The 57,671-nt window shown below is 66.2% G+C and carries 48 protein-coding genes and 1 pseudogene (1 of these 49 running past the window's edge); 27 read left to right on the forward strand and 22 right to left on the reverse strand.

Annotated features, from left to right (window positions below):
* Positions 1-139: 139 nt before the first annotated feature.
* The 3 genes from ACRWNM_RS29130 to ACRWNM_RS29140 form a co-directional block, all read right to left on the reverse strand.
* Positions 140-5,701: a DEAD/DEAH box helicase gene (locus ACRWNM_RS29130; protein ID WP_431971322.1), complete on the reverse strand. Its 5,562-nt coding sequence runs from the start codon at positions 5,699-5,701 to the stop codon at positions 140-142.
* Positions 5,698-6,591 carry a hypothetical protein gene (locus ACRWNM_RS29135; RefSeq protein ID WP_431971323.1) on the reverse strand — a complete coding sequence of 298 codons (894 nt, stop codon included), beginning with the start codon at positions 6,589-6,591 and terminating at the stop codon, positions 5,698-5,700. Before ACRWNM_RS29135 ends, ACRWNM_RS29130 begins: the two co-directional genes overlap by 4 nt.
* Positions 6,592-6,779: 188 nt before the next feature.
* Positions 6,780-9,629: a hypothetical protein gene (locus ACRWNM_RS29140; protein WP_431971324.1), complete on the reverse strand. Its 2,850-nt coding sequence runs from the start codon at positions 9,627-9,629 to the stop codon at positions 6,780-6,782.
* 814 nt (positions 9,630-10,443) lie between these two features.
* Between ACRWNM_RS29140 and ACRWNM_RS29145 the strand changes: the two genes are divergently transcribed.
* Positions 10,444-10,989: a DUF4365 domain-containing protein gene (locus ACRWNM_RS29145; protein WP_431971325.1), complete on the forward strand. Its 546-nt coding sequence runs from the start codon at positions 10,444-10,446 to the stop codon at positions 10,987-10,989.
* A complete protein-coding gene (locus tag ACRWNM_RS29150) occupies positions 10,986-12,245 on the forward strand; it encodes a hypothetical protein (protein ID WP_431971326.1) in 1,260 nt (419 codons plus the stop codon). The genes ACRWNM_RS29145 and ACRWNM_RS29150 overlap by 4 nt, the downstream gene beginning before the upstream one ends.
* A gap of 662 nt (positions 12,246-12,907) precedes the next feature.
* Here ACRWNM_RS29150 and ACRWNM_RS29155 read toward each other — a convergent pair.
* Positions 12,908-14,092, reverse strand: coding sequence for an NAD(P)/FAD-dependent oxidoreductase (locus ACRWNM_RS29155; RefSeq protein ID WP_431971327.1), 1,185 nt, complete (start codon positions 14,090-14,092; stop codon positions 12,908-12,910).
* Positions 14,093-14,320: 228 nt separating this feature from the next.
* Here ACRWNM_RS29155 and ACRWNM_RS29160 point away from each other — a divergent pair, with 228 nt between their 5' ends.
* Entirely contained in the window at positions 14,321-15,502 is a 1,182-nt protein-coding gene (locus ACRWNM_RS29160; RefSeq protein ID WP_431971328.1) for an NAD(P)/FAD-dependent oxidoreductase, read from the forward strand.
* Between the two features lie 46 nt (positions 15,503-15,548).
* Positions 15,549-15,713: pseudogene (locus tag ACRWNM_RS29165) on the forward strand (RNA polymerase subunit sigma-24); the annotation flags it as partial.
* A 350-nt stretch (positions 15,714-16,063) separates the two neighbouring features.
* Here the strand turns inward: ACRWNM_RS29165 and ACRWNM_RS29170 are convergent.
* Positions 16,064-16,684, reverse strand: coding sequence for a TetR/AcrR family transcriptional regulator (locus tag ACRWNM_RS29170; RefSeq protein WP_431971330.1), 621 nt, complete (start codon positions 16,682-16,684; stop codon positions 16,064-16,066).
* Between the two features lie 100 nt (positions 16,685-16,784).
* Here ACRWNM_RS29170 and ACRWNM_RS29175 point away from each other — a divergent pair, with 100 nt between their 5' ends.
* Entirely contained in the window at positions 16,785-17,597 is an 813-nt protein-coding gene (locus ACRWNM_RS29175) for an SDR family NAD(P)-dependent oxidoreductase (protein ID WP_431971332.1), read from the forward strand.
* 192 nt (positions 17,598-17,789) lie between these two features.
* Here ACRWNM_RS29175 and ACRWNM_RS29180 read toward each other — a convergent pair whose 3' ends face one another.
* Positions 17,790-18,683, reverse strand: a complete 894-nt coding sequence (locus tag ACRWNM_RS29180) for an NAD(P)H-binding protein (RefSeq protein ID WP_431971333.1) — start codon at positions 18,681-18,683, stop codon at positions 17,790-17,792.
* 67 nt (positions 18,684-18,750) lie between these two features.
* Here ACRWNM_RS29180 and ACRWNM_RS29185 point away from each other — a divergent pair, with 67 nt between their 5' ends.
* Positions 18,751-19,557, forward strand: a complete 807-nt coding sequence (locus tag ACRWNM_RS29185) for a LysR family transcriptional regulator (RefSeq protein ID WP_431971334.1) — start codon at positions 18,751-18,753, stop codon at positions 19,555-19,557.
* Positions 19,558-19,698: 141 nt separating this feature from the next.
* On the opposite strand, the gene ACRWNM_RS29190 is transcribed toward ACRWNM_RS29185, so the two are convergent.
* A complete protein-coding gene (locus ACRWNM_RS29190; RefSeq protein WP_431971335.1) occupies positions 19,699-22,581 on the reverse strand; it encodes a helix-turn-helix transcriptional regulator in 2,883 nt (960 codons plus the stop codon).
* Positions 22,582-22,716: 135 nt separating this feature from the next.
* Between ACRWNM_RS29190 and ACRWNM_RS29195 the strand changes: the two genes are divergently transcribed.
* The 3 genes from ACRWNM_RS29195 (at position 22,717) to ACRWNM_RS29205 (ending at position 25,786) form a co-directional block, all read left to right on the forward strand.
* Positions 22,717-23,877, forward strand: a complete 1,161-nt coding sequence (locus ACRWNM_RS29195) for an epoxide hydrolase family protein (protein ID WP_431971336.1) — start codon at positions 22,717-22,719, stop codon at positions 23,875-23,877.
* Positions 23,878-24,043: 166 nt separating this feature from the next.
* The gene (locus ACRWNM_RS29200) at positions 24,044-24,943 is read left to right on the forward strand and encodes an RNA polymerase sigma-70 factor (RefSeq protein ID WP_431971337.1); all 900 of its coding nucleotides are present in this window, start codon (positions 24,044-24,046) and stop codon (positions 24,941-24,943) included.
* Positions 24,944-24,964: 21 nt separating this feature from the next.
* Positions 24,965-25,786: an SDR family NAD(P)-dependent oxidoreductase gene (locus ACRWNM_RS29205; RefSeq protein WP_431971338.1), complete on the forward strand. Its 822-nt coding sequence runs from the start codon at positions 24,965-24,967 to the stop codon at positions 25,784-25,786.
* A gap of 144 nt (positions 25,787-25,930) precedes the next feature.
* Here ACRWNM_RS29205 and ACRWNM_RS29210 read toward each other — a convergent pair whose 3' ends face one another.
* Positions 25,931-26,341, reverse strand: a complete 411-nt coding sequence (locus tag ACRWNM_RS29210; RefSeq protein ID WP_431971339.1) for a RidA family protein — start codon at positions 26,339-26,341, stop codon at positions 25,931-25,933.
* 78 nt (positions 26,342-26,419) lie between these two features.
* On the opposite strand from ACRWNM_RS29210, the gene ACRWNM_RS29215 reads away from it, so the two are divergent.
* Positions 26,420-26,812, forward strand: coding sequence for a winged helix-turn-helix transcriptional regulator (locus ACRWNM_RS29215; protein WP_431971340.1), 393 nt, complete (start codon positions 26,420-26,422; stop codon positions 26,810-26,812).
* A 101-nt stretch (positions 26,813-26,913) separates the two neighbouring features.
* Here the strand turns inward: ACRWNM_RS29215 and ACRWNM_RS29220 are convergent, their stop codons facing one another.
* Both ACRWNM_RS29220 and ACRWNM_RS29225 read right to left on the reverse strand, forming a co-directional pair.
* Positions 26,914-27,909 carry an alpha/beta fold hydrolase gene (locus ACRWNM_RS29220; protein ID WP_431971341.1) on the reverse strand — a complete coding sequence of 332 codons (996 nt, stop codon included), beginning with the start codon at positions 27,907-27,909 and terminating at the stop codon, positions 26,914-26,916.
* A gap of 283 nt (positions 27,910-28,192) precedes the next feature.
* Positions 28,193-29,119, reverse strand: a complete 927-nt coding sequence (locus ACRWNM_RS29225) for an MBL fold metallo-hydrolase (protein WP_431971342.1) — start codon at positions 29,117-29,119, stop codon at positions 28,193-28,195.
* A gap of 125 nt (positions 29,120-29,244) precedes the next feature.
* Between ACRWNM_RS29225 and ACRWNM_RS29230 the strand changes: the two genes are divergently transcribed.
* Positions 29,245-30,135 carry a LysR substrate-binding domain-containing protein gene (locus ACRWNM_RS29230; RefSeq protein WP_431971343.1) on the forward strand — a complete coding sequence of 297 codons (891 nt, stop codon included), beginning with the start codon at positions 29,245-29,247 and terminating at the stop codon, positions 30,133-30,135.
* A gap of 37 nt (positions 30,136-30,172) precedes the next feature.
* On the opposite strand, the gene ACRWNM_RS29235 is transcribed toward ACRWNM_RS29230, so the two are convergent.
* The 5 genes from ACRWNM_RS29235 to ACRWNM_RS29255 are packed head-to-tail and all read right to left on the reverse strand — an operon-like array spanning position 30,173 to position 35,425.
* Positions 30,173-31,126, reverse strand: a complete 954-nt coding sequence (locus ACRWNM_RS29235) for an STM4011 family radical SAM protein (protein ID WP_431971344.1) — start codon at positions 31,124-31,126, stop codon at positions 30,173-30,175.
* Complete coding sequence (locus ACRWNM_RS29240) at positions 31,123-32,463, reverse strand: STM4012 family radical SAM protein (RefSeq protein WP_431971345.1); 1,341 nt, start codon at positions 32,461-32,463, stop codon at positions 31,123-31,125. Before ACRWNM_RS29240 ends, ACRWNM_RS29235 begins: the two co-directional genes overlap by 4 nt.
* Positions 32,460-33,302, reverse strand: coding sequence for an STM4013/SEN3800 family hydrolase (locus ACRWNM_RS29245; protein ID WP_431971346.1), 843 nt, complete (start codon positions 33,300-33,302; stop codon positions 32,460-32,462). The genes ACRWNM_RS29240 and ACRWNM_RS29245 overlap by 4 nt, the downstream gene beginning before the upstream one ends.
* Positions 33,299-34,441, reverse strand: coding sequence for an STM4014 family protein (locus ACRWNM_RS29250; protein WP_431971347.1), 1,143 nt, complete (start codon positions 34,439-34,441; stop codon positions 33,299-33,301). Before ACRWNM_RS29250 ends, ACRWNM_RS29245 begins: the two co-directional genes overlap by 4 nt.
* Before the next feature lie 3 nt (positions 34,442-34,444).
* On the reverse strand, positions 34,445-35,425 hold the full coding sequence (locus ACRWNM_RS29255; RefSeq protein WP_431971348.1) for an STM4015 family protein: 981 nt from the start codon (positions 35,423-35,425) through the stop codon (positions 34,445-34,447).
* A gap of 231 nt (positions 35,426-35,656) precedes the next feature.
* Between ACRWNM_RS29255 and ACRWNM_RS29260 the strand changes: the two genes are divergently transcribed.
* The 4 genes from ACRWNM_RS29260 to ACRWNM_RS29275 all read left to right on the forward strand — a co-directional run bounded on the left by ACRWNM_RS29260 (position 35,657) and on the right by ACRWNM_RS29275 (position 38,761).
* Complete coding sequence (locus tag ACRWNM_RS29260) at positions 35,657-35,905, forward strand: hypothetical protein (RefSeq protein ID WP_431971349.1); 249 nt, start codon at positions 35,657-35,659, stop codon at positions 35,903-35,905.
* Positions 35,906-35,927: 22 nt separating this feature from the next.
* Complete coding sequence (locus ACRWNM_RS29265) at positions 35,928-36,956, forward strand: DUF6745 domain-containing protein (RefSeq protein ID WP_431971350.1); 1,029 nt, start codon at positions 35,928-35,930, stop codon at positions 36,954-36,956.
* Positions 36,957-37,184: 228 nt separating this feature from the next.
* Positions 37,185-37,592 (forward strand): YciI family protein, encoded by a 408-nt coding sequence (locus tag ACRWNM_RS29270; RefSeq protein ID WP_431971351.1) that lies wholly within the window; start codon positions 37,185-37,187, stop codon positions 37,590-37,592.
* Positions 37,589-38,761, forward strand: coding sequence for an RNA polymerase sigma factor (locus ACRWNM_RS29275; RefSeq protein WP_431971352.1), 1,173 nt, complete (start codon positions 37,589-37,591; stop codon positions 38,759-38,761). The genes ACRWNM_RS29270 and ACRWNM_RS29275 overlap by 4 nt, the downstream gene beginning before the upstream one ends.
* 184 nt (positions 38,762-38,945) lie before the next feature.
* Here ACRWNM_RS29275 and ACRWNM_RS29280 read toward each other — a convergent pair whose 3' ends face one another.
* Together ACRWNM_RS29280 and ACRWNM_RS29285 are read right to left on the reverse strand one after the other, a co-directional pair.
* The gene (locus ACRWNM_RS29280; RefSeq protein ID WP_431971353.1) at positions 38,946-39,737 is read right to left on the reverse strand and encodes an alpha/beta fold hydrolase; all 792 of its coding nucleotides are present in this window, start codon (positions 39,735-39,737) and stop codon (positions 38,946-38,948) included.
* A 136-nt stretch (positions 39,738-39,873) separates the two neighbouring features.
* Positions 39,874-40,305, reverse strand: a complete 432-nt coding sequence (locus ACRWNM_RS29285; RefSeq protein ID WP_431971354.1) for an SMI1/KNR4 family protein — start codon at positions 40,303-40,305, stop codon at positions 39,874-39,876.
* A gap of 140 nt (positions 40,306-40,445) precedes the next feature.
* Between ACRWNM_RS29285 and ACRWNM_RS29290 the strand changes: the two genes are divergently transcribed.
* The 3 genes from ACRWNM_RS29290 (at position 40,446) to ACRWNM_RS29300 (ending at position 43,436) form a co-directional block, all read left to right on the forward strand.
* Entirely contained in the window at positions 40,446-40,619 is a 174-nt protein-coding gene (locus ACRWNM_RS29290; RefSeq protein WP_431971355.1) for a hypothetical protein, read from the forward strand.
* Between the two features lie 397 nt (positions 40,620-41,016).
* Positions 41,017-42,726, forward strand: coding sequence for a cutinase family protein (locus tag ACRWNM_RS29295; RefSeq protein WP_431971356.1), 1,710 nt, complete (start codon positions 41,017-41,019; stop codon positions 42,724-42,726).
* A gap of 239 nt (positions 42,727-42,965) precedes the next feature.
* Positions 42,966-43,436: a GNAT family N-acetyltransferase gene (locus tag ACRWNM_RS29300; protein WP_431971357.1), complete on the forward strand. Its 471-nt coding sequence runs from the start codon at positions 42,966-42,968 to the stop codon at positions 43,434-43,436.
* Here ACRWNM_RS29300 and ACRWNM_RS29305 read toward each other — a convergent pair.
* Both ACRWNM_RS29305 and ACRWNM_RS29310 read right to left on the reverse strand, forming a co-directional pair.
* Positions 43,399-45,009 (reverse strand): ABC transporter permease, encoded by a 1,611-nt coding sequence (locus ACRWNM_RS29305; RefSeq protein WP_431971358.1) that lies wholly within the window; start codon positions 45,007-45,009, stop codon positions 43,399-43,401. The two genes, ACRWNM_RS29300 and ACRWNM_RS29305, sit on opposite strands and share 38 nt — an antisense overlap.
* Positions 45,010-45,026: 17 nt before the next feature.
* Positions 45,027-45,941, reverse strand: a complete 915-nt coding sequence (locus tag ACRWNM_RS29310) for an ATP-binding cassette domain-containing protein (RefSeq protein ID WP_431971359.1) — start codon at positions 45,939-45,941, stop codon at positions 45,027-45,029.
* Positions 45,942-46,023: 82 nt separating this feature from the next.
* Between ACRWNM_RS29310 and ACRWNM_RS29315 the strand changes: the two genes are divergently transcribed.
* The 6 genes from ACRWNM_RS29315 to ACRWNM_RS29340 all read left to right on the forward strand — a co-directional run bounded on the left by ACRWNM_RS29315 (position 46,024) and on the right by ACRWNM_RS29340 (position 51,926).
* Complete coding sequence (locus ACRWNM_RS29315) at positions 46,024-46,605, forward strand: TetR/AcrR family transcriptional regulator (protein WP_431971360.1); 582 nt, start codon at positions 46,024-46,026, stop codon at positions 46,603-46,605.
* A 39-nt stretch (positions 46,606-46,644) separates the two neighbouring features.
* Positions 46,645-47,361 carry a haloacid dehalogenase type II gene (locus ACRWNM_RS29320; protein ID WP_431971361.1) on the forward strand — a complete coding sequence of 239 codons (717 nt, stop codon included), beginning with the start codon at positions 46,645-46,647 and terminating at the stop codon, positions 47,359-47,361.
* Positions 47,362-47,484: 123 nt separating this feature from the next.
* Positions 47,485-48,375, forward strand: coding sequence for a DMT family transporter (locus ACRWNM_RS29325; protein ID WP_431971362.1), 891 nt, complete (start codon positions 47,485-47,487; stop codon positions 48,373-48,375).
* A gap of 39 nt (positions 48,376-48,414) precedes the next feature.
* Positions 48,415-49,065, forward strand: a complete 651-nt coding sequence (locus ACRWNM_RS29330; RefSeq protein WP_431971363.1) for a class I SAM-dependent DNA methyltransferase — start codon at positions 48,415-48,417, stop codon at positions 49,063-49,065.
* Positions 49,066-49,199: 134 nt separating this feature from the next.
* Complete coding sequence (locus ACRWNM_RS29335) at positions 49,200-50,549, forward strand: WS/DGAT/MGAT family O-acyltransferase (protein ID WP_431971364.1); 1,350 nt, start codon at positions 49,200-49,202, stop codon at positions 50,547-50,549.
* 258 nt (positions 50,550-50,807) lie between these two features.
* Complete coding sequence (locus ACRWNM_RS29340) at positions 50,808-51,926, forward strand: NAD(P)H-dependent flavin oxidoreductase (protein ID WP_431971365.1); 1,119 nt, start codon at positions 50,808-50,810, stop codon at positions 51,924-51,926.
* Here the strand turns inward: ACRWNM_RS29340 and ACRWNM_RS29345 are convergent, their stop codons facing one another.
* The gene (locus ACRWNM_RS29345) at positions 51,927-52,904 is read right to left on the reverse strand and encodes a DUF5996 family protein (RefSeq protein WP_431971366.1); all 978 of its coding nucleotides are present in this window, start codon (positions 52,902-52,904) and stop codon (positions 51,927-51,929) included.
* 373 nt (positions 52,905-53,277) lie between these two features.
* Positions 53,278-54,054 carry a FadR/GntR family transcriptional regulator gene (locus tag ACRWNM_RS29350; RefSeq protein WP_431971367.1) on the reverse strand — a complete coding sequence of 259 codons (777 nt, stop codon included), beginning with the start codon at positions 54,052-54,054 and terminating at the stop codon, positions 53,278-53,280.
* Positions 54,055-54,161: 107 nt separating this feature from the next.
* On the opposite strand from ACRWNM_RS29350, the gene ACRWNM_RS29355 reads away from it, so the two are divergent.
* Positions 54,162-55,631, forward strand: coding sequence for an ABC1 kinase family protein (locus ACRWNM_RS29355; RefSeq protein WP_431971368.1), 1,470 nt, complete (start codon positions 54,162-54,164; stop codon positions 55,629-55,631).
* Between the two features lie 107 nt (positions 55,632-55,738).
* On the opposite strand, the gene ACRWNM_RS29360 is transcribed toward ACRWNM_RS29355, so the two are convergent.
* Entirely contained in the window at positions 55,739-56,338 is a 600-nt protein-coding gene (locus ACRWNM_RS29360; protein ID WP_431971369.1) for a GDSL-type esterase/lipase family protein, read from the reverse strand.
* 118 nt (positions 56,339-56,456) lie between these two features.
* Between ACRWNM_RS29360 and ACRWNM_RS29365 the strand changes: the two genes are divergently transcribed.
* Both ACRWNM_RS29365 and ACRWNM_RS29370 read left to right on the forward strand, forming a co-directional pair.
* Positions 56,457-57,224 carry a 2OG-Fe(II) oxygenase gene (locus ACRWNM_RS29365; protein WP_431971370.1) on the forward strand — a complete coding sequence of 256 codons (768 nt, stop codon included), beginning with the start codon at positions 56,457-56,459 and terminating at the stop codon, positions 57,222-57,224.
* Positions 57,211-57,671, forward strand: partial view of an SDR family oxidoreductase gene (locus ACRWNM_RS29370; protein WP_431971371.1) — the 5' portion only. It continues 280 nt past the right edge of the window; 461 of the gene's 741 nt are visible here — the first part of the coding sequence; the start codon lies at positions 57,211-57,213; its stop codon lies off the right edge, out of view. Before ACRWNM_RS29365 ends, ACRWNM_RS29370 begins: the two co-directional genes overlap by 14 nt.

The raw sequence follows: 57,671 nt of genomic DNA on the forward strand, positions 1-57,671 counted from the left end.
CCCGCGCCCCCGAACCTGAACCGGCGTCCGACACCTCTCTCGTCCTGATCTCCTTTGGCGCGGGATATTCGGTCCTAAAGATGGACAGGACCGTGAGCGGTCGAGATCGTGACGCCGGTGGCGAGAACAGCCTAAGTCGCTATGACAGCATCTTGAGGACCTGGGCCGTCGCAAACGGCAAATTCCTGGCGATTACCATATCGTCGATCAGCGGCACTTGGATTCCGCCGAACTCCTTGGCATCGGCAAGTTCCTTGGTCGGCGGCATATCTGGCGTCAGCGGTCCGTGCACGCCTATAATCCACTGCTGCGCACCGCGCATTGCGAGTATCGGCGCCTCTACAGTCCCGATACCCGGCACGTCAACCGCCGCCTTCCGCGCAAAATGAATGTCGCTTAGATCGCGGCTGTCGAGGTCGGTGAAGAGCTTGTCAGCGGCCAGATCGAACCTGATCTGGTCGAGCGTCGGAACCGTGCCGTACAGAAGGTGCCGAAGCAAACTGGCACCGACTTTGCGGTCGAGCAGGCCGTGCTCGAAGCGGTTTCGGAAGCTCCGGAGACACTGGTAGCAGGACTCGTCGCAGTTAGCCGGGCAGGACTCCAGTCGCTCCAGTGTCTGCTCGAAGATTGTCAACCCGAAATCACGCACCCGCCGCGTGAACCCCGCGCCACCGGCAAGCGTGTCGTACAGGTAGATCTCTGCTTCCAGGCCCTCATGCCCGCGCGGCGTGAGCGCTGGTCTGTACTCGGCCTGTAACTCGGTTGCCTCGACGCCGAGACGCTTCGTGGCCGCGATCGTCAGTGCTTCGGCGATCGTTCGGAGCGCGACGTGGGTAGACAATAGCGCGGGCTGAAGCTTAACCGGACTATTTACCCGCAGCCGTACGAGCAGGACGTCCGAGATGAAGTCGGTACCGAGCACCAAGCCGCGCGTCGACATCGAGCCAGGGCAATCCGGGTTGTCCTCATCGGGGTATGGCTTCTTGTGCGTACCGAAGACCTCGCCAGTGGCTTGCGCCGTTGGCTCCACGAGACCGCACATTGTGCAGTAGTTGTAGCCCTCGTTTCTCGGCCCAGTGTTGGTCACCAGCAATGTCGACCGCTGGTATGTCTGTTCCAAGCCGTCCGTGACGGCAGTCCAAGCGCTCTCTTCGCTCGGCCCTTCGGCGACCAGCTTGGCGCGGGTCGCGTAGCTTATCGCTGGCGCGTCATCTGGGCTAGTGCCGGGCTCCTTGGTAACTCTGTGGGCGAACCCTGGCGGACGCATCCAGTTCATCGCCTCGCCGAACTTTCCCTCCGAGCCACACGCCGGGCAGTCCCGCTTCTCACCACGCTCGGCCTTACTCGGTGGTAGGTGCATCGCATAGTGACATATCTGGCACTCGAAGTAGAGCCAACGCTGTTGCCATGCCTTGGACCGATCCGAGTGCACCGAGGAATAGATCGCCCCCGACGTCCACTCCTTATTGTCGATCCAGACGACCTTGCCTGGCGCGTACTGGCTGAGTGCGACCGGGAGCCCTTGGCTCGGGGCGTAGCGAAACTCCGTGTGGAAGCGCTCAGACTTGTTGGCATCGAACACGTGAAAGGATACGACGTCTGTCGGGAACGCATAGCGCGGGAGGACACCCTTGTAGAGCAGTTTGTCCAGCAGGTTGGTCTGGCTGCGGGGCTCGCTCGGCAACTCAGCCCCATCCTCGGCTGGCCCATCGGCTTCAACGTCCATGTCTTGAGAGTCCGCGTCGCCTTCCCCCGGGTCGGGCGACTCCCTGTCCTCTACAACGAGCGCCCAGTCGATGTCTTCGAGCGTCATAGTCACGATGCCGTCGAGGATCATAGTCTTGGCGGGGCCCAGTTCTGCGGGCAGCCATCCCGCCACTTCTGCACGAAGCGCCGCCTCACATTCCTTGAGCCATTCCTCGAAGTCAGTTCGATTGAGGGTCGAGGACTTGCCGAGAAAAGCCTTGACGCTGCCGAGCACCTCAAAGAGCTGAGGCTGCTCCTCTGGGGCGATCGTAGGGAGACGATCCTGGTGGTACCGCTGCAGCAAGTACGCTGTGACATGCCGTCGGGCAATTTCGCCGTTGTCCATCGTGAGGATCGGGTCCTCGACCTTCCCGCGAATCATTGAAGCGGGGTCGCGGAAGTAGTGATCATCATGCGTGTCCGCGCTGCCGAAAGCGAGCACCGTTGCGACTGCGGACCCGCGGCGGCCCGCGCGACCAGCTCGCTGTTGATAGTTTGCCCGTGACGGCGGCATGTTTCGCAGGGCGACGCCCGATAAGCTGCCAATATCGATTCCGACCTCCATGGTCGTGGTGCACGAAAGGACATCGATCGCCGGCTGCTCCTGCTCAGTGGAACCAGGCAGCGTGACATTCACGTCCTGGAAGAGCAATTCATACTGCTCCGCCCGCGAGAAAACCTCGTCGGACTGCGCTACGTTTAGCTGGGCTGTGTGCTCACGTGCAATAATGCTCATCGGTGTCTCGGGCGGTTCCTTCAGCGCCCGTACAGAACTGGCGCGATAGTAGCCCTTGCGCGCCTGAAAGACCTCATCATGATCCGGGTCCAATGTTCGGACAGTGTCCTGGCCGCAACTCACGCACTTCGCGCGTCCCGGGAACGGACGCTGCGTGTACCTGCACCGCTCGCAATAGGCCCACATCCCTCCCGTACTCAAGGCGACCTTGCTAGCGGAGAGGCGGAACTTCCCACCGGACACCGGCTCACACAAAGCCAGCTGCAGCAGGGGAAGCCACGCGCGAGCGAACTTCTTCTTCGCAGGAGGGGTGCCGAGCCACCGATCCAACGCCGCAAAGTTGCCCTTGTGCGGTTTGACGCCCCCTTTTATTTTCCACCACTCCCCCTCGGTCATTGAGGAAAACCAAATCCCTGGTGATGGATTCGACCAATGCGATAGCCACAATCGAACAAGCGCCAGCCGCGCCTCATCGGTGGTCGCGATGCCGTCGATGGCGGGGAGCTTCGCCAGCAGATTTTCGGTCAGTGTCCCGGTCTCGCGGAGCGACGCCAAGCCCAGCGACGAAAGGCCGTAGTATTTGTCGGTCAGCGTCGCGTAGATGGCCCGAAGTAACGACAGTGGCGGCACAGTATTAAGCATGATTAATTCGACCAAGGCAGCGTGGTTACCGTCCAGCGCACCCTTGTCGATCGCCTTACCAACATCATTGAGAACGTGGATGGATTCGGCCTGCCGTAGCTCCGGTCGAAGCCGGACCGACAGCCGATTTGCTCCGACCATTACAGCGAGAAACAGGTTTTCAAGGTTCAGTTGATTGCTAATGACCTGTTGCGCCTCAAGGTCACGCCATCCCCGAAGGATCAGCGGACGGATAACGTCGCGCATCGAGTAAGTCTGTAGATTTGGCGCCAGCCGGGCCGCTACCTGACGGGAATCGGCGAAAGCCAGCACTTTGCGACCCCGAAGGGGCGCAAAGTCCGAGTATTCGCGACTTGGCGGTTGCACTTCAATCTGACGAGTCACGAGTGCTTGGAAAGGCTGGTCACCCTTCGTCTGGTGGTCCTGCACCGATGACCGTCCAAAGCCCGCCAACCGTCCGCATACGCCGCACGGCTTGAACTCACCGTTAGCCTTCGTCTCCTCCTCGTCATCATCCCCAAATATGACTGTCTCGCCGCCACGCAGCTTAGGAATGGCGAGCGTCCGGAACCGCGAACCTAGCTTCTCAGGGTTGAGTCGGCCCGTGACGAGATCGAGATCAGCAGTCTCAATATCTGCATCGCGCGACGGATTTTCGAGTAGGAGGTCGAGAGCGAACAGTTCGGGGATGGTGCCCGCCGCAGCTTGGAAGGCACCGCCCTGTTCGTGCCACAAGAAGGTCGGCTCAGTCAAGTCGTCGGTATAGGCGCGAGCATAGGACGAGCCACAGTGCCGACATGTGTAGTATTCGAAGACTCGCGCTCCACAACCACAGGTCGCCTGGGGTTGTGCGTAGAGTTTTCCGATAGGCCCCCGCCCTGGAAGCTCTTCGTCGTTAAGCTCGGAGCAGTCAGGAGCGAGACACGCCCAAAGTCCAGGCAGACCTCGGAAGAACGCATGCACACGACATGGAAGGAGCCCGGGCTCGTCTGGTCCAGGACGGGCAGCGCTCCCTAAGGCGATGAGCGTTGTGACTGCCCGATCGGCGAGCAAAGCATCGGTGTCCGGGAATAGGGCGGGCCCGAGTTCGCTGACTGGCTGAGCTTTCTGCATGGTCTCGTTCACCGCCATGCTCATCGGGCCGAAGCTCTTGAGCGCGTCATACAGTAGTTCCGCGACCGGTGTGGCGCCTGGCGTGACGCCACGATATGCAAGCAGGCCAGTAACTGCCTCAAGCCGCTCAGGATCGTTGTTCCCGTCGTAATAGTCCGTAATCGGCACTGCCGCCAGCGCAACTGCATCTTCGGGCTTCCCGGGAACCGCGCCCGTCCGCAACCTCAACTCGCCCTCGACCGTGCGGAACTCGGTTTCATCCTTGCCGCTAAGTTGGGCGGCAAACTCACGGGCGTACCCAGCACTCGCGAAACTTGCGCTGGTAGTGATGACCTGCAACCGCTCGGGATCGATACCAAGACGCGCCCGAAGACGTCGGAGCAGGAGCGCAACCTCGGCGCCCGCGGCACCGCGGTAGAGGTGTGCCTCGTCGACGATCAGGAGGAAACGCTCGTCGGGATTGTCTGCGAGCCACTGTTGAGTAGTGTCAAAGACCGGCCGCTCGAGCGGCCGCATGAGCATGTACTCCAGCATTGAGTAGTTCGTGATCAGCACATCCGGCGGCGCGGCGAGCACTTCGTGGCGGGTCAACAATTCAGGGTCTTCAGGCTGCATAACTGCGCGAATGAACTCGCCAGCGTTGTTTTGCCAGCGCGTGCCCTTCTCGCCGTACCACTTCTTGATATCGGGCTTGGCCGGCCACTTACCACGAGACTGCAGCTTCTCGATCAATTCGACCGCTTGGTCGTGCCATTGCGAACTCGAATCCTTCGCACGGTCGTAGAGCAACACATAAAAGTCTTCTATGGATCCGAGTCGCTGCTGGTCCCGCTTGGCAGTGCGCACCCCGGGGTACAGCGTCCGGCTGGTGTAACGGGCGAAGCGAGCCGGACGGCCGGCCCACGCCTCAAACTGCGATGTCACCCGCGGGTCGCCCAGCAGGAGTCGCATACGACCGAGTTGGTCGTTCACCAGTGCGTTCATTGGGTAGAGGACTATGGCCCGCACCGCGGCGGTTCGGAACGATTCGGGGTGATGCGCCGCTTCGCCTGCGAGCTTTGCCAGCATCGGTAGCAAGAACGTTTCCGTCTTGCCAGAACCGGTACCTGTAGTCACCGCGAGACTGGAGCCGTCGCGAGTTGACCACTCCAGCGCTTGTGCCTGGTGGGTGTATGGCGGGTCATACAGCAAGGCATCAAGGCCGCCTGCCTTCTGTGTCAGGGGCACGAACAAGTCCCGGACAGCAGCGTCTAGATCAAGCTCTGCAAATGTCCGATTCGTGGTGTAGCGCGGTGTGCTCTCGATGTACGGTTCCCGGAATAGCACACCTTCGGACTCTAGAAGTTGACGACGTTGTTCGATGACTGTCGGATGGCCTACGTGGTACGTCGCCTCGATGTAATCCCGGAGCGCTGCCTGAATCTCGGCAACTGTTTCGGCGATCGTTGGCCCATCAACTGTCACTGTGGTCCCTCCTTTACTGCATCCATCCAGAGCATGTCACTCAGCAGTCGTTCTAGGGCTGGCATCGCCCCACTGGGTATGCGGAACGAGAACAAGGCACCCGACGGTTCTACGAGCGGCAAACTGACCAGCTGAAGGTAACGTTCGGTGAACCCGGGGATCGGCGAGAAGAACTCGACGGCGGTCGCACTACCTACCGCGGGCGCCTTCCGATAGAACTGCGGCACGCCGCGCACCGCATCCATTGCCATTTGCGTCCTCCAGGCTTCGTCGCGTCCGGGGGTCGTTGGATTATCGATCGGAAACTCGACGAGCTTCTGTAACGACCCGGCCTCCAGCCTGACGAGGCACCACAGGTCTGCACCGTACGCCTGCGGTCGGCGTGCCACGAAGTCACCGGTGTCCCCCGGCTTCGGAGGACGCCACCGTCCCCTGTAATACCGGACCGGGGTGCGCGGATCCAAGACACGAAGCTCCGAGATCTCACCACTCGGCCTGGCGGCGTCCAAGTGCTTACGGAGCCGATGCAAGAGAGCCTGAGCATCTTCGCGGCGCGGGCTCGCGACCCACTGCTCACGATCGATCAGCTGGAGTCCAGCGGCAGACATTCGCTCGGCCGCTGTCTCGGGATCAAGGCGGATGCTCCGGAGGTGCGCATCCTGCTCGATCGCATCACCGAGTTCTTTGTCCACGAGCGGCGCCCCGAACGGTCGAATCCCGAGAAGAAGGTAAGTTCCGGGCTCACGCTCGATGTACGAAGGCGGACCGAGGTACAAGAGCCGGACAGAACTGTCTACGTTGTGACGGAGTTCGAGCAAATCTCCCCCTGCCACAAGAAGATCGACCAACCCCGCCAAATCGTCACGCGTGACGGCGTCATCGGCACTCACGGGCCGGACAGCCCCGAGGACGGCGTCGACCAGGCGGCTGGAGCTAGTCGGGCACATGAACGACGCAGCACGCCGCAGAGAAGCTGCAAGCCCCTCAGTAGCAGTAAGCGCTATGCGGTCCGGATCAAGGCCAAGTACCCGAGTAGCCAAGTTGGACGCTTCATCCGGGGACAGGCTCGACACTCTCATCAGAAGCCTCGCCCTGCAGTCTCAGTATTGATGGACCTAGTGCCGAGTACAGCGAAGCGTGCCGCGCGCAATAACACTGGCGACGCCACGACCCACTCCAGTAGATAATCGAGGTCGCAAGCGTTCCATTCGGTTACATCGCCCGGTCGTCCGGCGAGGGTCAGTACGAATCGTGCAGCTGAGGGCGTCTTGATCCCGTTTCTGCGGAAGGTGGACTTCATTACCTCAGCGAAGCCAGCCTCCAGTGTCTGTGGGGTGAGCCATAGATACAGGTTGCGCCCGATCTCGGCAGCGAGAAACCTATGTGCGGCCGATACGCCGACAGCACTCTGCATCTCGTCCAAGTGGTCCACTAGTTCGTCGGCTCGCTCGACCGAGCGTTCCACCTGCGCCCAGTGCGCGCCGCAAATCGACATGACATTGGCTCGCGCGATAGCTTCGAGTGCGACGTGCTGCTGGTACACCGCGAACGGGTCTGCCGGCAACTGCGCTGTTGCCCACCTCCGGTGCGCATGGATAAACCGCCTAATGTCGTTCGGCGACTTCCCATAGCAGGGCACATACGGCTGGAGCTTTCCGAGGGCAAACACCGCATTCGGGTTCGTCGGCGCGATCACCAGGACCTCGGATTCATCAGACGTGGCACGCAGCAAGCCCCCTCGCGGCGGAAGCACAACGTCTACTCCAAAGGTATTGCTGATTGCATCGAGCGGTGCATCTACGGCAAAGAACTCGACCGTCGCGCGACCGCCATCCGTACGGTCGTGCAACGTAGCAACAACGGAGCCATCGCGCTCCTTGCCAAACCGCCAACGAAACGGTTGAAAGCCCCGCTCACAGCTGAGCGAGACAGCGCCGACGCCCCAGCGGGACACAGTGAGCACGCAGGACTCAGCCTCGTCATACGAGTCCTTGAACAGTTTGTCGTTGCGGATGGACTTCGTGCAGGCCGTCCAAGCTTTTTCAGTGAGCGGCAACCGTACCGTTCGTCGGATCTTCACCAACTCGCTACCTTCACCGCCCAGCAAGCTTACGGTCAGATCTGCCGCGGCACCTGGAGGTCCATCGACGACAACTGTTGCGCGCTCGTCCCATAGCTCGGCGAGCGTTGGTCGCGCTGGCGACGCCAGCAGCCGCATGCCTTCGCCCCTGGTAGCACCTTCTGGCCGCACCTGCGGATCGCGGATCGTGATTGCCAAAGAGCCCTTCGCCAGTTCCTGGCCAAAATTCCGGTGAAATGTCGCGGTGACATCGTGAGTACCAACATCGAGTCCTTCTAGGGAGATGATCAACTCGGACTCACCGCCAGGCCACTGCACGAAGTGCGAATCGTTATCCACCATGAGAAGGCAATGAGACGGCAGCGAGTCAGCGCGGATCCCGACGATGGCGGGTTCACCCGGGAGCCATTCGACCGCGCCCTCGCCGTCCCAAGCACTGGCCACTATGCCGACTGGCCGGACTGCGAGACCCGACAAAGTAGAGATACCGTGCGTCACCAAGAGCGCGGTGTCAGCATCAGTTAGGCGATTTGGCATGTCGATCTCGTACGCACTCACCCCAGATGCCCGAATCGGAACCTGTCGACACCATGAAACGTTCGGGGCAGCCTGGGTCTCCAGCCCGACCAGGATGTAGCGATGGCCAGCGCGGACGATCTGTCGCTTAACTTCGATTGCAAGCCCGGCGCCCTCGCAGCGGTATAGCCACCACGGACCACGCGTCATGACGCATTGATCCTCTATCAGGCTATTCACCGGGTCGGTCCCATGCTCCAACTGCACGAACGGCTTCGATGGATCCGGCCACATGTCGAAGCGTACTTCCTGCCCGCCGAAGATCAACGCTCCGGTGGGAACCGGTCTCCGTGCGCCAGTCACACGCGCGCGCATCGTCCGCAGTTCGTCGTATGCCTCCGGCAATCGCTCGCTCAGCGGTATCAAGTCCGGCAATTCGGCATAAGCGTTCCAAACGCCGTCGAGATAGCGGAGAAAGAACCGGGGATCGGTGGGCGCCGGCAATCGCTCCCGCTTAGTCTGGTAACCCTCCCTTTTCGAGTCAGTGGCCTTCTTGAATCCTGATGCTCGCACCCGGCTTGCGGCCTGTTGTGCCGACGCCAGCCACAAGCGTGACTGTCGCTCACGCGACAGCCCGTCTACCAGCCGCTTAAGCGTCGAACTGACAAGATACGGCGAGCTCTCGTCTTCTCCCGACAGCAGCGCGGCCGCGACTTGGCCAAGGAGCGCCGTATTTTGGCAGAAGATCCGAAACCGCTCGGTGTACCCCTGCGACCGAACGGCTAGCCGAATGCCGAGTTCGACGGGATCGTCGAGGAGCGATGAGGATAAGCCCGTACGGAACTCGTACAGAAGTTGCGCGAGCTGGCGCTGCAGGTAGGTTGGCAGTACAGCATGCGCGATGGGCCATGCGATTATCGTGAAGTTCTTGGCGAAGGCTCCGGTTGGCACTGCACCGCCATATTCGTCTGCAAACTTCAGGAACCGGTCCTTGATCCAGCGCCGTTGATCGCTGTGCCACCCTGGCGTCGACTCCTCGAAACTCGGCCAGTACTCGTCGCCGACGTAGTCGTACCCCGACTCCGCCGCGTAGACGACGAACGGCAGCCACGACAGACGATGCCTAGCAGAAAACCCCTGGGAGACAGCGTTCCGAACACCGCTGAGCAGAAGATCATAGTCCGTGGCCCCCAGATCGTGCTCCAATGCGAAAACCGGTGACGCTGGCTCCAATTGTTTGCGTGCTTCACTTAAGATCCGGAAGTGGCTGTCGAGCTTGGCGTGGACGTACCGCAGGACCTCGACAGGCTCGCTCGAAAGTTCAACAGTCATAGTTGGAACAACCTCCATTCCGAGCGGCCTACTGAAAATCCTGGGTAGTTCCCAGCTTGCCGCAAGACCGCCTCCCATGTCGGTGTAGTTCGTTTGCGGCGTGTCGGAACCGGTTGTGCCGCACAATGTTCGGCTCGTGACCAGCGGGTTGTTGAACCGGTCTGCGCCGGAAGAGCTGAAGGTTCCGGTCGCGCCACTGCTGCCCAAGTTCACCCCGCGCCCGCAGGGCAGGAGCACCGCACCAAGCGACGAGAGGACAGCGCATCGGCAATTCGCTGTATGGACCGATGAGCCAATGGCAGCGCCTGCATCGCGTGCTCGTCGACGAGCTTGGCGGCCATGGATTGAATGATGCGTCGCGGGTGATGATTGCCACGACGTCGGTGGGAGCCGAACGGGGCATAGACCAGGGTCGAGCCCAGCCGACTGCGGCAAGCTTGCTCGAAGATGTACGTGTGTCTGCCACGCTGAAATCCCCCTGTCGGTGGGCGCTTCGGCGGCCAACATGGACAACGCCGAAGCGTTGAAACTGCTCGTGTAGCCGTCCCGGCGATCCGGTCGCGACGCAGTCCGAGGCGACGCCAGTCCGGCAAGGTGCACCGCGGTCGTCGAGTTGCAGCGATAGATTCAGCCTTGAAGTCGATAACGTAGATTGCGCCCGACCCCCACATGGTGGCGGCCGGTGAGCGGCAGCCACCCGAGTGGCACTGCTGCTCAAACACGTTGCCGCTCAGCGCTCGCCGAAGATCGCAGATGCTCGACGAGATTCCACATCTACTAGGCAGCGCAATCAGAGCTGTGGTAGATAATCTGCGTGACCGATGTTCTACCTACAGTGCACGATTCGGATGTGCCGTATGGGAGTCTGGCACCGCCACAATGCAAAGAGCAGCTTTCAGTCGTTTACGCCCATGCTGTGGCAACTGCCGCACGGTGCAAGTTGGAGCATATCCGAATTGATGATGAAACAGTCGATGCAACGGTTCGACAGGTCGCCGACCATAAAAAATATAGAAAAACCTCCATTGATATCCAGTTGAAATGCTCCTCGTCGACGGAGGAAAATGATGAATACGTCAAATGGCGGCTTAAAGACTACAACTACGACGACCTTCGCGACCCCTGTCGAATGAATCCAATTATCCTGATTGTGGTCATGGTTCCAAAGAATTTTGAATCATGGGTCAGTTTCGATCCAGATAGATTCAGAATAGAAGCACGCGGATACTGGATTTCTCTTCGCGACTGGGGAAGTATCTCAAATACTACTCGTACAATAAAAGTTCCAAAAAAGAACCGGTACGACGTATCGTCCTTGCTGGGCATTATGAAACGTGTCGGCGATGGAGGTACGCCTTGAAATCGGAGCTTCTTAACGAATCGCTTCCAGTCGACCTCAAAATTACGCCGCATATCCTAGGGACATTCCTGTCAAGTTCGGGATGGATTCTCGAGGATGCAGACGATATATCCGAGACTTGGCATCACGGCGATGCGCAAGATCGTCCGAGTATCAGACTACCTACCACAACGCGACTGCGCGATTTCCCGATCCGATTCAATGAATCACTGAGGACACTCTGCGAGATAAATGACTGGAGCATTGAGCAACTTGCCAGTGCGGTGATTCAAGTTCGATCGGACGTGCTACTTTTGCGAGCCGATGAACTTATCCGGTACGACAGCATTCCAATAGTCCAGGCGCAAGACCTTATCGTCGGCTCGGTTAAATTGCTCACCGCAGCCGCTCGATCAACAATTGAGCCGCGGCCGACACATCGCGGTCGGGCCTCAAGTGCAGTGCGAGCGTTCATGAACGATGACGTTCGAATGGGCCATACTCAGCGTGGAAGTTTTGTCGTTTCGATTGTGACAACCCTCGGAGATGGCGACGCTATCAACAGTCAAGATGGCGTGGATTACAGCGGAGAAGAAGGCAGCAGCGCTGGTCGCAACTTAGAAGCTGGCATCGTTTCTCGTGAGAGTGCTTCCAGAACGAATCCCGAATCCGAAAGTCGTGACCTCTCAATTGCTTCCTTTCAGCGTCGCGTCATGTCGACTTTGGCGAGGGCGCTGGCGGTGGTGCCAAATTTGAACATTAGCAGTGGCACCGCTGACCTGGACTTGGCAGTTGATTCTGGCGTAAGCGCCGAATTGTGCGACGCATTGCATACAATGACGAGATTTGAAGGATTACGCGCACTCGACATTAATTTCAAGTGGGCGCCTGCCGAACCTGTGCATCATCCACCTGTTACCCGGCTGACTTTGGACAGAGACACAATACCAGGACTTCAATACTTGACGGAAACGTTCCGGCAACGTGATGCACCGCCTGTCAGGCAAACTATCTACGGATACGTAGTCAGACTGGAGCGTGATCAGTTTACAGACAACGAAGACAAGTCAATCGCACTTATCCGGGGAGTTATAGGACGCAGCGAGCGGCGGCAGATACGCGTAGTTATCGATGGGGCGCTACATGCGATGGCAATTTCTTCGTACCAAAATAAAATTCCCGTTCTTCTGACCGGCGACTTGGAAAAGATCGGCCGAGACTACTGGATGACTGGCGAAATTAATCTAGTCCATGCACCGTTCAAGACCGGATACTAGACATAAGAAGCCTCATGCAGTCGTCACACCACCTATCGTAATTCATCCGATCACAACTGCCGACCTAGTCTCACCAAAAAGCCGGGGCGACCGGCGGGTCAGGAGGCTTCCCAACCGCAACCACAATCCGCCAGACGGAATCGGGAGGGCAGTAGCCGCGGCGGGCTGCGCCGCGAATGGACCGGGTGCCTACGCACCTAACGGGCGCTGCTCGTCCCCAGAGCTCGCACCCGCGGACGGGCAAGAAGTTCGTCCGTCCCGAAAACCTGATCGTCAAACGACCCGCTGAGGTCGCCGACCGCACGGATGCCGGGCACTGGGAATCTCAATGTTGTTGTCAAGCGGCGGTTTTTGTCGTTTGGGTGGCGCTTCGTGTTGTGGCGGCTTTGGTCGCGTGGCACTGCCCAGAGCACTTCGACGCTGCGGTGGGCCGGAGCGTAGGTTCTTGCGGGCGCGGGCGGACAGTTGAACTTTCGACGCGAGGATAGGAAATGAAGCGCTTCGTGAGACAACAGAAATCACCATGCGGTGAGACACGATGAAGTAGCACTGGTCACAGCATCAGCAGATGAAGTCAGCGCTGAGACCCTACAGTTGTAGGTCTCAAAAAATGTGACGAACTGTGTGGTCGAGTCCGACACCTTGCCCCGTCCGGCGCGGCGTCACGCGGTGAGGGCGCGGGTCGGCTCGGCTGTGGTGATGTGTCGGCGACGGGACGGGAGCATCGATGTCGGGTGCGAGATGCTCCAGACCGCGCTCTTGCAGATGAACTCCTTGAGTCGCGCGGCCGCCTTGCCGGTGAGAGCGGAGGGCTTGGGCTGGTCTTCGGGGGTGACCCACTGCACGATGGCGTCGCGGCGGCCGAGGCTGATGCACTGGGCGGTGTAGCCGATCGAATTGCGGGGGATCTTCCGGCCGGTCAGGCGTGCGGCGATGGCATCGGCGGCCTGGTAGGCCGTAGGGACTCCCGAGGCGCACGACATACGCAGCGGATCGCCGTTCGCCCCGGGAGCGAGCGCGGCGTCGCCGACGGCGTAGACGTCGGGGTGCGAGACCGACCGCATCGTGTCGTCGACGACGATCTGCCCGGTCGCCGACACCTGCAGGGTGGTGGCCGCGGCGATCGGGTGGACGGCGAAACCGGCTGTCCATATGGTCATTTGGGCCGGAATCGTGCGACCGCCGGTGGTGACCGCGCCGGTTCGCTGGACGCGGGCGATCTCGGTGTTCTCGTGCACACCGATGCCGAGCCGGTCGAAGACTTTGCGCAGGTGCTGTTGGGCCTTGCCGCTGAGCCAGGCGCCGAGGCCGCCGCGAGCAGCGAGGACGACGTCGAGATCCGGTCGGGCTTCGGCGATTTCGGTGGCGGCTTCGATACTGGTGAGTCCACCACCGACGATCAGTACCGTCGCACCCGCTCCCAGGCTCGCCAGACGCTCGCGCATCCGTAGCGCGGACTGCTTGCCTGCGATGTCGTAGGCGTGTTCGGCCACACCGGGCACACCGCAGTCGGCGGCTGCGCTGCCGAGGGCGTAAACGAGAGTGTCGTATGCGATCTCGCGTGAGCCATGGGCGGCGACGATGTCGACCGTCTTGCGGTCGGCATCGACCGCGGTCACCCGTGCCAGCTGCACTCGCACACCCGTGTCCGCGAAGACGTCGGTCAGCACGCGGCTCTTCAGCTCCTGACCTGCCGCCAGCTGGTGCATGCGGACCCGCTCGACGAATTCGGTATCGGCGTTGACGAGGGTGATTTCGACATCGGCGGGGTGCAGCCGCTTGGCGAGGCGACCGGCGGCGTTGGCTCCGGCGTATCCGGCGCCGAGAACGACGATGCGGTGGGTCATGGTCTCACTCCTGTCTGGGTGGTGTTCGCATCCTGAACCGGACAGCGGCGCGAAACCTGACAGAAGCGGACTGTGATCTAGGTCATCACCCCTCGACGAGGAGTCCGTGTGCTCGCATGACCGACGCGAGATGTTGCGTGTCCCAGGTCACAGCAATGGATTGTCACGTTCTCCGGGCCCGCCCTGTCCCCTAGCCGACCCCAACGAACGAGCCCCAGGGAGCAAGCGATGAACACCACCACTGTCCACCAGATAGTTGTCCTCGGCGGCGGCTACACCGGCCTGATCGCCACGGCTCGGCTGGCCCGCTACACCCGCAAGCTGAACACCCGCATCACCCTCGTGAACCCCTCGCCCCGCTTCACCGAGCGGCTGCGCATGCACCAGGTCGCCACGGGTCAGGAACTGACCGACTTCCAGATCTCGGACCTGCTGAAGGGCACCGGCGTGGAATTCCACCAGGCCGCCGCCACCGCCATCGATACCGCCGACCGCATCGTCACCCTCGACGACGGTGGGGTCCTCTACTACGACACGCTGGTCTACGCCCTCGGCAGCGCCACCGACACGAGCACCGTTCCCGGTGCGGCGGATTATGCCTGGACCCTCAACGATCCCCGTCTGGCACACCGCTTCTCGCAGCGGCTGACCGAGATCGCCGCCGTGGGTGGCACGGTCACTGTCTGCGGTGGCGGACTCACCGGAATCGAGGCGGCCGCCGAGATCGCCGAGGCGCACCCCGGGCTGACCGTCAACCTGGTCAGCGCGGCCGAACCCGGCTCCATGATGGGCGAGAAGGCCCGCGCCTACCTGAACCGTGTCCTGGACCGGCTGGGTGTGGTGCGCATGGTCGGGGTGAAGGTCACCAAGGTGCTGCCCGACGCCGTGCGTCTGGACACCGGTGAACTCGTCCCCTCGGACCTGATCCTGTGGACCACCGGGGTGCGAGTGCCGCCGCTCGCCAAACAGGCCGGAATCGCCACCGACGCGAAGGGACTCATCATCACCGACCCCACCCTGCGCTCGGTGTCGCACCCGGAGATCCATGCCATCGGAGATGCCGCCCTGGTGCGGCAGGCCTGGGGGCAGATCCACGGCACCTGCCAGAGCGGCGTGGTCACCGCCGACTACACCGCCACCGTCATCGCCCGGCTGCTGCGCGGAAAGACGGTGAAGCCGTTGCGCTTCGGCTACTTCCACCAGCCGGTGAGCCTGGGCCGCAAGGACGGGGTCATCCAGTTCACCAACGCCGATGACACCCCGAACCGCTGGTACCTCAAGGGCAAGGCCGCGGTCATCTACAAGGAGCAGGTCAGCGGCACCCCGCCGGTGGCCGCCAAGGTGAGCCGCTACGTGAAACTCCCTGTGCAGCTGTCGAAGGGCGGCCGCGCCACCCGTAAGACCGCATGACGATCCGGGGTCCGGGGCCGAGGAACCACCAGGTTTCTCGGCCCGCCCATGTCTTCCCGAACCGCTGATCACGGCGCCGAACGCCGCTGAGGAGACCGAAGTGGCCGATACCGTGTCGACGGCCATGCTGGTCGTCCTCGAAACCCTCGACCCCACTGAGCGCGCCGTATTCGTGCTGGGTGAGATCTTCGGCTACTCCTACGCCGACATTGAGCCCCATCGGATGGGTCTCGGTACGTGGCTCGTGTTCGAGGTCGTCCTCCGGAATCAGGCGGACGCCCGGCTCGACCGGTGGTGAGATCCAGAGGGTTCCGTCATCGCTGCGACACACCTCGTGGTGGCCGTGACCGTGGGCTTCCTCGACGTAGACGCGCAACCCGTCGAGCACCAGTTGCGTGCTGCCCTCGGCAGCGAGCTCGTCGCCATGGACATCCCAGCCGCCGAACCGCGCCCCCGCATCACACAGCACCAGGAAGAGCCCGTCGTGCACGGGATTTCGGATGGATCCGAGGTAGTTCACGATGGGTAGCTTATGAGCAGAAGCCGCGGAAAGACCGTGCCCTAGCTGTCGCGGACGGCGGTGAGCACCCGGTCACAGAGCCGTTCGAGTTCCTCGATCCCGCCCTGGCCTTCGTGCTCGAGCCAGACAGCGGTGGCTGTGTCGAGGCACGCCAGCGCGGTGGCCACGATCGCTTGGCCGCGTAGACCGGGCGGGGCATCGCTGTCGCCGAGTCGCCGTTCGACCTCGGGTGCGAGTTGTTCCTGCCAGCGCAAGTGCTTTTCGAGGTGGGCGGCCCGCAAACCAGGGCTGGCGGCGACCAGCCGGGCGATCGCGAGACCGCGCTGGGGTGTCGCCCGGATGTTCAGCGCGGCGAACGCATGCCGCAGTGCCTCCCAGATCGGTTCGTCGTCAGGGCGCGCACGCAGCCCTTCGAGGATGACGGGGCCTTGCTCGGCCAGATCGCCGAAGACGATGTCCTCCTTCGTGCCGAAATAGCGGAAGAAGGACCGGCGGGAGATCCCGGCCGCGGCGACGACCTGGTCGACGGTGGTGTTCTCGAATCCCTGGTCCAGGAACAGTGCCAGAGCGACGTCCACGATCTCCTCGCGAACACGACGGCGGGTCCGCTCCCACATCCGGCCCGTGGCCGTCGCCTCCGGCTGGTCCTGATGCCTCGTCACACCACAACCGTATCCGATGTGATGCCTGCCTGAACCTGTGCGTCCATCTGGCACTTGATGCTAGTTTGGCACTCGATGCCAGATGTTCTAAGGAGTTCGTATGCCACTCGACCACCACGGCGCGCTGACGCTCGTAACCGGCGCCAGCTCGGGAATCGGCGCGGAGTTCGCCCGTCAACTCGCCCGCCGCGGCTCCGATCTCGTCCTCGTCGCACGCCGCGAGGACCGGCTCGAGGCCCTGGCCGCCGAACTGGAGGCCGCGCACGGCGTCGCCGTCACGGTGCTCGCCTGCGACCTCGCCGAACCGGGCGCCGCCGCACGCCTGGCCACCCAGTTGCACGACCGTGGTCTGCGGCTGACCGGGCTGGTGAACAACGCAGGCTTCGGCACCCACGCGCCGTTCATCCACGAAAACCCCCAACAGATCCGTGCCGAGATCGCCCTCGATGTGCAGGCAGTCGTCGAATTGACCAGGACCTTCATCGATGATCTGCGCACATCCGATCGCGGTGTCCTGGTCAATGTCGCGAGCATGGCCGCCTATACCCCCATCCCACGGATGGCCGTCTACGGCGCCGCGAAGGCATTCGTACTCAGCTTCACCGAGGCCCTCTGGTACGAACACCGCGGCACCGGGCTGCGGGTGCTCGCTCTGTCACCGAGCGCCACCCGGACCGAGTTCTTCGACACCGCAGGCCCGCAGGCGGCGGCCGGCCAGCGGCTGCAGACGCCACAGCAGGTCGTCGAGACCGCACTGCGCGCGCTGGATCGGCGCGACCCGCCGCCCAGCATCGCTGTCGGCAGGATGAACCGACTGGCCGCGACGCTGAGCCGACTGGCCAGCCGCAAGCGGTCGGTCATGATGATGGGTGCGCTGACCGCCCGCGCCGCCGCGACGGCAAGCGCCCGGTGAGCGTGGCGCTTGTGCTCGTCGGCGGCGGCGTCGGCGGACTGGCCGGGCGGGTGCGTTCGACGGTCCGCGCGAGCAGAGAGTGGAGCCCGTCGACACCGACCTCGTCCTGGGCACCTCGACCAGAACTACAGCCAGCGCGCTACCGAGCAGCTCCAGCCCGCAGATGCCCGATGATGAGGACGGTCTTGGCGCTCATGCCCGGACCGCCGGCGCGAGAATCTGCTCGCACCACTCGCGGAAGCTCGTCGGGCTCGCGGTCGCAGCGGTGCGCGGCACGCCGTGGTCGAGGCCGTTGTTCTTGGCGTGCATCATGTCGACGTAGGCGGTCGCGATCGGATCGCTGACGCCTCGCGCGGTCAGTGCGGCGCGGAAGTCGTCGAGAGACTGCCGCTGGTAGCGGACGGGGCGACCGAGCACCTCGGACATGGTGTGCGCCATATCGTTCGGTGCCAGATCCTCCGGTCCCAGCAGCGCGACCTCGCCCGTCCCCGACCAGGAGCGGTCGAGCAGCAGGCGGGCGGCTGCGGCGGCGATATCGCGGGTGGCGACTATCGGTGCCGTGCGGTCGGCGTCGGCGGTGCCGGTGAACACGCCGTCGTCGCGGATCGAAATCGCCTGCCACAGCAGGTTGTCCATGAAGGACGGGTTCGCCAGCGCCCGATAGGCCACGCCGGAACTCGCGATCAGATCGTCCATTGCCAGCGACGCCGTCACCTGCCCGGCGCGACCCGCGACGGGAGTACTGCGCCCGAGCGCCGAGACGCCTACGACGCGCCCGACGTCGTGGGTGGTGAACGCCTTCACGGCGGCGCGCGTGAATCCGGAAAACGCGGCATCCAGGTTCGGCGCATGGAGATCGGGCGGGACCAGCCAGAAGACGGCGTCCGCGCCGGCGAAGGCCCGGTCCACGACATCGGCATCGCCGTGCGATCCGGTGACGATATCGACGCGGGAGCGGATCGCTTCCGGGAGCTTCCCGGGATCGCGCACAATGACGCGCAATTCCTCACTGCGAGTGGATGTTTCGAGCAGGATGTCGAGCAGTCGGCTGCCGATGTGACCTGTGGGGGCGGTGATAACGATCATGCTTCGAGTCTGGTGACGGTTCGTCGCGACGTCCAAGACCCTTTCCGTAGATTGATACCGTGAGGGTATGGATCTGGATCTGCGCAAGCTCCGCTACTTCGCCGCGGTGGCAGAGCACCGGCACTTCGGCCGGGCGGCGGAAAAGCTCTACATCGCCCAGCCTGTACTGAGCCGTCAGATCAAGGCTTTCGAGCAGGAATTGGATTGCGCGCTGCTCGTGCGAACCACCCGCAACGTGGAGCTGACCGCTGCCGGGAAGCAGCTCTACGAAGAGGCGCAGGGGATCCTCGCGGCCGTCGACGCGGCGGTGCGGCGCGTGCACGATGTCGACCGCGGCGCGCGACGGCTGGTGATCGCCTTCTCAGCCGGATTGCGTGTATCGGAGGCGATCCGGGAATTCGCGGTGCGCCACCCGGAGGTCGAGACCGATGTCGTCCCTGCGCGCTGGTGGGAGCGTGACACACCACTGCGGGACGGACGGGCTCAGATCGGTTACCTGCGACGACCTTTCGATGAATCCGGGTTGCGCACCATCCCGGTCGGTCACGAACCCCGGGTTGCCTGCATGCCCGCGACCCATCCGCTCGCGTCGCGCAGGCAACTCACCCTGGCCGATCTCGACGGTGAGCGGATGCTCGACGTCCAGAACAGGCGGACGTTGTCACTGGAAGAAAAGTTCGAGCTCATCGCCTCCGGGCACGGCCTGATACTCGTCCCCCTGAGTGTGGCACGCGCCTACGTCCGCCCCGACCTCGTCCACCGCCCCGTCACCGACGCCCCCGAGGCTGAGACATGCCTGGTCGTCGCCGCGGACCACCACGACAAGCTCCTGCGCGAATTCCTCGACATCGCCATTGCGACACTGCGGCACTGAATCGGCGACGGGCCGGTATGTCATCGCATGCGAAGACTCGGCGGCCCGGCCGAGAACGCGGCGGTGATCGAAGCAACTGCACCGACTGCCCGGCCGTTCGTCGGCACGTTTCGGCCGCCGCGTCGCCGGGCGCGGGCGGACCTACGAGATCATGTTGTGCCGGTGGGCGATTGCGGCTGCTTCGGTGCGGCTGGACGCGCCGAGTTTGGTGAGGATTCGGGAGACGTGGACCCCGGCGGTGTTGGGGCTGATGAACAGCTCGGTGGCGATGCTTCGGTTGCTCATCCCTTTGGCGACCAGGCGCAGCACATCGAGCTCACGGGCGGTGAGACCGAAACCGCGCGGCGCGGCGTTCGGACTCGGAGAGCCAGCAGGGGGATTGTCCACGGTGAGGCGGGCGCGGAGGGCCAATTGCTGTGCGGCATCCAGAATCGGGACCGCCCCGAGCTCGGTGGCGCGCGATACGGCTAGTCGCAGCGCAGCGATTGCCGATACACGATTGCCCTCGGCGACACCGGATTCTGCCGCGGCGAGTAGAGCTTGCGCGTGTTCGTAGGGTTGGCTCAGGGCGCCCCAGGCATCGGCAGCCGTTGACCAGTCGAGTGCGGTTCCCGTGGTGTGCGCGCGGAATACGGCGGAGTGCGCGATGGCGACCGGTGAAGTCTGCGGCATCGAGTCGGCCAAGGCCCGCAGCTCGGCCGGGACCTGCGGTACTCGGGCGCTCAATGCCAGCAATGGCCAGGTTTCGTGCGGATGGGCGGTCAGCACGGCCGTGCCGTCGGCCACCGATTGATCGAGAATCGCTCGCGCCGCTTCCATATCCCCGTGCTGCATGGCGAGTGCGGTGCGTAGGACGTGCAGCTGGATGCGATACTGCTGCGCCCAGACACCGTCGCCGAGCAGTGTTGCGGCCTGCGCGGCCAGCCTCTGCGCCTGCTCTGTATCACCTTGTGCCAAAGCTATTTTGGCGTAAGACAGCCGCAGCGCCGCCACGCTCAGCGGCGGCAGCTGCGTCAGCTGCACGTCATCGACCACGCCGAGCGCTTCGGGCCAGCGGCCGAGCGCGGTCAGCGCTTGGGCCCACTTCACGAACAGGATCGGTCCCGATTCCTCGAAGCGGAAGGCGGCCTGCGCTGCGCGGAGTCCTCGTTGGACCACGCCGATCGCGGCCTCGTATCGGCCGGCCCCTACCAGTACCGCCGATTCCCACACCGCGACGTCGACGGCGATTCGAGTGTCCGAGGACAGCTCGGCGGCAAGCCTGGCCTGTTCGAAACACACTATGGCGGTGTCGATGTCGTCCGCGGACGCCAATCCTCGGTAGGCGTGGGCGCGGGCGGTCAATCGCGCGATCCGCACCGGGTCCGGGGTCGGCCCGTAGCCGGGACCGAAGTCCAGTCCCGCATCCGCGATGTCCGCCGGAGATTCGACGGTGCGCAGGACCGCGGTGGCGTCCTCGGCCGCGCCGGCCGGATCGCCCGTGAAAACGCGATGGACGGCGCGGGCAGCCAAGACTTCTGCGCGGAGAAGTGTCGGTGGCTGTACGGGCAGAAGTTCCAGGGCACGGTCCACATCGGCGCCTGGGCCCGCTCCGGTGCGGCTGCGCAGCGCGGCGCGCAGTAGATACAACCGGGCGGCCCGGGACGGGTCGATGGCCGGGTCGACGGAGGCCAACGCGTCATCGACGGCGGCGATGCCGCGCACGACTTCGCCGCTACGATCGCAGGCAGCCGCAAGCTGTTCCAGCGCAGCACTTTTCGTTGTACCTAGAAGTTCCGCGGCAGCTAGGCGGTCCCACAGGTCCACAACCCGTTGCAGGGGATCCAGCTGGGCAGCGGCGTCGTCGAGGACCGCGGCGGATTTCCAGTAGGCGATCAGCGCCTGCCGCAGGTCATCAGAGGCCTCGGCATGGTGGGCCAGCTCGGCGTAGTAGACCGGCGAGGGCAGCGTCGCGCGGCGAGTGCGCAGGATCTCGACCAGTCGAGCGTGCATGCGGGCGCGTTCGGCAGGCAGCAGGTCCTCGTAGACGGTCTGGCGGATCAGCACATGCCGAAATTCGTAACCGGTGTCGGTGGTGAGCAGCAACTGCCGATCGATCAATTCTCGGACGGCCGCGAGCAGGGACGCGGCGGGCAGCTCGCTGAGGGCGGCCAGCATGTCGTGTCGCACAGGTGAGCCGATGACCGCGGCCGCGGCAACGACGACGCGGCCGGCGTCGCCCAGCCCCGACAAGAAACTCAGCAGCAGGTCGGTCAGATCGGCGGGGATACGCTCCGGCGATCGGCTCAGCGCCTCGATGAACAACGGATTTCCGCCGCTGCGCTCGAAGACCCGGGCGATCGCCTCCGGTGCAGGTTCGCTGCCCAGCAGCGCTGCCAGCTGCCGCCCGACCTCGTGTCGTGTCAGCGGCTGGGGGGCGACGATGCGCACCGCGGGGTTGCGGCGCAGCTGGGCGACCAGGTCACGAAGCGGCCCGGATTCGGCGGGCCGGTAGGTGCCGATCAGCAATACCTGTCGCTCGGCCAGATTGGCCACCAGGAATGCCAGCAATTCCCGGGTGCCCTGGTCGGCCCAATGCAGATCCTCCAGCACGAGCACGACCGGTCGCTGCGTACCCAGCTGCTCGAGCAGCATCAAGACCTCACCGAACAGCTGGGTGCGATCCGACTCGATGGCAGGCAGCCCGGATCGCACCGCCAGCTGCGGCAGCCAACGCGCCAGCGCGGGCTGCGGCGGCAGCAACGCAGCCACTCCGTCGACGCCGAGCCGGCGCACCACGCTCGGCAATGCGGCGACGAAGGGCGCGAACGGCACTGCGGTGCTGCCGAGTTCGGGACAGCGTCCGATCAGGGTGAGCACCGACGGATCGAGGCGGCGGCTGAACTCCGCCACCAACCGGGATTTCCCGATCCCGGCCTCACCGCCGATCAACACCGCGGCCACCTGCTCATCGCCGACCGCATCCGCCAGCTCCGCTACCTCCGCGGCACGGCCCACCAGCACGCCACTGACCACGCCACTCACACGGCGATCATTGCGCATCAACCACTCGGCTCGACAGTCCGCGGGCTTCTTTACCCGGCTGGATCAGGACAACGGCCCGAGAATAACGAGATTTCGTGATTCGGCGGCGCCCTCGTTACCGGAATTGTCTATGTCATGAGCAGCAACGAGATCCGCCCCTTCCGCATCGACATCCCGCAGGCCGACCTGGACGACCTGCGCGACCGCGTGACCCGCACCCGCTGGATCGATGAGGTCTCCGCAGCCGGTTGGGAGCGCGGGGTGCCGACCGCCTACCTGCGCGATCTGGCCGCGTACTGGGCCGAGAAGTTCGATTGGCGCGCAATCGAATCCGGCCTCAACGCACACCCGCAGTTCACCACCACCATCGACGGCCAGAACCTGCACTTCTTGCACATCCGCTCGCAGCATGCCGACGCCATCCCGCTGCTGCTGATCCACGGCTGGCCCGGCACCGCGGCCGACTTCCTCGACCTGATCGGCCCGCTGACCGACCCGGCCGCACACGGGGAGCCCGAGGCCCCGGCCTTCCACCTGGTCATCCCGACCCTGCCCGGCCACGGATTCTCGGGCCCGCTCACCGAACTGGGCTGGCACGACGGCAAGGTCGCTGCCGCCCTGGCCGAGCTCATGGCCCGACTCGGCTACGACCGCTACGGCGTCCAGGGCGGCGACCATGGTGCGTTCCTCGCGCCGCGCCTGGGCCGCGAGCACGGCGAGCACGTGATCGGGGTGCACGCGAATGCCCTGGTCACCTTCCCGACCGGCGATCCCGCCGATATGGCCGCCCTCACCGATGCCGACAAGCAGCGCCTCGCGGGCATGAAGGAATTCCAGGACAACGGGTCGGCCTACATGAGCTTGGCGGGTTCGCGCCCGAACACGTTGGCGCAGTTGCTCGCCGATTCGCCGGTCGCGCAGCTGGGCTGGATCGTCGAGAAGTACAAGGAGTGGACCGATGCCGCCGACGAACTGCCCGATCAGGCCATCGGCCGCGACAAGATCCTGACCACGGTCACGATCTATTGGCTCACCGATACCGCTCGCAGCGTGGCCAACTACTACTACGAGCGGTTCCACGACGGGTCGATATTCGCGCCCAAGCCCAAGGGCACCGTGCCGACCGGTGTCGCCGTCTTCACCACCGCCGATTTCGCGATCCGCCGTTTCGCCGAGAAGGCGCACAATATCGTGCACTGGTCGGAGTTCTACTCCGGCGGCCACTTCCCGGCCCTGGAAGTGCCCAACCTGCTCGCCGGTGACCTCCGCGAGTTCTTCGGCGGCCTCACCCACTGACACCAGCTATGGCGGGTCGCCTTGGTACAGACCGAAGCGGCCCGCCATCTCCGTGGGTTCCGGATTGACATGACACATAGGTCCGGTGTGTTGTGCGTGGGGCAGTCGAGCGAGCGGACAGGAATCATCCATGGTCGAAGTACGTCCTGGGGATCGTGGTGCGGCCATGAACGAAGCCAGTCGCGAGGATCCCGCCCTTGCGGCCTTCGGGATCCATCGCAACCTGCTCTTCACGGTCGCCTACGAGATGCTCGGCTCGGCCGCCGACGCCGAAGACGTCGTGCAGGAGACCTGGCTGCGATGGGCGGCAGTCGATCTCGACACGGTACGAGACCAGCGTGCCTACCTGGTGCAGATCACCACCCGTCAAGCCTTGGACCGGCAACGCACGCTCGGCCGCCGCAAGGAGACCTATGTCGGCCCCTGGCTACCCGAGCCGCTGCTCACCGCGCCCGACGTGGCCCAGAACATCGAGTTGGCCGACAGTATCTCCACGGCAATGCTTCTGGTGCTCGAGACCCTCGCCCCGACCGAGCGGGCGGTATTCGTCCTGCACGAGGTGTTCGACCTGGGGTACGACGAGATCGCGGCCGCCGTCGACAGGAACCCCGCGGCCGTCCGCCAGATCGCGCACCGCGCCCGCAGGCACGTCGATGCCCGTCGCCCGCGTTCGGTGGTCTCCCCGCGCCAGACCCGGATGGCTCTCGAGTCGTTCCAGCGCGCTCTCGAAACCGGAGACCTACAGGGCCTGCTCGACGTACTCGCCCCCGATGTCGTTTTGATGAGCGACGGTGGTGGCATCAAGCAGGCCGCACTGCGGCCCATCATCGGCGTCGACAACGTGGTCCGGTTCATCCTCGGCGGCACTTCCAAGACCGAAGCAATGATCGCGATCGACTCCACCGTGGTCAACGGCAACCCGGCACTCGTCTTCCGCCTGGACGGCGCTCTCGACGGCGTCATGGCGTTTCGTGTCGAGGACGCCCGCATCACCGGCCTCTACTTCGTCCGCAACCCGGAGAAGCTGAACCGCGTCGAATCCGAGACGCCGCTCACCCTGCGATGAAATCGCAGGTAGCGGCGGATTGTGCAGACGAGATTCCCGTCGAATTATGACCTCGTTCACACACTGTCACGGGCGCGCGAGACGGTTCGTCTAATGCGCATGACGAACCCAGAACAGACCTCGGTGCTGATTACCGGTGGCAACAAAGGACTCGGTCTCGAAGCGGCTCGGCGGCTCGGGGAACAGGGTTGGACGATCTTCCTCGGCTCGCGTGACGAAGGTCGCGGACGGGCAGCCGCGGACAAGCTGACCGCCGGTGGCGCGAACGTGGTGATGGTCCCGCTGGACGTGACCTCGGACGAATCGGTGACCGATGCGGTACGGCTCGTTCGCGAGCACACCGACCAGCTGGACGTGCTGATCAACAACGCAGGCGCACCGGGCAAGGGTGTCGCGCCCGCGGATGCCACAGTCGAGGAGATTCATTCCGTCTACGACACCAACGTGTACGGACCGATCCGGGTGACACACGCGTTTCTGCCCCTGTTGCAGGCGGCGGAGAATCCGCGGGTGGTGATGGTATCCAGCGGTGGCGGTTCCTTCACGGTCGTGACCGATCCCGAGCAGCCCTTCTCGAAATTCCACGAGCTGGCCTACAGCTCGTCCAAAGCGGCGCTGAACATGATTACCGTCCGATACGCCCAGGCGCTCCCGAAGATCAAGTTCAACATCGCCACCCCCGGAGAGATCGCCAACCGCAAGTTCGCCGCCACCGACATGAACAACCACACCGGCGCGCTGACTGTCACCGAGGGCACCGACTCGATCCTCCGTCTTGCGATGATCGACGCCGACGGGCCGACCGGGATTTTCATCGACCGTCTCGGCCCCGTTGCGTGGTGACCGTCGCGTAGCCACGACCTGCGGACGACGCCGCGGACCCGGTCCGAGTGGCGAATGCGGGCCAGGTCCGGCGAGGTGGCACCGAAACGGGTGGGGCCCAACGGACATTCGAACGAAGCCCCACCCCTGTCGGCGGTGTGGATCTCAGTCGAGTACGGCGAACGCCTCGACCTCGACGAGCACGTCGGGCTCGAAGAGGTAGTCGACGCCGATCGCCGACACGGGCGGCAACGGCCGCGGTATTCCGAGCTCGTCTGCGACGCGCTCGATGCCCGCGACGAAGTCGTCGTACTTGTCCGGGCTCCAGTGGGTGACGAAGAACCGGAGGCGTACGACGTCGGCGAAACTCGCTCCGGCGCCGGCCAAGCCGCGTGCCGTGTTGCGCAGCGCGTGCGCGACCTGGCCGGTGAGGTCGTCTGGCGCAACGGGTTTGCCCTCGGCGTCGCGGGCGATCTGACCGGCCACGTGCACCTGTCGAGTACCCGTGCTGATCGAAACATGGTGGTACGGAACGGGAGCGAACATGCCCTCGGGGGTCAGCAGCTGCACTGCCATGGTGTGTCCCTTCACAGTCGGAGTTGGTATCCGATGTCTACCTGGTACTCGAAGGGAACTTCAACGAGACTAGGTGTCATGACGGAAACCGCTCCACACAGTTCGGACAGTCCTCAGCTCACCGAGCAGCATCGCGAGCTGCTCGACCAGGTGCTAGACAAGTGGTCGTTGCAGATCCTCGACGCCCTGTGCGAGCGGCCGTTGCGCTTCAACGAGCTCCGGCGGGCGATCCCGATCGTGACGCAGAAGCCACTCACGGCGGCACTGCGGCGCCTCGAGCGCAACGGGATGGTCGAGCGCATCGTCACGAGTACGCGACCTGTCGCCGTCGAGTACCGAATCACGCGGATCGGGAAGTCGTTGCAAGACCTCATCGACGCACTCCTGCACTGGACCACCGACACATTGCCCGCCGTCGAGCGCGCACGTGCGCGCTTCGACGACCAGGTTCGAGCTGAAGAAATGCCATGACTGTGAGACTGGAAGCGGCAGCGTGCGACCAGATCTGGAGCCGCAGGTCACTACGTCGGCAGCTGCCACGACTTCCGAGACCCCACAACGGCGACTGCCGGTCATGAATCGAGGAAGCGCAATAGCTCCGCGGTGACGAACTGGGGGTTCTCCTCGATGAGCCAGTGCCCTGCGTTCGGCACGTCCACCGCGCGCACGATGTCGGTCATACGCGGAGCCACGGTGGCTCGGACCGGGTCGAGTTGCCCTTGGGCGGTCATGAGCAGGGTCGGGACATGTATCGGTACCGCTGCCGCGGTGTCGCGAACGTCCTTGTCGAGAGCGCGGTAGAGCTCGAAGCCGCCCGACAGGACCTCGGGCCTGCGGTAGGTCCGCGCGTACTCGTCGATCTCGGCGTCGGTGAAGGGGGACCGATCCGAGGTGCCGCCGAATGCCGTGCCGCCGAACGAGACCTGGGGATAGAACAGTGCCAGGTACTCGCGGACGTCGCCGCCGACGACCACCTCGGGAACCCGTCGCTGGGAATGAAAGGCGATGTGCCAGCTCAACGAGCGGTACGTGGACGCGTCGATCGCGGGCCCGGGTAGCGGAAGATCGAAGTAGCCGAGACGCGCTGTGTCGGCAGGGAATTGGGCGGCGTAGTGGAATGCCACCGCGGCGCCGAAATCGTGCCCGACGACGCGAGCGTCACGCACCCCGAGCCGATCGGCGATGAGGGTGTGTACGTACCGCGCCAGGGTGGCTTTGTCGTAGCCGCTCGGCGAGCCGGTGCTGTCACCCAGTCCGGGGAGGTCGATGGCATAGACGGTGTGATGCTCGGCGAGTGCGGGCATGATCGGCCACCAGCCGTACCAGGTCTGTGGCCAACCGTGTATCAGCACCACTGGCGTGCCGCTGCCGCCGGTCACGTAATGCATACGGACGCCGTCGATGTCGGCGAACTCGTGTCGGAAGGTCTTGTCGAACTGAGGATCTCCCTGCGTGGCGGCGGCGTAGGAGGGCACATCACCGGGCGTCGGCGTGGAACAGGCCGCGGTGACGATCGTGAGCAGGAGGATGAGCGCGACGGCTGCCGTCCGCGCGGATGCCGTGATCATGTTTTCCTGTCCTGGAGAAGGAGTCAGCGCCTGGACGCGCCGTCGAGCGATCCGCGGAGGATGTCCGCGGGGCGGCCGGTCTCCTCGATCACGTGGGTGAGTGCTCAGCGGACGCTGGGTGCGGGGTGTCCCGGTGCTCATCGAGGTCCTTCCGTCGAGAGGCGCCCAGTCTCGCTCGGCTCACGACGATCTGGCACGAAAACTTGCTGTTCCGGCAAGATGGGCTCGCGTGCGCTGCGCGCAGATACTCAGCGATCGCCTCACGGCGCGAGCCAGCGGTGAGTCATTGCTCGGGGACGCCATTGCGGTGGGCATGCGACGCTGCGTGCTCGGCGCACAGGCAGCCGACGCCTTGCTCGATCCACTCCTGCCCCACCCAGTCCGGATGCCGTTCGATCATCAGGGCGCGCACTTCCTCGATGATCGTGTCCTGGCTCATCGACGAGTCGCGGCGGATCCAGGTCTCGTCGCGCAGCAGCCGCAGGTAGTCACCGACATCGGTGAGCAGGCGCTGGCCACCGATATCGCCGTGGCCGGGAACGACCACCTTCGGCTGTTCGGCGGCCAGCCGCTGCATCACCTCGATCCAGCCGATGCCGGACACGTCGGTGTCGTGTGGCGGGAACCAGGGGAAGATCGCGAATTGTCCCGCCTCGACCAGATCTCCGGTGAACATCACCTCGGCGTCGGGGATCGTCACCACTTGGTCGCCCTTGCTGTGCGCTCGGCCGGTGGCGCGCATCTGCACCACCCGGCCGCCCAGGTCGAGGTCGTAGCGGTCGTCGTAAACGATGTCCGGGGTTGCCAATTCGACGTTCTCCAGGTGCCGGGCGATCGACGACCCGAGCCCTCGGAACATCTCGAGGTAACCGGCGCCCTTGGTGGCCAGGTCGGTGGCCTGCGCCTGGTTGATCAGGAAGGTCGCCGCGTCGCTGAATACCTGTGCGCCGAAGGCGTGCTCGGGGTGGAAGTGAGTCGTGGTCAGATACAACGTGCGGCCTGCGGCGTAGTCGGTCGCGAACTCGAGCACCTTCTCGGCGTTCGCCGGACCCATTCCGGTCTCGACGACCAACACCGAATGCGTGCCGCCGATAATCCCGATGTTGGGGACCAGCTGCACGTTTCGGTTCGGCACGACCACGAGATCGCGGGCGATTTCCCGCACTCCCGTGATCTCTACAGCGGGTTCGGGCAGCACGTATTCGGTCATGGCGTCGGTACTCCTCGGAAAAGGCTGGGCCGCAACACCGGGTTTTCGTCGCGGCCGATTGGACTTCTCCAGTCCAGCGCGGCTCGGACCGCGTCGTCCAACACCTCTTTCGTTCACTCGATACCGTGCCGGTATCGTCGCCGGTGATGGACCTGCGCGCTCTGCGATACTTTGTGGCCGTTGCCGAGGAACGCCACTTCGGACGCGCCGCCGCCCGTCTCCACATGTCCCAACCGCCACTGAGCCGGGCCATCAAACGCCTCGAGGCCGAACTCGGCGCCGATCTGCTGCATCGCTCCAGCACCGGAGTCGCACTCACCCCGGCCGGAGCCGTGCTCTACGACGAGGCGCGCGCACTGCTGGAGCAGGCCGAGCGGGTGCGCGCCCGGGTCGGCGCCGCCGCCGGACCGGCCGCCCTCACGATCGGCATACTGGCCGACAGCGCCGAACAGGCCGGTACCCGCCTCGCCGCCGCCTTCCGCGAACGCCATCCCGAGATCCACATCCGCGTCCGCGAAGCGGATCTCACCGACCCGACCACCGGTCTGCGGAATGACCTCGTCGATGTCGCGCTCACCCGCCTGCCGTTCGACGACGCCGGCATCGACACCGTGATGCTGCGCTCCGACCCGGTCGGGGTAGTGCTGCGCAGCGATGATCCACTCGCAGGCCACGAAACCTTGCGGCTGAGCGACCTTGCCGATCGCCGCTGGTTTCAACTGCCCGAGGGAATCGACCCCGTCTGGCGCGCCCATTGGAACGCCACCGAGCCCGGCGGTGAACTCCGGCGCGGTCCCGTCGTCCGCACTGTCCACGAGTGCCTGCAAGCAGTGCTCTGGAGCGGCACGGTCGGGCTGACACCGCTCACCCATGCGCTACCCGACGGCCTCATCGCCGTCCGGCTGACCGATATGCCGCCCAGCAGCCTTGTCGTCGCGTGGAACAGCACCGCCGCAAACCCTCTCATCCGGTCGTTCGCACAGATCGCCGCGGCGACCTATCGCTCGCCGCCGTAGTGAGCCTCAATTCCGACTCGACGGTGGGATCGCTGGTTCAGGTGGACGTTGCCGTCGTCGAGGCGAGGGGAATCGAGGTGCGCGCGGGGATCGCGGGAAGGCCCAGCGAAGTTTCGGCGCGCACGCGGTTAGGCCGACTCTCGACGGTGGGGATTCTTTCGAGCACTCCTCCCGCGAACACCTCGTAGAGCGGCACGGTTTCCAGGTGGACGTAGCCGATGTGGCAATCGCATTCGGTGCGGGGACAGGGGCGGGGAGCAAGGGCAGCACGGTAGGAGCCGTCGTAGAGGTTGCCCAGGGTATCCGGAACGAAATGGCAGCGGCGGACGTCGCCGTCGCCGTTCACCGAGATGACCGAGGAGCCGGTGCGGCACGGAAGACCGGCTGAGGGATGGGGATTGCGGCTGAAGGGGAAGAGGGGGTCGAGAGCGGTCCAGTCGGCCGCCGCGGCGTCGGTGTAGGTGTGGCCTTCGGCGGCGTTGACCCAGAGATAGACGTGCTCGGGTAGGTCGGCGCGCAGGCGGCGGGCGTGCTCGAGATGTTCCGGGAGGCCGACGATTCCGACGCTGAAACGTACACCTGCGCGCGCTATCCGGATGGTCTTGTCCAGAAAGCGATCGTAGGGGGTCTGGCCAGGGTGGTAGGTGCACCAGAGGGCGACGGTACCGAGGTCGGCGTCGGCGAGCCATTCGGTACGGCAACTCAGGTTGGTCTGGATGGCAACGCGATCGATGTGCGGCTGGTGCGACAGTTCGATCATGGCGCGGCGATACCAGGACCGCACGAGCCCTTCGCCCCACGGGGTGAACAGTATCGAGAGGCGGTCGCCGGTCTGCGCACACGCCCACGCGGTGAATCGTTCGAGGGCGGCGCGGTCGGCGCGGAGCTGGGCGGCCGAGTCGCGGCGTTTGGCGAAGGGGCAGTATGGACAGTCGTAATCGCAGGAGGCCAGCGGTCCGCGATAGAGGATGGTGAGATCCACCGCGGTCACCGATGTTCGTAGGCGGCCATGGCAGCGCGTACCGCGGGGGAGAAGAACTCGGGGCCGATGGCGTCGGAGTAGGCCAGACCCTCGGCGGTCAGCCCCAAGTGGCCCGATCGCGGGTCGGCCAGCCAGCCTCGCTCGGCGAGAGTGTCGAGTTCGGCGGCGAAGCTGTCGTGCGGTTCGTGGCCGAAACGCAGCCGGTAGTCGGCCACCGCGAAACCCTCGGCTTGGAGCAGCGATTGCAGCAGGTAGCGACGCTCGGGCTCGTCGCCATCGATCACCCTTCCGTATCCGGCGTGGGTGAAATCCGTTGTGGTCACGTAGGTATCGATGATCGCGCGGACTTCGCGCGGGGCGACGGCGTAATCGAACGAATAGTGCGTGCTAGAGGTATAGGAGCGCGCTCCGCATCCCAGGCCGATCATGCCGTCGGTCTGGCAGGCGTAATCGTCCGGTCCTTGCGGCGGCGCGTCGACGCGGCGGAACATGCGCATGGAAACCTGCTCGTAGCCCTCCGCCAGGAGGTGGTCACGGCCCTCGGCGTAACGCCGCAGCCGCTCTTCGTCCCACACGCGTTCGGCCACAACCGGATCGGCGTGCCGACCGAGCCCGGTCAGCGGGCGGACGTAGAGCGGGTAGAGGTAGATCTCCTCGGGTCGCCACGCCAGTGCGGCATCGAGCGACTCTCGCCAGGTCGCGGCGGTCTGACCGTCGATGCCGTAGATGAGGTCGATGTTCAGCACCGGGATGGCGGTGTCCCGGATTCGCCCCAGCGCGGCTTCGACATCGGCGCGTCGCTGCGGCCGAACGGCGGCGCGTGCCTCCCGTTCGACGAAACTCTGCACACCGAGGCTCAGCCGGGTCGTCCCGCGCTCGGCCAGGACCGCGAGGCGGTCGGCGGTCGCGGTGCTGGGCGATGCCTCGACCGAGAGCGGGATCGTGCGCAGGTCGGCGCCCATGATGTCCTCGGCGATGTCGCACAGCCTGGTCAGCTCGTCTGCTTCGAGGAAGGTGGGAGTGCCGCCCCCGATCGCGGCGATGGCGAAACGCGGGGTCTCGGCATCACCCAGGGCCGCGCGAACGGCCTCGGCTTGGCGGGTGAGCGCGTCGAGGTAGCGGCCGGTGAGACCCTCGGGCGCGCCGACGCGGGTGAACAGATTGCAGAAACCGCAGCGCACCTCGCAGAACGGGATGTGCAGATACAGCGACAGCGCACGCCGCGATTGCCCGGACCAGAGGTCGGTGAGCGCGGGGCGCGGAGCGAGTGGGCGGTAGGCGGTCTTGTGCGGGTAGGCGTAGACGTAGTTCTGATACGGCCGGGGCAGGGTGATCGTGCGGGTCATGCGGGTGGCTCCAGGAAGAAATGTCCGTAGGGGACGGTCCATACCGATTCGTGTCCGAGCCGGTGCCCGGTGAAGCCGTCGTCGCCGTAGGCGGTGCCGTGATCGGAACACACGATGGCGAAACAGCGTCGCCGCGAACGCATCACGTCGAACAGTCGGCCGACGTGCCGGTCGATGTATTCCAGCGCTGCCGCGTGGGTGGCGCGGTTGTCGCCCGCCTCGCGGGTCGCGCCGGGCAGGTGAAACCAGTTGGGCTGATGCAGGGCGGAGGCGTTGACGAACAGGAACAGTCGCCGCTCGGCAGGCAATGCCGCTACCACCTGCTCGGCGCAGGCCACCTGCGCCTCGAAAGAGGTGGGCGAGGCGACGGAGAACGCTGGTTCCCAATGGCTCTCGGCGAACATACCCGGCAGGACGCTGCCGAGCGCGCCCTGCTTGTTGAAGAAGCCGACGCCGCCGATGCAGGCCGTGTGATAACCGCGCGCGGCCAGCGCGGTCACCAGATCGGGCTCGTCGAAGACGAAGGTGCGCTCGGCGGTGGTCTCGCTGCCCGCGAAACGCGCGGCGAACAGCCGTGGGTGCGGGCCCGGTGTCGCCGGTGTCGGCAGGAATCCGGCGAAGATGGCGTGATGTGCGGCGTAGGTGAAATTGCCTGGGGCGTGGCGTTTCTGCCAGCCACCGCCGGGGAGGTGCGCGCTGATATTCGGTAACCGGCCCGCCTCCGCCAGTTCGGACGCGACGTCGTAACGCAGGGTGTCGAGGGTGAGCAACAGCAGATCGTCTCGGCCGATCACGATGTTCATGTCCGGCTCCTGCGCCGGAGCCTGTGCGATCGTCACAGCGAGACTCCTTCGAACGCGCCGAGCAGTTCTGGCGAACCGGACTGCTGGGCACGGTGATATCGACCGGTCGCGGCGACGACCTGAGCTGTGTAGGTATCCAGTCCTGCGGCCGGGCCCTCCGGCAGTCCGGTGAGCCGGGGCAGCAGATCCCCGAAGGCGTTGACCTCGGCGACCATGAACCGTCGCCACCCGACGGCGGGCAGCACATCGACACCGACACACAGTGTCGCCGGAAAACAGGCGGCGGCCTGCTCGCAGATCGACAGTGCCGTGGCCCAGTGCTCACCCGCGGCGGCGCGGAATCTCGCCAGATCGCCACGTGCACCACCCAGGTGCAGGTTGGTCAGCGGTGTGCGGCTCGTCCTGACGACGGCGTGTGTCGCGCGCCCGCCGACCACCACGACCCGCAGGTCGGCGGACCGGCCGTCTTGGGAGACCTTGGGAATCCAGCGTTCCAGGTGCAGTCCGTCCGGTGCGAGCCGGTCGATGATGGTCGCGATCTCCCGTTCGGCGGTGTAGCGACGCACGCGCAGCGAGTTGTGCAGGTGACCCTCCGGCGTGATCTCCACCGAGGTGGTCGCGCGCAGCCGTCCGTCGCGGCTGGATTCGATGGCCAGCACCCCGGAGGCCGACGAACCGTGCGCGAGTTTGACGAACACGCGCGGCATCTCGGCCTCGCGCATGAGACGCCGCACATCCGCCCAGCCGCGCACCGAGGCGCGTCCGCCGGAGGTGGGCGAGGACGGCACCGGCACCCCCGCGCGCGACAGCCGCGCATGGCACAGCCGCTTGTCGAACAGCACGGCCAGGTCAGCGGTGTCGTCGAGCCGGAAACCGCCGCGCAACGAGCGCGCGGCGTCGAGGAACCGCGCGTACCAGCGAGCCGAACCCTCCACCCGTGTCGGCTCGGAAATCCCCCGCAACAGCCGATCGACCCCGGGATTCTCGCCGGGCGAATCCAGCCGCACGATCTCGTCGCCGCTGAAATCGGCGCCGCCCTCGCTCAGCACGTCTCGCCATTCGACCACTCGGATTTCCGCCGACCCCGCGGCGCGGGCGGCGTCGGTGAACATGCCGACGCGCCGGTTCTCGCCGTTACCGACGATCACCCAGCGCGGCGGTGTCGAGGCGGACACGGCTCATTCACCGACGGAGACGAACCGCCAGACGGTTCCGTCTTCCTCGTCGCTGTCCTCCTCGGCGTCGTCGGAGTCGAGCTCCAGGCGGACACCGGCGGGCTCCAGCGTCTCGCGCAGCCGGGTTCGCATCTCGTCGGACAGATAGTTGTAGTGCATGTCGAGCACACTCAGATGGCTCAACGGCTGACCGGTCAGCAGCGCCGCCACGCCGTCGTCGGTGAGGACGCCCATCGAGATGTCCAGGCTCTCCAGCCGGGCCACCACGGGCGCCGCGGCGAGGGCGGCGCAGACGTCGTCCTGGGTTTCGCTGTTGCGCAATGCGAGATGCTTCAGCGCGGGCAGGCGGTCGCCCGACAGGATGGGCGCGAGGTCGGCCACCTCGCTGTCTCCGCCGTACTCCGACGTGCCGAGCCACAGGTCCAGGTGCGCGAGTGCGGGCAGGTCGCTTGCCGCGATGCCGCGCACGACGCCGGCCGGCAGGCCGCCGCTCTCCACGACGAGCGTGTGCAGGCGTTCGTGCCGCACGGCGGGGAACTCCAGGTTCTGACCGCCGCGAACGCCGAAAACCTCCAAGCCGGAGAAGGTTTCGAGTAGTGGGGTGACCAGGCCCTGGTTGATCCAGGACATCTCGCACTCCTCCATGACGATGTCGCCGAGGAACAAGGCGCGCAGCGCGGGTAGCCGGTCCTCGGCCGCGCACAGGGCCTCGATCACCTCGTCGGGCCCGTTGCCGTACACGTCATCCCACGTACCGACGATCAACGCGGTGATCTTCGTCGTGTCGACCGCACCGAGGAAGCGAGCGAAGCACTCAACCCACGTCTCCTTCGCGTCATAGGTTTCCACGCTCAGACGCCATGCGACCGCGTCCGGCTCCGGCAACACAACGCTGTTCTGCTTCTTCTTCGCGTCGGTCTCGGCATCGGGGAAGGTGAAGGCGGGCAGGCCGCCGAACTCCTGCAAATGGTCGCCGATGGTCATGTGATGTGCCCGCCCCTTCTGGCAGTGCCGTGATCGTCACGAGGTTTCTACCAAGCCGCACCGACACCGGAGCGGGCCGGGCAGTTTGTCGGTGTCCGTCGCTACGGTCTCGGGTGAACGGCGCCGAATTCGCGCCGTGACGGGAGGAACTTCATGTATCGGCAAGGCGATGTCCTGATCGCGCCTCTTGCGGAAAATGCTGTACCGCAAGAACTTCTGCACGCCCCTTCGGTGGCGCGTGATCCACGCGGTCGGCTGGTGCTCGCACTGGGCGAGGTCACCGGGCACGCGCACGCCGTGCAGGGGCCGGGCAAGCTGATCCGCGAATCCGGTGCGACGGGACCGATGCTGCTGCATCTACCCGAGGGCGGACGCGTCGTCCACGAGGAGCACGCGGCGATCACGTTGCCGAAGGGGTGGTTCCGGGTGGTGCGCCAGCGAGAATACGTGCCCGGCTCGGTCCGCATTGTCGCGGACTGACCGCGCAAGCGAAAGGCATTCGATGACAACAGGATTCAGCGAGTACGCGACAAAGCGCGACGAATGGCGTTCGGTGTCGGCGGCCACCGGGCCGGGGGATCGGGCGGCGGCCGAGAACGGGGTGCGGGCGGCCTACCGGCAGGCCGGGCTCGATACACCGGAAACCATTGTGTGGGCACGCTCTCCCCTGGAGGCGGTGCGAATACTACGGGCTACGCGGGACACCGGCGCGTCGGTCCGCGAGGCGCTGCGCAACGGCCCGCTGGCGGCCGAACGCGCCCGCGTCGACGCCGAACTCGGCCCCACGAGTTTCAGTGAGCACTGGCGTGAGACCGGCGCGGACCTCTGGGAGCTGACCGCCGCTGTGGTCGACCGAATCCGGGCCGGTGTCATGGATGAGATGACCGGTAACCGCCAGGAGCGGAACGCGATTCGCCTGCTGCTGCTCGATGCCGTCCTCGGTCAGCACGATGCCGCGTGGCTCTCGGCGTTCGGTACCGAGCCCGGTGAGCCGTTGGCGGCGGCGGCAGTCGTCGCCCGCGAGGCGGGCTGGTGGTGGCCGTACGAGAAGATCGCGGTGATCAGCGAGCGGCCCACCACACTGCACCGCGACGAAGCGGGACGACTCGACAATGGAGACGGCCCAGCCCTCGCCTACACCGACGGGTTCGCCCTGTTCGCCTGGCGCGGCATGCCGATCCCCGCCGAATTCCTCGACGATCTGCGCGCATTGACGGCCGAGCGCATCCGCGACGAGGAGAACGCCGAACTGCGCCGGGTGATGCTCGAGTACTACGGCTACGACCGCTACCTCGACGAATCCGGTGCGCGACCGATCCACCGTGACGAGACCGGCGTGCTCTGGCGCATCGAACTCGACGGCGACGAGGACGTGGTGATGGTCGAGGTGATCAACTCGACGCCCGAACCCGACGGCACCAGCCGCACCTACTGGCTGCGCGTGCCGCCGGATACCGAGACCGCGCGCGCCGGCGTCGCGTGGACCTTCGGACTCAGCGCCGAAGAGTACGAGCCGCTCCGGCAGACGTAGAACACCTCGGTCCGGGAACCGAGGGCCCGGAGAAACGCCACGAATTCGGAATCGACTCCAGTAGCCGCGCGGCGAGACGGAGGCGGAGTTCGTGCGCGGCCGTCGCCGAAATGAACAGGCCCTACGAAAAGATGCGGAAAATTTCGACCGCGGATGTCGAGAACGGCGTCACGGCTCCGTCCCAGGGGTGAGCGACCGACTAGGGTCGCAAGCCGAAGGGAGAACGTCATGGCCAAGTACCTGTTCCTCAAGCACTACCGAGGCGCGCCCGCGTCCGTCAACGACGTGCCGATGGATCAGTGGACGCCCGCGGAGATCGAGGCGCACCTGCGGTACATGAACGACTTCGCGGCCCGCCTGGAAGAGAGCGGCGAGTACGTCGACAGTCAGGCCTTGGCGCCGGAGGGCGCGTGGGTCCGCTACGACGGCGAGGGCAAGCCTCCGGTGACCGACGGCCCGTTCGCGGAGACCAAGGACCTGATCGCGGGCTGGATGATCATCGACGTCGACTCGTACGAGCGCGCCGTCGAGTTGGCGGGCGAGTTGTCCGCGGCGCCCGGCGCGGGCGGCAAGCCGATCCACGAGTGGCTCGAGGTTCGGCCGTTCCTGACCGCTCATTCGACCGTCACCGAATGACGGCCGCCGACGCGGTGGACGAGGCCCAGCTGCGGGATCTGATCCCCGGCGTCCTGGCGGCCCTCCTCCACCGCGGGGCAGACTTCGCGACCGCCGAGGACGCCGTCCAGGAGGCACTGGTCCGTGCGGTCGAGACGTGGCCGAACCAGCGCCCCGGCGACCCCAAGGGCTGGCTGATCACCACGGCGTGGCGTTGCTTCCTCGATCTCGCCCGATCCGACGTCGCGCGCCGCCGCCGCGAGCTTCGGGTCTCCGACGAGCCGCCGCCGGGACCGACGACCTCCGTGGACGAAACGCTGGAGCTGTACTTCCTGTGCGCGCACCCGAGCCTCACCCCCGCGTCGGCCGTCGCGCTGACGCTGCGTGCCGTCGGCGGCCTCACCACTCGCCAGATCGCGCAGGCGTACCTGGTGCCAGAAGCGACGATGGCCCAGCGGATCAGCCGGGCCAAACGCACGGTGAGCGCCATCCGGCTGGATCGTCCCGGAGACCTGCGCACCGTGCTTCGGGTGCTGTACCTGGTGTTCAACGAGGGGTACAGCGGCGATGTCGACCTCGCCGCGGAGGCGATCCGGCTCGCCAGGCAGCTGGCCGCGACCACCGACGACCCGGAGGCCGCGGGACTTCTCGCACTGTTCCTGCTCCACCACGCGAGACGCCCGGCCCGCACGCGCGCCGACGGCAGCCTCGTGCCGCTGTCCGAGCAGGACCGCGGCCGCTGGCGGCGCGACCTGATCGCCGCGGGCGTGGCCGTGCTCCAAGCCGCGCTGGCCCGGGACCGGCTGGGGGAGTACCAGGCGCAGGCCGCGATCGCGGCCCTGCATGCCGACGCGCAGACAGCCGACGAGACCGACTGGGTGCAGATCGTCGAGTGGTACGACGAGCTGGTCCATCTCACCGACAGCGCGATCGTGCGGCTCAATCGCGCCGTCGCCGTCGGTGAGGCGGACGGACCGCGGGCGGGGCTCGCCGAACTCGCCGAACTCGACCCGAAGCTCCCGCGGTACACCGCCGCGGCCGCCTATCTCCACGAGCGGGCCGGCGACGTCGCCATGGCGGCGGAGCTCTACGTGGAGGCCGCCGCGCAGGCGCCGAACCTCGCCGAGCGCAACCACCTCACACTCCGGGCGGCCACCCTCCGCCAACGTCTTTCGGGCGAAGGCGGCTGAGCGCCCCTTACGGTCACGGGTTTGTCGGCGGCGGCGAACAATTCCGCGCACCGGTCCCAGCTGCTGGCCAGAAACCGAAGCCCGTGCACGAAAATGACCGGGGCGCGGCCGCTTTCGTTGGCGCGGTCGATCTGTGCGCGGGCGTGCGCGTGGATCGAGGTCGGTGTGGTCGGGTGCCGCTCCTTCACTCGCCCGCTGCCTGTTCGATGACCGCCGCGACAGCGTCCGGTTGGGAGACGAGGGCGGCGTGCGAGGCGTTCAGCTCGCTGGTGCGCGCGCCGATGCGCTGGGACATGGCGCGTTGTGCGCTGGGTGGGATCACGTGGTCCTGGCCGGAGACCACGTACCAGCTGGGTGTCTTGGTCCAGGCCGCGGGGCCGGACAGTTCGATATTGGCGATGACCGCCAGGGAGCGCTGATGGGCGAGCATGTCAGCGGCGGTCGCGGCGTCGACGTCCTGGGCGAAGACCTCGTGGAAGTAGGCCGGTTCGACATAGGCGTCCAGCCCGGTGCCGGTCAAGGTGAAGGCCAGCGCCGGCGGCAGCAGCTGGCTGCCGGGAAAGCGGATGGGATCGAGCGCGAGGGCGATCGGCTCACCCTGCTGCGGGGCGAAGGCGGCGACGTAGACGAGCGCCCGCACGTCCGGATCATCGACATTGGTGATCACCGCGCCGCCGTAGGAGTGCCCGACGAGCACGATCGGCCCGTCGATCGCCGTGAGAGACCGTTCGATCGCCGCCGCGTCGCTGGCGGGTCCGCGTAGCGGGTTCTCCGGCACCACGACTCGATACCCGTCGGCGCGGAGTTCGGCGGCGACACCGTCCCAGCTGGTGGTGTCGGCGAACGCACCGTGCACCAGCACGATGGTCGGTCGCGCGGGTTCGGCGGTGGCGACCGAGGGCACGATGCCCACTGTTTCGACCGCGATCAGGCTGAGGGCGAACAGCAGCGACTTGTGCGTACGGGTGAATCGCATCGAAGTGTCCCTTCTCGAGTCGACCGTGCAGGGCAGGTGAGGGTACTGCTGTAGGCGGGTGCGCGATCCGGGCCGAGATGCAGCCGAATCGATCACAATAACGGTCGTCGCGCCCACCGCGACGCCCTGCGGTTACTCATCGCTGGGCGTTTCGCATGCGATCGATCCTGGCTTGCATGAACTCCTTGAAGCTTTCGTATCGCACGTAATCGCCGCCGCCCAGCTCCCACACAGGAGCGGTCGAGCAGTTGTCGCCGGAACACCCGGTCGTCGCGATGTAATAGTCTCCCGAGGCGCCGCCGATGACGACGAGTCCGTCGAAGGATTCCATCTCCAGCTCTTCGGGCTGGATCTCATATTCGCGAAATACGTTCAGCAGGATATTCCGGTCGGCTGAATCCTTGGACAGATCGAAGGTCGAGTAAAGACTGTCGGCGCCGGAAAAGAACTTCCAACCATTGGCGTTTCCGAGCCAATCCTTGTACTGCTCGTCGAACGCGACCCCGGCTCGCCGCTCGGCTTCCTGCACCTCCGCCGGAGAAGCCGGAGGATTGGGGGCGGTCAGCATCCATGACGACACCTTCCCCGCGGCCCGGTCTGCCTCGTACCACCGCTTCTGCTCCTGTGTAAGAGGCCGTGATCGCGAACTGCCACCAGTCATCTGGTGCGGCTTCGGGCGGGCTGGAGCAGGTGCAGCACACGGCCATCGTGGCCGCCAGATTGGGATACCGGTCCAACGTCTCGTCGGTCTTGGTGATCCGCAGCGGCCATCCGTCGTCCGTGGTGGTCTCGCGTGACTTGTCCGCCAACGGCTCCGCGGCCGCGATACCGCTTCCGACGATGACCACCGTGCAGGCGGTCAGCAAACCGAAGAACCTGTGATGACGCCCCGAATACGCATACATCCCCCAGATGCAGGCATGGACGAGCAATTCACACTTGACGAATCCCCTTGCACAGTAAGCGAATTCCCCGACAGAACTGCCCCTTACAATGGGCCACGCTAGCACAGCGCTCTTGGCCGGGCGAGCCTTCGCCGCCGAGCCAGGAGTCGATCACGGTGATCGCGGTGGCCTGGACCGAACGATGCCGACGCGATGGTCGGCGACTCGAGTCGGAGGCATTGCCGAGTCGGCTACGGATGCGGCTGCGGCTGCCTGCCCGACGTCAGGGCGGAATCGATCACAGTAACGCTCGCCGCCCCGCCCACGACGTCCTTGGTGACACATGGCCCGTCGGGGGGCCTGTCCACCTGTCGGTAATGGAATGGGATCGGACCATGGCTCTTCGCGAGTTCTTCGCGCGGCATCGTATTGCTTCGGCCGTCGCTGCACCAGCTGCCTTGGGGGTGGCGGCGATCGTCGCTGCCTCGTTCGCAGTCACGTCATCACCGCATACCGCGGACACGCAGCTCAAGGCGTCCGTCACGGAATGCCACGACATGGTCACCATCTCGGTGGCCGGTCGCGGTGACACGCCCCAGGCGGGGACCACGAGACTGCTGGTCGACGCCAACGGGAACGAGTTGCCCGCCGCGTTGGCCGGCGACCACAACAGCCGCTGGGTCGACCCGGTCGTGAACGCTCCGGCCGACGACGTGGACCCCGGCTCGTACGCCGCGGTCTACATCGCGTACCCGGCGAACATGTCCACCTACGAGGACGCCGTCGACGCGGGCGTCGAGAACACCCAGCAGGTGATGCGGGAGATCTCGGAGGCCTGCCCCGACACCAAGTTCTCGATCGTCGGATACAGCGAGGGCGCCGACGTCGTCCGCCGCGTCGCGATGAACATCGGGCATCAGCCGGAGGGCGATCACGGGATCGTCGATCCGGACGACGTGCTCGGCGTCGTCATCCTCGCCGACTCGGGCCGCTCGGCGGGCGACGGGCCGTTCCCCGGCTCCGAGGACCCCTTCCGCAACCCCGACGGCTTCGACCAGCAGTATCAGGACGGCAGGAAGCCCGTCTCGGGTCAGGGCGCGCTGCCCGGCACCAGCGGTGACTTCGGTGCGCTGAACGGCAAGATCGCGTCGTTCTGCTCCGAGGGCGACCTCACCTGCGCCGCGCCGGAGAACATCTCGCTGTTGCAGCTGGTGGTGAACGTCGGCAGGCAGGTGAACGTGGATCAGCTCGAGCGCGAAGGACTCAATCAGACGACCGGAATGGACGTCGCCGTGGTCCTCGGCCGCATCGCGATGGCGGCGTTCGCCGACATCCAGTCGCAGCCGAACTGGATGGCCAGCGACGAGACCTTCCTCGAAGTCCTGCTGCGGGTCTCCGATCCCGAGTACAAGCCGGGCGACAAGCCGAAGGAGCCCGCGAAGGCGGACTCGATCTCGACCGAGCAGATGTCGCCGCTGGCGTACCTGCCGCAGAAGGTGCTGAACGAGATCATCGGCCTGATCGTGACCAACCAGAACACGATCCCGGTGGTCATGAGCGACCCGTACAAGCTGACGCTCGGCCCGGACCACACCGGCCACCACTTCGACTACTGGCGCGACGCCGACGCCGGTGAGGGCAGGCCGCTGACCTCCGCCGAGTACGCGGCCGCCTGGCTCACCCACCTGGCGAAGCAGGCTCAGGCCGGCGAGACCGTCGACAAGTCCTCCCAGCCGGACGCGGCCGACTTCGCGGCCGCGAACGAGGCGGTGGCGTCGGCCACGGCGAAGCCGAAGGCCGCCGCCACCACGACCTCTGCCGCGCCGACCACGACGGCCGCGCCGACGAAGACCGGTGCCGCCGTCGCGTCGACCACCGCGGCTCCGACCACCACGGCGCCGACGACCACGACTCCGGCCCAAACCCCCAGCGCGACAACTACGCCGGAGACGACCAACCCCCAGGCGCGGACGTCGGTCGCGGCACCCGCCGAGACCGTGGCCCCTGCTGAGCCCGTGGCACCGACCACCACTCAGCCGACCACGACCCAACCCGCCCCCACCACAACGCAATCCCCGGCGCCGACCACCACCGGCGCGAGGTGAGCTAGCCGCGATATCCGCGACGCCTTCACGATCGAGCATCGATCGTGAAGGCGTCGTGCGTTGTGGATGCGCCAATGACGCCCAGCCGGTGCGCCACAGAGGCTTTCACATCCGCAGACGTGCGGACGGGTGTGAGAAGTACGCGATTGTCGGGGGCGGAGGGGGAGTGGACGTCGGAAGATGGGGTGGTGGCGGGTTGTTCAGTGGAGGTTCGGCGGCTCGGGGGCGAGGAGTGGACCGTGCTGCGCGAGGTGCGGTTGCGGGCGTTGGCGGATGCGCCGGGGGTTTTCGGAGCGAGCCTGGGGGAAGCGCGGCGGCGTGGTGAGGGGGAGTGGCGTGCTCGGGTAGTCGAGCGAGCGCAGTTCGTCGCGGTGGTGAACGGCGAGGTCGTGGGGGCGGTGGCGGGTGTGGCCGAACACGAGAGTTGCTCGGTGCATGTGATGTCGATGTGGGTGGATCGCCATCTGCGGGGAGCCGGGGTCTCGGACCGATTGGTCGAGACCGTGGTGGGTTGGGCTGGGAGCGAAGGGTTCACGCTTGTCCGTCTGGAGGTGACGGACGGCAACACGGCGGCGGAGCGCCTTTACCGGCGACACGGTTTCGTGCGGAGCGGGCGGTCGGGCGTCATCTCGGAGGGCGACCCTCGGGTGGAGTTCGAGATGGTGCTCGCGGTCACTGACCGAGGGCCCGTCGAAGATGCGGCTTCGTGATCGAGAACGAACCGCTGCGCATCGGGATGTCGCGGTGGGTGAATCCGCGCACGGCGGCCGCGGTCGATCCGATTGCGAGGGCGAGAGCTAGCGCGAGCGACCACAAGTCGGCAGGCTCGAGCGGTGTGCGCCCGACCCATTCCAGCGGGGACAGCTGTCGCGACCATTCGGGTAGGCGCAGGGTGTCGGCGAGGGTGGCGATGACGGCGACGAAGACGAACGCACCCCAGCCCACCCCGAGCCATTGCGGGCGAATCCCGTAAAGCGCCAATGCGATTCCGAACAGAACGAGTACCCCGGGAAGATAGGCCAGCGTCGCGAAGGTGAGACGCGGGATCGCCGACGAATCACCGACCGCGAGCGCATCGCTCACCCCGAGTGCCAGCCCGCTCACGGCGAGGACGATCGCGGCACCGCCACCTACCGCCACCGCTTCGGCGAGCAACCATCGCCAGCGCGACATCGCGCCGGACAGCACGGGTTCGAGCCGATCACCGGGTTCCTCCTCGGCGGTCCGGCCGACTCCTTGCACCGCGAATCCGGCGGCGATCAGCACGAGCTGAACCACGACGAAGGACAAGTAGGCGTCGGGATCCGCGCTGCCGCCGCCGAGTACGTCTCGCAGGGACGAGTTGTCTTCCATCACGGTGCGGATGGCGTCGGCGAGCGCGCCGAACGAGCTGGCGACGAGCGCACCGATCACGCTCCACACGATGACGTTGCCGCGATGCTTGCGGATCGCGAAGCCCATCGGCCGCAACAACATCGGCGTCGCGGCGGCGGGGCCCCGACGCGCGGCGAACACGCCCGCGCCGAGATCTCGCCGCCCGGCGATCGCGCACGCCGCGCCGACCAGCGCCACCGCGAACGCCAGCGCCAGCAGCACCGGCCACCACCGCGCCGCGCCGAACGGCCGCGCCTGCTCGGCCCAGCCGATCGGCGACAGCCACACCAGCCCGTTGCCGCGCACGTCGCCGATACCACGCGCGAGGAAGGCCGCGACAAGGATGCCGAGACAGAGAGCGGTCACGCTCCGCGCCGCGGCGACAACCTGCGCCGACAGGGCTGCGATCGCGGCGAAACACCAGCCGAGCGCGGCCGACGACACCGAATAGAGCACGGCGGCATGCCAATCCAGACCCACGCCGACGAGTACGGCGATCATCGCCACCGCGACGACTCCCAGCGCCACCCCCGCCGCAACGACGGCCGCGGCGACGCCCACTACGCGCCCGATCGATCCGGCGCGCAACAGTTCGGTCCGCCCGGATTCCTCTTCGCGGCGCGTCATTCGCGTCACCAGGTGAATGCCCATGAGCGGAAAGGCGAGCGCGCTGAGGAATCCGAATTCGTAGGCGATGACGCCGCCGAGATTCTCGAGTCCGTAGGGCTTTCCGTTGATCGCGAACAGGGCCGTGCCGGATTCGGTGGCCTCGCGGTATCCGGCCAGCTCGGCGGGCGTCCCGTACAAGCTGTCCAACGACCACACGGTGCCCGCGAACACGGCCGCCAATCCGACCACCCAGCACACGATTTGCCGCCTGTTGCCGCGCCGGCCGAGGGCGATCGTCACCCAGAATCCGTGCATCGCTATACCCCCACCGATTCCGCGTCCGCGTAGTTGCGCAGGAACAGTTCGTCCAGACTGGGCGGGTTCGCGGTGATCGACACCAACCCGGCCGCGTGCAGACAGCCGATCGCCGCGTCGACGTGCCCCGCGTCGACACCGAAGGCGACGGCGTATCCCGCGCCGTCGTTGTCGACGCGCACCCCGCTCACGCCGGGCACGCCGTCCAACCCGCTCGGTCGTTCGAGCGTGACGGCGTGCACGTGTGTGGTTGTGTGGCGGCGCAATTCGTGCAGCGTCCCGCTGGAGACGGTACGCCCCTGCCTGATGATGCTGACCCGGTCGGCGAGCGCCTCGACCTCGGCGAGGATGTGGCTCGACAGCAGGACCGTGCATCCCGCGCGTTTGCGTTCGGCCAGTGTCTGCTGGAACACCTGCTCCATCAGCGGGTCCAGGCCCGATGTCGGCTCGTCGAGGATCAGCAGCTCGCTGTCACAGGCGAACGCGGCGATCAGCGCGACCTTCTGCCGGTTGCCCTTGGAGTAGTCCTGGCTCTTCTTGCCCGGATCGAGTTCGAACCGCTCGACGAGGTCGGCGCGGCGGGCCGGATCGAACCGGCCGCGTGCGGCGGCGAGCACGTCGAGGCATTCGCCACCGGTGAGACCTGGCCAGAGCGAGACGTCGCCGGGCACGTAGGAGATGCGGCGGTGCAGGCGCACCGCGTCGCGCCACGGGTCGCCGCCGAGCAGGCGGGCCGTGCCGCCGCTCGACCTGATCAGACCGAGCAGTATCCGGATCGTCGTCGACTTGCCCGCGCCGTTCGGGCCTAAGAATCCGTGCACCTCACCCAGCTCGACCCGCAGGTCGAGGCCGTCGAGCGCGGTGAAATCGCCGAACCGCTTGCGCAGTCCGATCGTCTCGATGACGGGAGCGGGCATGCTTGCACCACCCTTTCAGCATTCAAGTGTGTACTTATGGTACACACCGTAGGTGCGCACGACTAGGCCCTAGGATGAGGTCATGCCGCTTCCCCGATTCACCCGGCTGCCCGCCGACGAACAGCGCCGCATCCTCGACGTTGCGCAGCGCGTCTTCGCGGAAGACGGCGTCGACACCGCCTCCTACAACCAGATCATCGCGGCGGCGGGCATCTCGAAATCCTCGGCGTACAACTACTTCGACGGCCGCGAAGACCTGCTGTACACCGCACTGGACGACGTCGCGACCCGCCTGGCCGGGGTGCTGGGCAGCTGGCAGCGCGTCACCGACGACGCCGCGTTCTGGGCGCAACTGACGACCGTCGAGCAGCGGCTGCGCGCCCACGTCGAGACCCATCCCGCCGATCTGGCCCTGATCGATCCGGCCTTTCTGCTGCGCGAGCAGGGCGCGTTCCAGTCGTGGATCGCCGACTTCGTCGAGAACGGCGTCGCCATCGGGATCATCACCGTCGCAGTCGACCGGAGCTTGCTGGTCGCCGCGACCGCGGCCGTGCTGCGCGCCGTGGACGGCTGGGGCGCGGCCGAAATCGCAGCGGGGCGGGTACCCGATCCGGAACAGCCGTGGATCCTGCTGCGCAACCTGTGGGGAACTCCTCGCCGGTGATCCGGGCGGCGATGGCCGCTCGCGTGATTGGATTTCAGGGTGGGTGATACGAGTGGAGTGCGCGCGCTGTTGTTCGACGTGCAGGGGACCGCGACGGATTTCCATTCCACGGTGCTCGGCGCGTTGCGCGAGACGAGCGCGGGGCGGCACTCGGACGTGGATTGGGTGGAGTTCGTGGACCGTTGGCGCGCGGAGTATTTCGAGGTGTTGCGGGACGCCGAAGTGAGCAGGGATCGGTGGACCACGGTGCACTCGGTGTACCGCGACGCGCTGAATCGGCTGCTCGCCGCCTACGGCGTGACGGATCTCGACGAGGCCGAGCGGGAGTCGCTGACGCGGGCCTGGCAGCGCATCGTGCCGTGGCCGGACGCCGTCGCGGGCCTCGCCCGGCTGAAGACGCGATACACGCTGGCGACCTTGTCGAACGCGGATGTCTCTGCGGTGGTGAATATCTCGAAGCTGGGCGGATTGCCGTGGGACGCGATCTTCACCGCGGAAATGGCGGGCGCGTTCAAGCCGGACCCGGCGACGTATCGAATGGCCGCGACCTATCTGGGCCTGGCTCCGGAGCAGATCATGATGGTCGCCTGCCACAAGTACGACATCAGGGCGGCGGGCGCGCTCGGTTTCCGCACCGCGTTCGTGGCGCGGCCGCTGGAGTTCGGCGCGGGCGGCGCTGTCGACGTCGAGTTCGAGGACGAATTCGACCTCAACGCAACGGATTTCCTGAATCTGGCCGATCAGCTCGGCTGTTGACTCGCGCGTCCGTACAGCGGGCGAAATAGATCTGTCGGATCATGGGATCACCCGCTACGCTCCTTCTGAATCGAAAGCGAGCGAGAGCATGAGAACTGCGATGCGGGCTCGGGGGACGGCGCGATGACCAGGCGCGGTTGGCTGCTGTTCCTGGCTATGGGCGTGATCTGGGGTGTGCCGTACGCGATGATCGCGGTCGCGGTCGAGGACTTCGATCCGGTGTTCGTCGCTTTCGGCCGCACGCTGATCGGCGGCCTGCTGCTGTTGCCGATCGCCCTGTACACCGACGCGCTGCGACCGGTGCTGCGGCGCTGGCGGCCCCTGCTGCTCTACACGCTGGTGGAGATCTCCGGCCCTTGGCTGCTCATCGGGTACGCCGAGACCACCCTCAACAGCTCCACCGTCGGGCTGCTGATCGCGGCGGTGCCGTTGATCGCCGTGCTGATCCTGACTCGCCTCGGGCACGAAACCATCGACGCGCGACGCGTTCTGGGCCTGATCGTGGGATTCGCGGGCGTGGCCGCACTGGTCGGACTCGACGTGGATCTGTCCAACCCCGCCGCGATCGGAGCCATCGCGCTGACCACCATCGGGTATGCGGTCGGGCCGATCGTCATCAATCGTTCACTGGCCGATCTGCCGCCGATGGGCGTGGTCACCGCGTCGCTGCTGGTGGCGACGGTGCTCTACACGCCGTTCGCCGCGCTGCGCAAGCCGGAGCATTTCCCAGCGGACGCCGCGCTTTCGGTGCTCGGCCTCGCGATCGTCTGCACCGCGGCGGCGTTCCTGCTGTTCTTCGCACTGATCAGCGAAGTGGGTCCGGCGCGCGCCACGGTGATCACCTACATCAACCCGGCGGTGGCTATCGTGCTCGGCGTGACGCTGCTCGACGAGCCGCTCACCGCGGGCATGGCGATAGGATTCCCGCTGGTCGTGCTCGGATCGTTCCTCGGAACCAGGCAGTCTCGCGCCGCCGCTCCGCAGGACGACCCCGCGCTGTCCGCGACGCCCTGAGACGTACGAAATACCGTTTCGCGCAAAGGAGTTCCGGTCTTGACCCATGCCGATGTCGACGCCACCCGCACCGCCTACGACGACATGGCCCAGCTCTACACCGACTTCGTCCGCGGCCATCTGGCGACGCAGCCGTTCGACCGCGCCGTCCTCGGCGCATTCGCGGAGCTGTTGCGGGCCGATGAGTCCGGGCCGGTCGCGGACCTCGGCTGCGGCCCGGGAAGGATTGCAGCACATCTGGTCTCGCTGGACGTCCCGACCTTCGGCATGGACCTCTCGCCACGCATGATCGAACTGGCCCGCGCGGAGTACCCGGGTCTGCGGTTCGAGGTGGGCTCGATGGAGGAACTGACCATCGAGGACGGCGCGTTGGCGGGACTCGTGGCCTGGTACTCGATCATCCACCTGCCGCCGGAACGGGTGCCCCACGTGTTGCGCGAGTTCCATCGGGTGCTCCGCACCGGAGGGCACGCACTGCTGGCGTTCCAGGCAGCGGACGCCGCCGACACCGTGCTTGGCTTCGACCACAAGGTGACTCGCGCCTACCGCTGGTCACCCGACCGGCTCGCCGAGCTGTCGCGCGAAGCGGGTTTCACCGTGATCGCCCGAATGGTCTGCGCACGGCGGCCCGACGAACGATTCGATTCGGGATACCTGATGCTCGCCAAGGTCGCCGATCCGGTGCGCTGATAATGCGCACGTCCCCGGACCCAGCCGGGTAGCTTTGGTACGGGTGCCCAGGTTTCTGTGGTGCGTCCCACCCGACAGCGTGGTCGATTGTTCATCGCACAAAATCTCCACCGTCGTCAGGGGGCGACACATATATGGAACTCATCGCACCGGTTGATGCCCTGTTCTTGTTGGCCGAATCCCGCGAGCACCCGATGCACGTCGGCTCGCTGCAACTGTTCGAACCGCCGGAGGGCGCCGGGCCGGAGTTCGCCGCGCAGACGCACCAAAAGCTCTTGTCCTGCCGCGAGATTCACCCCACCTTCCGCAAGCGCCCGGCCAAACTCCTCGGCTCGCCGCAGCTGGCCTGGACGCTCGAGGACGAGGTGGAACTGGACTACCACGTTCGCCGCATCGCGCTGCCCGCCCCCGGCGGCCAGGAGCAGCTGATCGAGCTGGCCTCCGGGCTGCACAGCGCCCTCCTCGATCGGCACCGTCCGCTGTGGGAGATCCACCTGATCGAAGGATTGCAAGGCGGCCGATTCGCGCTCTATTCGAAGATGCACCACGGCCTGATCGACGGCGTTTCCGCCCAGCGGCTGCTCCAGCGCACCTTTACCGACGATCCGTACTCGACCGAGGCCCGCGTGCCGTGGAATCTGCCGCGCTCGGGACGCAAGAAGGAGCCGCAGCGGTCCGGATTGCTCGGCGCGGCAAAGAATCTCGTCGCGGCCGCCGCTTCCGGTCCGCCGCTGCTTCGGGCCGCGCGGGCCGCGTTGCGCGAGCAGCAGGTGACCCTGCCGTTCGAGGCGCCCAAAACCATGTTCAACGTGCCGATCGGCGGCGCCCGCCGCTCCGTCGTGCGCTCCTGGCCGATGGAGCGAATCAAGCAGGTGCGCAAGGCGACCGGGACGACGATGAACGACGTCGTGCTCGCGATGTCGTCGGGTGCGCTGCGCGGCTACCTCGCCGAGCGAGGCGCGCTGCCGGACAAGCCGCTGATCGCCATGGTGCCGATGTCGCTGCGCGCGGCGGACGACACCGAGACCAACGGCGTGAAGGTCGGTGCGCTGCTCTGCAATCTCGGCACCCATCTGGCCGATCCGATCGCCAGGCTGCGGACGGTGAGCGAGTCGATGCAGAAGAGCAAAGAGGTCTACAGCGAGCTCTCGCCCGCCCAGTCGATGGCGCTCTCGGCGCTGATGGTCAGCCCGATCGCGCTGAACCTGGTGCCCGCGCTCGTTCCGTGGACCACGCCGCCGTTCAACATCGTCATCTCCAATGTGCCCGGCCCGCGCGAGCCGATGTACTGGAACGGCGCGCGACTGGACGCCATCTATCCGCTGTCCATCCCGTTCGACGGCCAGGCCGTGAACATCACGCTCACCTCCAATGCCGACAACCTGGACTTCGGCTTGGTCGGCTGCCGGCGCAGCGTGCCCCAGCTGCACCGCATGCTCGACCACCTGGAGGACGCGCTCGCGGAGCTGGAGAACGCGATCTGACGTCGGACGCGACCCAGCTCGAGAAGGGGTACCGCGACAAAACTAGAACGTGTTACTGTCGATCTATGGTGCCCCCACCGGTCGATGACGACGCCGCCGCGGCATGGCGATACCTGCGGTGTGCGGCGGATTCGGCCGGTCGGGGCGTCCGTCCGTCGCGCGCGAGGCGAACCCGGCGCGGCCACCATGTAACCCGTTCTAGGACGACCGCGGCCGCCGTGATCCGGTCGCGGCGTGGATAAGGGAGACCAGCACCCGATGCGTACCGAAATCTGCGACCGGCTGGGGATCGAGTTCCCCATCTTCGCCTTCACCCACTGCCGCGACGTGGCGGCCGCGGTCAGCAATGCCGGTGGGCTCGGCGTCCTCGGCGCGGTGGGCTTCACCGCCGAGCAGCTCGAGGTCGAGCTCGCCTGGCTGGACGAGCACGTCAACGGCGTGTACGGCGTCGACCTGGTGATTCCCTCCAAGTACGAGGGCAAGGGCATCGACGACCTGACGCCCGAACAGCTGGAAGCCAAGCTCGGCGAGCTGGTGCCCCAGGGCCACCGGGATTTCGCGGAGAAGATCCTGGCCGACCACGGCGTGCCGCACCTGCCCGCGGAGGAGCACCACAACCAGCTGCTCGGCTGGACCGCGACCACGGTGGCCCCGCAGATCGAGGTCATCCTGAAGCACCCCAAGGCCAAGCTGGTCGCCAACGCGCTCGGCACGCCGCCCGCGGACGTGATCGAGCAGATCCAGGGCTCCGGCAGGCTGATCGGCGCGCTGTGCGGTTCGGTCAAGCATGCGATCGATCACAAGGCCGCGGGGCTGGACTTCGTGGTCTGCCAGGGCACCGAAGGTGGCGGGCACTGCGGCGAGATCTCGTCCATGGTGCTCTGGCCGCAGGTCATCGACGCGATCGGCGATATGCCGATGCTCGCGGCAGGCGGCATCGGCGACGGCCGCCAGGTCGCCGCGGCCATGGCGATGGGCGCGGCGGGCGCGTGGACCGGTTCGCTGTGGCTGACCGTCGAGGAGGCCAATGTGCCGCCCGCGCAGATGCAGACCTACATCGACGCGAGCAGCCACGACACCGTGCGCTCGCGCTCGTGGACCGGCAAGCCGTGCCGCATGCTGCGCAACGACTGGACCGACGCCTGGGAGTCGGCCGAGACCCCCGACCCGCTGCCGATGCCGCTGCAGATGATGGTGGCGCTGGACGGCGTCAAGCGCGGCCACCGGTATCCGGAGGCCGCGAAGGACGTCAACTTCAACCCGGTCGGTCAGGTGGTCGGCATGATGACCAAGGTGGAGCGCTCCGCCGACGTGGTCGCCCGGCTGATCAACGAGTACGTCGAGGCGTGCGATCGCCTGAACAAGCTCAACGGCTGATCACTCGGGCCATTCCGGCCAGCGCGGCGCCTTCTGCTCCAGCACCGGATCGGTGACGCCGCCCCAGCAGGCCAGCTGGTCGGCATCCCATCCGGCGAGCTCGGAGCCGTTGGCGTAGACGGATTGGAAGAATTCGAGCGCGGCGCCCACCGGGTCGGCGGTGCGGCGCGCGTCCGCGTAGGCGTAGTACGCGGCGTGGCTCGATCCGGACGCCACCCACCGTGCGCCCGCGGGTTTCAGCGTGCGGTCGGTCAGCCCGTCCGGTTCCGGCGCGACGTAAGAATAGAAGGTCGGCTCGGGCAGTTTGTCGTCGCCGAACCAGAAACCGGCGCTGATCACCTCGCGCGAATAGGCCTCGCGGGTCACCGAATCGACGGTCGAGGGCAGGTCGATCCGGCGCGGCGAGAACCGCTGCACCGCGAGATCGAAGGTGTGCCAGAACAATTGGACGGGGCTGATCTTGCCGGAGTAGGTGGCGCTGAACTCCTCCAGTATCCGGCCGACCTGGCTGTGCACGCGAAACGCCCTGCGCGCCTTGTCCGGATCGTAGGCGGCGTGGTCGGTGTCGTCTTCGAACGGGCGACCGGCGTCGGGCAGATCGAAGGGGTGCGGGTGCGGCATGACGACCTCGATGCCGAGGTCGCCGAGCCCGCCCATGACATCGGTGTAGAACGTGGCCACGGACTGCTGGAGGAGGTCGATCTCCACCTCGATGCCGTGATCGGTCGCAATGCGCAGCACGTGGTCGAAGAAATCGAAGGAACAGGTGAAGACCGGCCCGGTGCGGGCGGTACCGAGCGGGACGGTGGTCCAGCCGCGGGCGGTGAGCCGGAAGGTCATGTGCCACCAGTGGTTGCGGCGGATGCCTTTGGCGAGGGCGACCTTGCCGACCACCTGGGCGAAACGGTGCAGCGTCTCCTTGGTCGGACGCCAGGATTCCAGCGGTATGTCGGGCAGCGAATCTGCTGACTCGGTCATGACGGAAACGGTACGACCGAGTCGGGCAATTCGCCAGCAAATCGCGGATGCGGCCTGCCCGCCCCGTCATCGACACCCGGCCAGTCCGATGACGGGACGGCCCGGCGCCGTGAGCGTCGGCGCCGGGTCTGCGGGTCGCCCTCCGCGCTCGAAGGACCGGCCGCACCGATCACCCTTCCCCGTGATCGGACCGCGGCAGCGGGAGCCTCGAGCGCGCCGGGCGACGCCGTCCAGCCAGATTCAGGATACCTGTCTCAGACGCAATGATCGACTATCTGTAATGAACAAGTGACCAACTCATTCGGAGGTCACCGCGCGCGGAACCGCGCGAAGCCATCAGACTCAGACAGTCCGATTCGTGCGTTTTGCCGGATCAGGCGGTGGCGGCGTGCGCGTCCTCGACGTCGGCTTCCCCGCCGCCGAGCAGCTCGTCGAACCGGGCGATGACCTTGTCGTGGTACATCCCGAACAGGTCCTCGAACAGCGCGAGCTGCGCCTCCGACGGGCCGGAGCCGGATTCCCACACCGCGACGAGCGCCCGCCACACCAGTACGTGCAGGTCGGCGGCGCCCGCGAAGTACGCCTCGATCGCCTCGGGCACCTCGAGCACCATCTCGCCGATCGTGTTGAGAATCGCGCGCTGCATGCTCAGCCCGAGCGCGGTCAGCAAACGCCGAACCAGTGCGACCTCGATGGCCAGAATCTGGCGGAAGTCCGGAACCTCCAGCCGGGCAAGGGCTTCCAGTTCGTCGATGGCCGCCTTCAGCTCGGCCGGGTCGACCTCCTGTTCGCTCGCGGTGTAGGCGAGCAGCGCCTCCATGACGATGCCGCGCTGCACATCGACGATGTCGTGGAACATCTCGATCGCGACATCCGGCATCGGCACCGAGAACCGGAACAGGTGGCGGTACACGTCGAGGCCGCCCGCCTCTCGCACATCGCGGATCGTGAAACCCTTACCGCGACGCGCCTCGACGAATCCATACGATTCCAGCCTGCCCAAGGTCAACTGCGCGGTCGCGCGATTCATATCGAATTCTTCGGCGACCTGGCGGACCGACGGCATCAAATCCCCCGGCTGATATTCCCCCGCGGCAACCCGGCGCGCCAGCTCGTCGGCAACGTCGGCGACTACCGTCTGGGATCCCATCGGATGCCACCTTTCGACTGTGTTCCAATACGTCCCAGACAGTCTAAGCCCTGCTGTGCGAGACTGCACCTGTGTAACACTGATCCGCCCACAGTGTGAGGTGATTCATGACCATTCGACGTGGGCCCGCTCCCTCGGACGACGAATCACGCGGTAGACGCCTCTTCGCGGTGCCGTCGAATGGCGCGCCTCCAGTCCGCCGGTCGGTGCGCAACGCCAGGTTGGCCGGGCTGCCGGTGGCCTTCGCGGGCCGTCGCGCCGTCGGCGTCGGCAAGCGGGCGCTCGGCCGTTCCGCCGCCGAAGTCGACCGCGAGATCCAGTTGCGCACCGCACAGCACATTTTCGAGGTGCTCGGCGAACTCAAAGGCTGCGCGGCGAAACTCGGCCAGCTGCTCGCGATCTACGAGCTCGCGCTGCCGCCGGAACTCGCCGAGCCCTACAAGATCGCGCTGAGCCGCCTGCACGACGCCGCGCCCGCCATGCTTCCCGGAGCCGTGGACGCCGCCATGTCGGCGAGCATGGGCCCGGACTGGCGTTGGTATTTCCGGGAATTCGACGAACGCCGCGCGGCGGCCGCCTCGATCGGCCAGGTGCACCGCGCGGTGTGGCGCGACGGCACGCCCGTCGCGGTCAAGGTGATGTATCCCGGCGGACGCGCGGCGGTGACAGGAGACCTCGAGCAGCTGCGCCGATTCACCGGGCTGGCCGCCGTCTTCCTGCCGGGCGCCGACATCACGGGCGTGCTCGACGCGATCACCGAGTGCGTGCTGGAGGAGCTCGACTACGCCGCCGAGGCGCGCTATCAGGAGGCGTTCGCGGCCGCCTACGCCGACGATCCCGATATCCGCGTCCCGCGGGTGATCGCCAGGCACGGCGACGTGCTGGTGACCGAATGGCTGGACGGCACGCCGGTCACCCGCGTCATCGAGTCCGGCTCGCAGGCGGAACGGGATCGGGTCGGCATGCTCATGGTTCGTTTCATGGCGTCCGCCTGGCCGCGCAGCGGCCTGCTGTACGGCGATCCGCATCCGGGTAATTTCCGGGTGCTGCCGGACGGCAGGCTCGGCGTGGTCGATTTCGGCGCGTGCGCGGTCTGGCCGCCGGAGGGGTTCGACGAGATGGCACGGGATTGCGTCCGCGCGGTGTTCCGCGGCGGGCCGCGCGAGCTGGAGGCGGCGACGCGGCGGCACGGTTTCGTCGAGCCCGGCCGCGCCTTCGACGCCGAGGCGCTGTTCGCGACCATCGCGCCGTGCACCGAACCGTTCGAGCACGACACCTACCGGCTGAGCACCCGCTGGTTGCGCAAACACGTTCTGCGACTGACCGATCCGCGACTGTCGAACATCATCCGGCAGCTGACCATGCCCGCCTGGATCACCCCGTTCGCGCGCTCGATGCTCACGCTGATCGCCGCGCTGTGCCAGCTGGGCACCGAGGGGCCGTACCGGGCCGAGATCGCGCGGTGGTTCCCGGAATTGGACGAGATCGCGCACGGTCCCGCCGACGAACAACCGGTAGCCAGCGCCGCGACACCACTGTTCCGCGACCGGGAGACGGTCTCGGCGCCGGTGGGCTGACCTGGTCGAATAACGAATTCCCGCCGCGCGTTTGCGTCTGAGACAGCAATGTGCGGCTTGTTCGCAGGCGAGATGCCACCTTTTCATCGAGGGCATCCGCGAGAAACTCAGCGGGACAACCACTCCCGCCAGGCGGGCAGGATCAGCGCCGCCATCGCGTCGTAGCCGCCCGCGCCGGGGTGCGCGCCGTCGCCCGCGCGCACCTCCCGCATCCACACCTCGTTCGCGCGTAACGCGTGGTGCACGCGCACGTACGGCGTCCGAGCCGCGGCGCAGATCTCGGCGAAGCGTTCGTCGAGGCGCGCGGTGCGGGCGTTGTGGGCGTCGTCGTCGATCGGCGGCGGCGCGACGAGCAGCGCGGGCCAGCCGCGCTCGGCGGCCGTGGTCAGCATGCCGGTCAGATTGGCCGCCGTGGCGTCGGGTTCCACACGCGGCGAACCGTTCTCGTGCGTGGCGTCGTTGACGCCGAACGAGAAGACCACCCGCGCCTCGGTCCCCTCGGGCAGCCGCGGCGCGCACTCGGCCTGCCAACGCGCGGCGATATCGGCCGAGGTCTCGCGGCGGACGCCGAGGTTGTATCCGGTGAAGGGCACGGCGTCGGCGTGCGCGGCGACGCCGAGCCGCCCCGCCCAGCCATGACAGAGCGGATCGCCGACGCCCGCGACGAACGAGTCACCGACGAAACAGATGCGAAGATCACGAGCCACCGGTCGATCCTCCCGTGTCCCTTCTTGTGCCGAGATCCCGGCCGCTCGAAATTCGGCCGACGAAGGCAATAAGATCACCGTGTTCGTCCGGGAGGGAGTGACGTTGTCAGGGGAATCGGTGAGTCAGGCGCCCGCGCCGCCCGCGTGGTTCACGGAATTGTTCGCCCATCGGCGCTGGATCCGCAGGTCCGGACCGTTTCCGCACGTGTATGTACGCGATGTCTTCGTCGACGACTTCTACCAGCGGCTCGCCGCCGAATACGAACGCGTGCGCGTTGCGCGGGCGGGCTCGTTCGAGAAGGTGGCCGACAACTACAGCGCCGACGCGATCCCGCTCACCGACCTGCGCAACGGACCGCTCGCACTGTTCACCTCGCGGGAATGGCACGACCTCATCGCGTCGGTGGCGGGCGTGGAAGTGACGGGCGACGTGGAGGGTTCGATTCACCACCACGCGCCGGACAGCCCCGCGGGCTGGCCGCACAACGATCTGAATCCGGCGTGGTTCTCCGGCTCGGCTCCCGGGCCGGGTGAGGTGCGGTTGCCCGATTCGAGCGTGAACACCAAGACCGGGACGAAGTCCGAGGGCGTCACCGCGCGGGAGACGGTGCGCGCCGTCGCGGTGCTGTTCTATCTGGGCAATCCGGGATGGCAGCCGGGCGATGGCGGGGAGACCGGGCTGTACGCCAACATCGCCGATCCGACGCCGACGCTGGCGGTGCCGCCGCTGGACAACTCGATGGTGGTGTTCGAATGCACCCCGCGGTCCTGGCACACCTACCTCGGCTACAACCGGGCGCCGCGCAGCAGCATCGTGATGTGGCTGCACCGGCCGAAGGAGGACGCGATCCAGCGTTGGGGAGGAGACCGCATTGTCTACTGGTGAATCGGCCCGCGGCGGCCGCCGGGTCTGCCTGCTCACCGGGGCGGGCGGCACGCTGGGCGACGCCTTCTGCCGCGCCCTCTACACCTCCTACGACATCGTCGCCGTCTGCGGCGCTCGCATTCCCGCGACGCCCTCGCAGCACGAGTGGTTCGTGGATCCCTTCGATCCGCAGGCCGACGTGCCGGAGAACGACTCCCGGGTCTTCCTGATCCGTTCCGATCTGACCGCGCCCGGCGAGGTCGAGCGCGTCATCGACCTGGCGCTGGCCAAGTTCGGCGGCATCGACCTGCTGGTCAACAATGCCGCGAGCCTGCGGCTGCATCCGCAGGGGCTCGTCGACGGGGATTCCGCGATCGACGACTTCGAATCCCAGTTCGCGCTGAACGTGGGCGTGCCGCTGCGGCTTTCGGCCCGGCTGGCGCAGCGCGGCTGGATGCACGACCTCGA

Source organism: Nocardia sp. bgisy134 (assembly GCF_965341865.1).
GTDB lineage: Bacteria > Actinomycetota > Actinomycetes > Mycobacteriales > Mycobacteriaceae > Nocardia.

What these genes read in the sequence shown, in the direction of transcription:
- ACRWNM_RS29285 (WP_431971354.1), bottom strand. Translation starts at nt 40,305, where the DNA reads ATGCTGACCGCCCCCAATCCTCCGGCTTCTCCGGCGGAGGTGCAGGAA.
- ACRWNM_RS29215 (WP_431971340.1), top strand. Translation starts at nt 26,420, where the DNA reads ATGACGGAAACCGCTCCACACAGTTCGGACAGTCCTCAGCTCACCGAG.
- ACRWNM_RS29220 (WP_431971341.1), bottom strand. Translation starts at nt 27,909, where the DNA reads ATGATCACGGCATCCGCGCGGACGGCAGCCGTCGCGCTCATCCTCCTG.
- ACRWNM_RS29350 (WP_431971367.1), bottom strand. Translation starts at nt 54,054, where the DNA reads ATGGGATCCCAGACGGTAGTCGCCGACGTTGCCGACGAGCTGGCGCGC.
- ACRWNM_RS29175 (WP_431971332.1), top strand. Translation starts at nt 16,785, where the DNA reads ATGCCACTCGACCACCACGGCGCGCTGACGCTCGTAACCGGCGCCAGC.
- ACRWNM_RS29340 (WP_431971365.1), top strand. Translation starts at nt 50,808, where the DNA reads ATGCGTACCGAAATCTGCGACCGGCTGGGGATCGAGTTCCCCATCTTC.
- ACRWNM_RS29270 (WP_431971351.1), top strand. Translation starts at nt 37,185, where the DNA reads ATGGCCAAGTACCTGTTCCTCAAGCACTACCGAGGCGCGCCCGCGTCC.
- ACRWNM_RS29310 (WP_431971359.1), bottom strand. Translation starts at nt 45,941, where the DNA reads ATGCCCGCTCCCGTCATCGAGACGATCGGACTGCGCAAGCGGTTCGGC.
- ACRWNM_RS29160 (WP_431971328.1), top strand. Translation starts at nt 14,321, where the DNA reads ATGAACACCACCACTGTCCACCAGATAGTTGTCCTCGGCGGCGGCTAC.
- ACRWNM_RS29280 (WP_431971353.1), bottom strand. Translation starts at nt 39,737, where the DNA reads ATGCGATTCACCCGTACGCACAAGTCGCTGCTGTTCGCCCTCAGCCTG.
- ACRWNM_RS29325 (WP_431971362.1), top strand. Translation starts at nt 47,485, where the DNA reads ATGACCAGGCGCGGTTGGCTGCTGTTCCTGGCTATGGGCGTGATCTGG.
- ACRWNM_RS29275 (WP_431971352.1), top strand. Translation starts at nt 37,589, where the DNA reads ATGACGGCCGCCGACGCGGTGGACGAGGCCCAGCTGCGGGATCTGATC.
- ACRWNM_RS29355 (WP_431971368.1), top strand. Translation starts at nt 54,162, where the DNA reads ATGACCATTCGACGTGGGCCCGCTCCCTCGGACGACGAATCACGCGGT.
- ACRWNM_RS29195 (WP_431971336.1), top strand. Translation starts at nt 22,717, where the DNA reads ATGAGCAGCAACGAGATCCGCCCCTTCCGCATCGACATCCCGCAGGCC.
- ACRWNM_RS29240 (WP_431971345.1), bottom strand. Translation starts at nt 32,463, where the DNA reads ATGACCCGCACGATCACCCTGCCCCGGCCGTATCAGAACTACGTCTAC.
- ACRWNM_RS29155 (WP_431971327.1), bottom strand. Translation starts at nt 14,092, where the DNA reads ATGACCCACCGCATCGTCGTTCTCGGCGCCGGATACGCCGGAGCCAAC.
- ACRWNM_RS29180 (WP_431971333.1), bottom strand. Translation starts at nt 18,683, where the DNA reads ATGATCGTTATCACCGCCCCCACAGGTCACATCGGCAGCCGACTGCTC.
- ACRWNM_RS29345 (WP_431971366.1), bottom strand. Translation starts at nt 52,904, where the DNA reads ATGACCGAGTCAGCAGATTCGCTGCCCGACATACCGCTGGAATCCTGG.
- ACRWNM_RS29265 (WP_431971350.1), top strand. Translation starts at nt 35,928, where the DNA reads ATGACAACAGGATTCAGCGAGTACGCGACAAAGCGCGACGAATGGCGT.
- ACRWNM_RS29210 (WP_431971339.1), bottom strand. Translation starts at nt 26,341, where the DNA reads ATGGCAGTGCAGCTGCTGACCCCCGAGGGCATGTTCGCTCCCGTTCCG.
- ACRWNM_RS29335 (WP_431971364.1), top strand. Translation starts at nt 49,200, where the DNA reads ATGGAACTCATCGCACCGGTTGATGCCCTGTTCTTGTTGGCCGAATCC.
- ACRWNM_RS29140 (WP_431971324.1), bottom strand. Translation starts at nt 9,629, where the DNA reads ATGACTGTTGAACTTTCGAGCGAGCCTGTCGAGGTCCTGCGGTACGTC.
- ACRWNM_RS29200 (WP_431971337.1), top strand. Translation starts at nt 24,044, where the DNA reads ATGAACGAAGCCAGTCGCGAGGATCCCGCCCTTGCGGCCTTCGGGATC.
- ACRWNM_RS29295 (WP_431971356.1), top strand. Translation starts at nt 41,017, where the DNA reads ATGGCTCTTCGCGAGTTCTTCGCGCGGCATCGTATTGCTTCGGCCGTC.
- ACRWNM_RS29255 (WP_431971348.1), bottom strand. Translation starts at nt 35,425, where the DNA reads ATGACCATCGGCGACCATTTGCAGGAGTTCGGCGGCCTGCCCGCCTTC.
- ACRWNM_RS29315 (WP_431971360.1), top strand. Translation starts at nt 46,024, where the DNA reads ATGCCGCTTCCCCGATTCACCCGGCTGCCCGCCGACGAACAGCGCCGC.
- ACRWNM_RS29225 (WP_431971342.1), bottom strand. Translation starts at nt 29,119, where the DNA reads ATGACCGAATACGTGCTGCCCGAACCCGCTGTAGAGATCACGGGAGTG.
- ACRWNM_RS29185 (WP_431971334.1), top strand. Translation starts at nt 18,751, where the DNA reads ATGGATCTGGATCTGCGCAAGCTCCGCTACTTCGCCGCGGTGGCAGAG.